The organism is Abditibacteriota bacterium (genome assembly GCA_017552965.1).
Lineage (GTDB): Bacteria > Armatimonadota > UBA5829 > UBA5829 > UBA5829 > RGIG7931.
Window position 1 is genome coordinate 115,343 of record JAFZNQ010000009.1, and the last position, 57,671, is coordinate 173,013.

The following is a 57,671-nucleotide window of genomic DNA, read 5'->3' on the forward strand; positions in this document are numbered from 1 at the left end:
GGCAAGCTGGCCTTGTTCCGTGGCAATATTACTTCTCGTGGCTTCTCCCCAGAAATACCTGTCAAAGCACTGCATGGCAATGGGAACTCTGAAGCCTTTGCGTACAGCTGGGCTGTAATACTTCTTATGAAACTGCCTGAAACCGTTGGTGAGTTCATAACGGTCAGGCGAACCGAAATACAGTAGCGAGCGGGTGCTGCGTATCTCCTCGCCGGGCAAAAGATACATATCGCAGTCCTCCTGGCCGGCTTTAAGTACCACCGATCCGGGCAGTTTTTCAACAGTCAGGTCCCACTGCCCCGTCCATCCAATAGCGCCCACAAAGCCCTTGTCCTTGCCTGTAACGTCAAAATAGGGAAAGGCCGTAACCTGGCTGGATCGGCCATTCAGAGGCGAAAATGCCAGAATAGTTCCGTCAAACAAGGTCTTATTTACCGGCAGAAAATTTTGCTCGCTGCAATGATCTCCGGTGATGGAGTTGAATTCCGCTTTGCCGGATACAGGTATCTCTGTGTCCATTCCCAGCAAAGCTGTAATGCGTCCTGTTTTCCCGGATCCGGTATTTTTGATGTATAAAGTCCAGTCCAGGCTGTTCTCCGTTTTGGACTCGACCTTCAAAGTGACAAGAAGATTGTCAAACAGAGTCTTGCTGTACTCGTTTTTGCCGGTTTTGTCCAGGATGTCGATGGAAACGGGAACATACCTGCCGTCATAGACAAAGCTGGCTAATCTTTTGTTCTTAAGCATTTTTTCTCCTTACGGACTTTCGGCCCATGTCGCAGCCTATGAGACTGCGAAGATGATAAGCGGCAGGAATATGGCCGCATATTACATGTATCGGCTCTCCGGTTTTAAATTATATCTAAAAGTATTATATCACACCGGCCATCGAAGAATCTGCAACGGGCTCACTCTGTTTGTCTTTCCCCAAGATGGCGCCGGGGTGGTGTCGCGCCTTCGGTCATGCAGATCGACACCGGACATCCGGCGTCATATCAGCGGCAAAGCTCACCGGACACAAAAAAGACTGCGCTTTCGCGCAGTCTCTGCTGTCTACAAGTATTTGAAAAGCAGGTCCGTATAGGTGGGTATAGGCCAATAATCCAGATCTATCACCGCTTCTATCTTGTCGGACTCGATACGCATCTGCAGCATCAGAGGCCTCAGCCTGCCAAACACCGCATCTGCCTTTTCCACGTTGTTTTCGATGGCCTTTATCTCCGTGATCATATCGGACAGCCTGTTCACCCGTTCCGTAAGACTGTCTATGGAGTCCAGCATCAGCTGCAGAGTGTCCTTTATGGCCTTCGAGGGCTCAAAGCCCGCCTTTTTGATGGCAGTGATATCGCTGCCCAGGCTGCCGGAGTAGCTTATCACCGAAGGTATGATATCCCTGCTGATCATCTTCTTCATGGTCGATGCTTCCAGGATCACCGCCTTGATATATCTTTCCAGCAATATATCATATCTGGCCTGCAGCTCCACCTCGGAAAGGACCCCGTGCTTCAAAAAGAGTGCCTGTACCTCCGGAGCGATAAGCTCCTTCAGAGCCGAAGGGGTGGACACCAGATTCAGAAGGCCTCTCTTTTGCGCTTCTTCCACCCATTCCCGGGAATAATTGTCGCCATTGAATATGATGCGGCCGTTTTCCTTCAATGTCAGGGCTGCCAGGTCTCTGGCGGTCTGATGGATGTCTTTGGACTTTTCCAGCTTGTCGGCAAATTCGGACAGCACTTCTGCGATCATGGTGTTCAGGGCAAAATTGGGACCCGAGGTGGATTGAGCGGAGCCCACCATGCGGAACTCGAATTTGTTGCCGGTAAAGGCCATGGGAGACGTGCGGTTGCGGTCGTTGGTGTCCAGATACAGGGTCTGGATGCTCTGACTGAGCTCCAGAGCCTTGCGCTTGGACCTCTTGCCGGTCTTGCTCTTGATAAAGTCGGATATGGCATTCATGAGCGTGTCGCCCAGAAAGATGCTGATGATGGCCGGAGGAGCCTCGTTGCCTCCCAGTCTGTGGTCGTTCCCGGCGGTGGCGACGGTGGACCGCAAAAGCCCCTGATACTTGTCCACGGCTCTTAATACGGCGCAGATAAACACCATGAACCGGTCGTTCTCACTCATAGCGGAGCCCGGCGAAAACAGATTCTCGCCCGTATTGGTGATCAGCGAGTAGTTGTTGTGCTTGCCGGAACCATTGAGCCCCTTGAAGGGCTTCTCGTGCAGGAGACACATGAAGCCGTGCCGCTCGGCCACTCTTTTCAGGGTGTCCATGATGAGCTGGTTCTGGTCGGTGGCCACGTTCACCGAGCCGAAATATGGGGCTATCTCAAACTGAGCCGGAGCCACCTCGTTGTGCTGCGCGTTGACGCATACTCCCAGCTTCCAGAGCTCGGAGGAGATCTCGTTCATAAAGGTGGCTACGCTCTCCTTGATGCTCCCGTAATAATGGTCTTCCAGGTCATCCTGGCCCTTGGCTGACAGCTCTCCGAACAGGGTCCTGCCGCAGAGCTTCAGGTCCAGCCGTTTTTCCGCCAGCTCCAGAGGCACCAGAAAATATTCCTGCTCAGCTCCCATAGCCGGGACTACCCGGGCGGTCTCTTTGTCTCCCAGAGCCCGCAGCACTCTGAGGGCCTGCTTATTGAGAGCGTCGATGCTGCGGAGAAGAGGGGTCTTCTTGTCCAGTATCTCTCCGTTCTGAGAGCAAAAGGCGCAGGGGATATACAGAGATATCATGTCGCCGTTTTCCTTGACGAACATGGGACTGGACACGTCCCACACTGTGTAGCCTCTGGCTTCAAAGGTAGCTCTCAGACCTCCCGAAGGGAAGGACGATGCGTCCGACTCGCCTTTGATGAGCTGCTTGCCGCCGAATTCCGCAATGGCTCTGCCTCCGTCATCGGGAGTAATAAAGGCATTGTGCTTTTCGGCAGTCACTTCCGTCATAGGCTGAAACCAGTGACAATAATGAGTGGCTCCCTTGCTGATGGCCCAATCCTTTATGGCGGCCGCCACTATATCGGCGGTCTCCGGATCCAGTGACTCGCCGAGGTCCATGGCTCTTTTGACAGCGGCAAATACGTCCTGCGACAGACGCTCGCGCATCACGGATTCGCTGAACACATTGGTCCCGTACATTGCAAATGGATCTGTTTTCATATTACCTCCTACGTAATTACAGACCTATACAAGGCCCATACGGGCCTACAAGACTATCTTTTTGGCATCTCCTTCCAGCGGCACCCACTCGGTCTCCACCCGGTCGTCATACACCTTGTACAGCATAAAGCCTACAGGCAGTTTGCTCTGGGCGCAGCCCACCATGCTTCTGACGCATATATGGCGGGTGCCCTTGTAGGTGATGTCTGTCTCCCAATGGAGATGGCCTGCCAGCACGTATCCCACGTGATACTTTTCCAGCAGAGCGAGATACTTTTCCCTGAGGTCAGGCCTCACCGCATTGTAGGATTCCTCCTCGTCATAGCTCTCGGATATAAAGGGGATGTGGCACAGCACGAATATATGGTCATAGCCGCAGGTCCTGGAGCCCTCCAGATTGTTTTCCAGCCAGCGGCGCTGCCGCTCTTCATATTCGCCGCTGTTGCGGTATCTCTCCGTAGCGCAGGTATCCACGCACAGAAAGAGGGAATTGTTTTTGACGAATTTATAATAATCTCTGCCATAATCCGCATAATACTTCTGCAGACCGTTGGGATTGATGATGATGTCATGATTGCCGGCAGCGCAATAGAGAGGACACTTGAGACCCTCCGTCGCTTCTCTGAACTTTCCCACGTAGCGGGCGTCGTTGGGATAAGACACCATATCTCCGGAGCAAAAGACAAAGTCGGGCTGCATCTCATTGATCTTTTTTACAGCCTGCTTCAGCACGGTGTTGTCAAGAGATTCGGGAGTCCCCACCTCCACCTGCTTGATGGCAGCCAGCCACCCCATATGGGGGTCGGAAAGCTGGATGAAGGAAAAAGGCTTTGCCATAACTGCGCATGAACATATAAAAATAAAAACAGCAGCGATAAGTTTCATGATATACTCCTCACAACATTATTTCTTGCGGATCGTCCGAAAGAGGGAGCCACTCCGTTTCCACTCTGTCGTCGTAAACCTTATACAAACGGAAACCCTTGGGTAACTTATTCCAATTCGGGTCTGATACAAAGCTCTGGACAGCGATATGACGCGTGCCGTCATAAAGAATATCCGTTTCCCAGTGCAGATGGCCTGCGAGCACAAATTCCACGTTGTATTTTTTAAAGAGAGTCAGGTATTTCTCCCTGAGATCGGGTCTTACAGAGCTGTATGACTCTCCTTCGTCAAAGCTCCTTGCTATAAAAGGAACGTGGCACAAAACAAAGATATGGTCATAGCCGCAGGTTTTGGACCCCTCAAGATTGTTTTCCAGCCAGCGCCGTTGTTTTTTCTCGTAGGCATCGCAATTACGGTATCTTTCCGTAGCGCAGGTGTCCACACACAAAAACAGTGAATTGTTGTAAACAAACTTATAATAATCCCTGCCAAAATCCTCGTAATAATGCTTAAGGCCGTTTTCGGTAATAATAATATCATGATTTCCGGCTGCGCAGTACAAAGGCATCTCCAGATCTTTTACCGCTTCCTTGAATTTGGCGACATATCCCTCGTGATTGGCAAAGGAAACCATATCCCCCGAGCAATAAACAAAATCGGGTTTCATGGCATTGATCTTCTTCACGGCTGCTTTCAGCTCTGTATTGTCAAGAGACTCGGGAGCCCCCAATTCCACTCTCTTGATAGCTGCCAGCCAACCCATATGGGGGTCGGAAAGCTGGATGAAGGAAAAAGGCTTGCACACGGCTGCCACCGAGCACAATAAAACAGCGAAAATAGCGATGAGCTTCATAGTGATGCCTCACAAATTGATATTATTTACGTCTTCACCGAGAGTGATCCACCTCTCACTGATCCTGTCCGGATACACCCGAAACAGCCTGAAGCCGGCATATTCCAATCCTTCGGAGGGCTGGCACAGAGTGGTGCTGGTCAGGTGTCTGGTACCGCGGACCGTCACGTCAAACTCCTTGTGGGTATGCCCTGCCAGCACGTATTCCACTCCGTTTTCTTCCAGCAGGTCCAGATACGGGCCTCTGAATTCGGACAAGACGCTGAGGTTGTTGTCCTCTTCATCGGGAGCATACACCAAAAACGGCACGTGACATATCACGAAAATATGGTCATAGGACCTGCTGCGGGAGGCAGATAAAACCGCCTCAAACCATTCCAGACCCCTTTTGGCAAGATCCCTGTCGATGAAATACTTTTCCATGCAGCAGGTATTCAGATTGACAAACAGACTTCCGCCGTATTCGTAGGCGTCATTTTCCATGCCAAAGCTCTGCCTGTATATACCGATCTCATCGGGAGACATGAGAATGTCGTGATTGCCGCAGGTATAATGGGCGGGGCAGCAAAGCCCCGACACGCTCTCCTTGAATCTGTCGATGAGGAGCTGCTCTCTGGCAAAGCACACCATATCGCCGCAAAACACGGCAAGATCCGGCCGGAGGGCGTTGACCTGGGACACGCACCTCAGGAGATGAGTATTGTCCATACACGCCTCCGAGCCGAATGCTGCCTGCCTTACTGCGTACAGCCAGCCTATATGAACGTCGGATATCTGAACGAATGAAAAAGACCCGGGTTTCATAAAAAAGAAAATAGAGCCATCCGAAGACAGCTCTTATTTTTAGATTATTGTGACAGCTTTTCGTATTTGGCAATACGTTTGTTGATGTCTTCCTGGCTGGCTTTGAGAAGAGCGTCTGCCTTGTCCGGATTGACCTTCTTCAGCAGCTTGTAGCGGTTCTCGCCGAGAGCGTATTCTTCGAAGGTGCACTTGATGGGCTTCTTGTTGACCTTCAGAGGATTGACGCCCTCTGCCACTGCAGGATTGTAGCTGTAGAGCAGCCAGTGTCCGCAGTCGATAGCCTTCTGCTGCTCGGCAACGCCCTTGGTGTTGTTGATGCCGTGAGCGATACAGTGAGCGTAGGCTATGATGATGGAAGGACCGTCGTAGGCTTCGGCCTCGATCATGGTCTTGACCAGATGTGCGGGATCTGCCAGAGATACGGCTGCCACGTAGGCGGTACCATAGCTCATGCATATCATACCCAGATCCTTCTTGCCTGTCTTTTTGCCGGCGAAGGCAAACTTGGCGGTGGAGCCTCTGGGAGTGGATTTGGACATCTGTCCGCCCGTATTGGAATAGACCTCGGTGTCAAGGACCAGGATGTTGACGTTCTTGTCCGAAGCCACCACGTGATCCAGGCCGCCGTAGCCTATGTCGTAGGCCCAGCCGTCGCCGCCCAGGATCCATACGGACTTCTTGACCAGATAGTCGGCCAGGGATTCCAGCTGCTTGCAATCGGGGCAGGTGCCGGGAAGAGCAGCCTTCAGCTTGGCCACGCGCTCGCGCTGAGCGTCGATACCGGCCTTGTCGGACTGATCGGCGTTCTTGATCTCTTCGGCCAGCTTGGCGTCCACGACACCGGCTTCCACGGCCTTATCCAGATATTCAAGAGCCATCTCGTTGAATTTGTCGATGGTCAATCTGTAGCCCATACCGAACTCGGCGTTGTCCTCAAACAGGGAGTTGCACCATGCGGGACCTCTGCCTTCAGCGTTGGTGGTGTAGGGAGTGGTGGGCAGGTTGCCGCCGTAAATGGACGAACAGCCTGTAGCGTTGGCTATGACAGCCCTGTCACCGAAGAGCTGAGTGATGAGCTTCACGTAAGGAGTCTCGCCGCAGCCTGCGCAGGCGCCGGAGAACTCAAACAAGGGCTTCAGGAACTGAGAGCCGTTGACCGAGGAGCGATCGAAATACTTTTCGTCGGTCTCGGGGATGGACAGGAAGAAGTCGAAGTTGTCTCTCTCGGGCATTCTGAGAGGCTCCTGCTTCTGCATGGAGATGGCCTTTTCCTTGGCGGGACAGGCTTCCACGCAGGCGCCGCAGCCGGTACAATCCTCGGGAGCCACCTGTACGGTAAAGAACATGCCGGCATCCTTGAGAGCCTTGGGCATCTTGCAGGCGGCAGACTTGAAGGTGGCGGGAGCCTTTTCCAGCAGAGCGGGATCATAGGCCTTCTGCCTGATGGCAGCATGAGAGCACACCAGAGAACAGCGACCGCACTGGATACACTTCGCAGGATCCCAGACGGGGATGTTGACGGCGATATTTCTCTTTTCGTACTGAGTGGTCCCTACGGGGAAGGTACCGTCGGCGGGCATCTTGGACACGGGCAGGGTGTCGCCTTCGTTGGCCATGATGACAGCGGTAAAGTCCTTCACGAACTCGGGAGCGTCATCGGACACGGCAGCAGGCTTGTGCACCTTAGAGGTGACGGATGCGGGATAGTCCACCTTGTAGATGTTGGTGAGGGCTTCGTCCACTGCGGCGGTGTTCATATCCACCACGTTCTGTCCCTTCTTGCCGTAGGACTTGACTATAGCCTTCTTGATGGCTTCCACAGCCTTGTCTATCTCGATAATGCCGCTGATCTTGAAGAAGGCGGTCTGCATGATCACGTTGATGCGGGCGCCCAGACCCAGCTTTTCGGCAATGCTGATGGCGTCGATCACGTAGAAGTTGACCTTCTTGTCGATGATCTGCTGCTGGACTTCTATGGGAAGAGTGTCCCAGACCTCGTCGGCAGAATGGCTGGTGGTCAGCAGGAAGGTGCCGCCAACAGCTATATTCTTCAGCATATCGTACTTTTCGATAAAGGAAGGATTGTGGCAGGCCACGAAGTCGGCGGTAGTGATGAGATACTGGCTGCGGATCAGATCCTTGCCGAATCTCAGGTGGCTGGTGGTGATGGAGCCGGCCTTCTTCGAGTCATACACAAAGTAGCCCTGAGTATAGTTGTCGGTCAGGTCGCCTATGATCTTGATGGAGTTCTTGTTGGCGCCCACGGTACCGTCGGAGCCCAGACCGAAGAACATGGCCTGATACACCTTGTCGGAAGCGGTGTCAAAGGAAGGATCGTAGCTGATGGACTTGCCGGTGACGTCGTCATCGATACCCACGGCAAAGTTGTTCATGGGCTTGTCCTTCTTGAGCTCGTCATATACGCCCTTGATCATGGCGGGAGTGAACTCCTTGCTGCCCAGACCGTAGCGGCCGCCCACTATGACGGGCATCTCGGAGAATTTGTCACACTTGTCGCAGGCCACGGCATCCTTGAAGGCCGCCACAACGTCCAGATAGAGAGGCTCGCCGTAGGAGCCGGGCTCCTTGGTCCTGTCCAGAACAGCGATCTTCTTCACTGTCTTGGGGAGAGCCTTGATCATGTCGCAGGCGTAGAAGGGTCTGTAAAGATGGACCTTGAGCATGCCCACCTTCTCGCTCTTCATGTGCTCGATGGTCTCCTGGCAGGTCTCTGCGCCGGAGCCCATGATGATGATGACTCTGTCGGCGTCCTCGGCGCCCACGTATTCAAACAGATGATACTGTCTGCCCACTATCTTGGCAAACTTGTCCATCTCTTCCTGCACGATGGCAGGCACTGCCTGATAATACTTGTTGACGGTCTCGCGGCCCTGGAAATACACGTCGGGGTTCTGAGCGGTACCCTTGATGGTGGGATGATCGGGAGACAGGGCTCTCTTTCTGTGAGCGAGCACCAGATCGTCATCGATCATGGCTCTCATATCGTCGTATTCCAGCACTTCCACCTTCTGGACCTCATGACTGGTCCGGAAGCCGTCAAAGAAATGCAGGAAGGGTATCCTCGCTCTCAGAGTAGCGGCCTGAGCTATCAGAGCAAAGTCCATGGCTTCCTGTACGGAATTGGAGCAAAACATGGCAAAGCCAGTCTGACGGCAGGCCATCACGTCGGAGTGGTCGCCGAAGATCGAAAGACCCTGAGCTGCCAGAGCTCTTGCAGACACGTGAAAGACCGTGCTGGTAAGCTCGCCGGCGATCTTGTACATATTGGGTATCATCAGAAGAAGACCCTGGCTCGCGGTGAAGGTAGTGGTCAAAGCGCCGGTAGCAAGCGCGCCGTGAACAGCTCCGGAAGCGCCGCCTTCGCTCTGCATCTCGGTCACCGAAGGGATAGTCCCCCAGATATTTTTTTCTCCCTTGGCAGACTTTTCATCCGAATGCTCACCCATAGGAGAAGATGGAGTGATCGGGTAAATGGCGATCACTTCGTTTGTAGCATGCGCGACATGTGCAACGGCTTGGTTTCCGTCCATGCCAACCATCTTTCTTGCCATAAATTTAGACTCCTTGTAAGAAATAGCTTTGCAGCGTATATATCAAACAGCGTCTGCTGCTATCTGAATACCATATTATATTATAACACAACAGACAGGCAAAAAACCATACGGAGCCCCTTTAGGGCTCCATCTTTTGCATATATTATTTATCTGTGTCTTAATCTACGTTTATTTCTCTGCGCCACTCGATGGCCTTTATCATAGTGGCCTGATCGGCATAATCTATCTCGCCCCCCACGGGCATCCCGCTGCCGATGCGGGTCACCTTTACTCCCAGACCTTTCAGCTGACGGGCCAGATAAAGACTGGTGACGTCTCCCTCGGTGTTGGAGTTGAGAGCCATGATGACCTCCCTGAAGGTCCCCTCCTCCACTCTCTTGACCAGAGGCTTGATGTTGAGATCGTCGGGCAGCACGTTCTGACTGGGATTGATAAGGCCGCCCAGCACGTGATAAAGACCGTGATACTCGTGAGTGCGCTCCATGGTAATGATGTCCCTCGGATCTGACACCACGCACAAATAGTCAGTGTTCCGTTTGTGATCAGCGCACACGGAACAGATGTCCTCCTGGGAATAGTTGAAGCATATCCGGCATTTCCTGATCTCTTTTTTTGCGGATATGATGGCCGCAGCCAGCTCCTCGGCTTCCTCTTCGGGCATATTGAGGATAAAAAAGGCTATCCTCTCAGCCGACTTGGCGCCTACTCCGGGGAAGGCCTCCAGCCTGGATATCAGCCTGGCCAGGGGATTGGCATAATCCGAAAACATGCTACTTTTCCTCCGAATACATGCCCAGCTTTCTGAAGCGGGCAAGACGGTCAGAGATCAGCTCTTCTTCACTCATGGCAGACAGCCTGTCCATATGCCTGACGAGGCTCTCTCTGATATTTGCAGCAGCCTGCTCGGTATCTCTGTGGGCTCCGCCCAGAGGCTCAGGGATGATCTCTTCGATGATACCCAGCGAAAGAGCGCTGTCGGCGGTGATCTTCAGAGACTCGGCGGCTTCAGCAGCCTTGGCCTTGTCTCTCCACAGAATGGAAGCGCAGCCCTCGGGAGGGATCACGGAATAGATGGAGTTCTCCTGCATGAGCACCGTGTTGGCCACGGCGATGCCTATGGCGCCTCCGCTGCCTCCTTCTCCTATGACCACAGCGATGACGGGACAGGCAAGGACGCTCATATCCATCATGTTCCGGGCGATGGCTTCGCTGATGCCCCTGGCCTCGGAGCCCACGGTACAGTCGGCCGCGGGAGTGTCCACAAAGCAGATCACAGGTCTTTTGAATCTTTCGGCCAGACGCATCACCCGCATGGCCTTTCTGTAGCCCTCGGGCTTGGAGGAACCGAAGTTCCTGAACTGTCTGTCCTTCAGGTTGCGGCCCTTCTGATGGCCCACAAAAGCCGCCTGCCGGCCTCCGATGGAGCCGATGCCGCACACCATGGAGTTGTCGTCCTGATACAGACGGTCTCCGTGGAGCTCTGTGTATTCGTCAAATATGCTGCGAACATAATCCAGAGTATAGGGTCTTTTGGGATGTCTTGCAAGGAGCACTCTGTCCCAGGTGGACAGATGACTGAACACCTTCTTCAGAAGCTCGTCTCTCTGGGTCTGCAGAGTCCTGACGTCCTCGGAGTAATCGGCTCCCTGCTCTATGGAGAGCCTTTTGATCTCGTCTATCTGCCTGTCCAGCTCGCTGATAGGCTTTTCCAGCTCCAGAATATTCCACTGAGGCATCAGCGCACCTCCCCAAGGGCAAACATAAACACTCTTTCCAGTACCCCTTTCAGCTCTTTTCTCTGTATGATACCGTCTATCATGCCGTTCCTCAATTGGAACTCGGGAGTCTGAAAATCCTCCGGCTTGTCGTGCATGACCTGAGTATTCTCCGACACTCTGGCTCCGGCAAAACCTATGAGGGCTCCGGGCTCGGCAAAGATAAAGTCGCCCAGGGAAGCGTAGGAAGCGTGGACTCCGGCAGTGGTGGGGTCGGTCATGACCACCACGTAGGGCAGTCCGGCCCTGTGTATCTCGGCCACCGCTGCGGAGGTCTTGGCCATCTGCATCAGGCTCAGTATGCCCTCCTGCATCCTGGCGCCGCCGGAAGCCGTAAAGACCAGAGCCGGGATCCGCTTGTCAATGGCAGTCTCCAGACAACGGACTATCTTTTCGCCGGCCACGGACCCCATGGAGCCGCCCATAAAGGCAAAGTCGGATATGGCGCAGGACACCGCAAAGCCGTTTATCCTGCCGGTCCCGGTGGTGACCGAATCCCGCAGACCGGATTTCATGGCGCCCTTTTTCAGCTTGGACTCATATTCCGGAAAGTCCAGAGGATTGCCGGAAGAGAGCTCGGTGTTGGTCTCCTGCCAGGTGCCTTCGTCAAAGGTGGCCTGTATCCTTTCGGTGGCAGACAGCCTGAAATGATAGCTGCACTTCGGACACACCTTTTGATTTTTAAGGAGCTCCTTGGTAAAGAGTATCTCGTTGCAGGAGGGGCACTTGATCCATATGCCGTCGGGCAGCGAATCTATCTGCTTGCTTTTGTCGGGCCTGAGTCCGGATTTCAGGCTGCCGAACCAGTTCGCCATGCTATTCTCCCTCCTTGGCTTCCTTTTTGTCGAAGGCCTTGCCCAGCATTTCCACCAGAGAGGCCACGTCCTCCCAATCCTTGTGGTCCTCATACACGGAAAGCAGGACCCCGTAGGCCTGAGGATAAGCTTCCTGCAGGAAGAAATACTTGCCCAGGACCACCACGGCGTTGTCGTTGTTTTCTATGTCCACCAGATGAATGGTGGCCTTGCCCTCATCCATGGTGTTGGCGGTAATGGCTATGCACACGTCGGCGGCTGTCAGATCGCCCAGCTCTCTGTAAGCTGTAGCCTGATTCAGTCTGGCGTTGTAATCGCCGGGGTCAAACAGAAGGCAGACAGCATAAGAGTCCACTGCCTTTTGCCACTCATGGGCTATGATGGCATCTTCACCCTGCTTTTTTTCGTCGGACACGGAGCCCTTTGACACCACGTCCTTCACGTTCTGAGGGCTGTATTCCAGCAGACGGGCTTTGAGATCCATATCAAAAAGGGTCTTCGCGGTGGCGCAGATCTTTTCGTTGGTGATGCGGGTGTCGTATTTCAGCTCGGCATTCAGTGAGCCAAAGCCTTTCTTGCCCACCTTCTCATACAGGGCGTCGGTCAGCTCGCAGGCATACTGTATGTTGGCAGCGTCCAGCTTGCCGTTGTAGCTCTTGTCGGCCAGCATGACGCTGATGTCGGCAAAGTCCCACAGATTCACCTTGTCCCTGAGCTCCCGGGACTCGTCTTTCAGAGAGAATATCTGGTCGAAGAGCTTTTTCTGGGCAGGGGAATATTGGGAGAGCAGCTCGCTGGTCACCTTGTAAGCCATGCCTTCGGTATACCAGCGGCAGAACCAGGGAGAGGTCTTGGTGACGTTTTTCATGATGTCCGACACCATAGCCCTGACAGTGAGAGCAGGCGCTGCCTCCCCTACTCCGCAGGCTCCCGCCAGAGCGGAGACCAGCTGCTCCTTCTGAAACACGGTGCCGTCGCTTTTGATGATCACGGGCAAGCAGACGTTTTTCAGCAGCTCTTCCTGATAGTAGGGCTGGGCCGACATGATGATCTCGGCGCGCTCTGTCTTGTCTGAAAACATGTAGTTCACGTAGCCCTTCTGGAGGTTCTTTTCCTTGCGGGCGTCCGCCTCGGATATGAGCACTACTTTTGAAAGGGTCTTGGCGATGACCACGGAGTCGTTGTAATAGGTGTTCACCCAATGCCTTATCTCTGCGTCCTTTTCGGGACACCCCAGAAAGTCGCATATATCCTTCGACACCCTGGCGTAGGGCTTCAGTATGTTCATGGCCTGCTTTTCGTTGGCCAGGATCTCATTTAAGGCGTCTCCCAGGGCTTTTTCCACCTCTGGAACGTATTTCTTCAGATCATCCGGAGCTTCTATCTTGTAATCGGCCGACATGGCCGCCGTACACAGCATAAGGACTGTCACAACAGACAGGATATATTTCAGCATCACAGTCTCCTGATTTACACTTATTCATTAGTATCATACCACATTTCGGGAATATTATCAATGACCGAGGCCCCGGGGCCCCTCCCGCAGCTCACCGGCAAGCCGTAGTCTGCCTGACGCAAAAAAGCCCCGGGCCCATACGGGGCGCCGGGGCTGAAGATGCGACTGTCAGAATATAGCCACTTTGGTGTCGGCGTCAAAGGCGTGAGCCTTTTCCATGTCAAAGATGATCTTCATCACGGAGCCGTCCTTGGCCTGAGTCTCGGAGTCGATGGTGGCGGTGATATCGATGTTGCCTGCGTTCAGGTACATGACCACTATGTTGCCCATAGGCTCGGACACGTCCACCTTGACGGTGGCTGTATTGGTGTCTGTGGGCTTCACCAGTCCGTCCAGAGCGGCATCATATATATGCTCGGGGCGGATGCCGAATATGACTTTCTTGCCTGCGTAGCTCTCTACTGCGGCAGCCTTGTCGGCGGGCACCAGCAGCTTGAACTCATTGTTGATGTTGAAGAACACCTCGTCGCCGGTCTTCTCCACCTGAGCGTCGATGAAGTTCATGGCGGGAGTGCCTATAAAGCCGGCCACGAACACGTTGGCGGGGTTGTTGTAGATGTTGAGAGGCGTATCCAGCTGCTGCAGGATACCGTCATTCATAACGGCGATCCTGTCGCCCATGGTCATAGCCTCGGTCTGGTCGTGGGTAACGTAGATGGTGGTGATGCCCAGCTTTCTGTGGAGCTTGATGAGCTCGCTTCTCATGGAAACTCTCATCTTGGCGTCCAGGTTGGACAGGGGCTCGTCCATCAGGAATACCTTGGGCTCCCGGACGATGGCTCTGCCCAGAGCGACTCTCTGTCTCTGTCCGCCGGAGAGCTGCTTGGGCTTTCTCTGCAGATATTCGGACAGACCCAGGAACTCGGCAGTCTCTTCTACCTTGGCCTTGATCTTGGGCTTGGGCATTTTTCTCAGCTTCAGAGCGAAGGCCATGTTGTCAAACACGGACATATGGGGATACAGAGCATAGTTCTGGAACACCATGGCTATATCTCTGTCCTTGGGAGACACGTCGTTGACGATGCGGTCGCCGATGAGTATCTCGCCCTTGGTGATCTCTTCGAGACCGGCCAGCATCCTCAGACAGGTAGTCTTGCCGCAGCCGGAGGGGCCGACCAGCACCAAAAACTCCTTGTCGTTCACCTTGAGGTTAAAATCCTTGACGACCTTGACCTCTTTGTAATCCTTGAATACGTTCCTGAAGGTTACTTCAGCCATTTGAAACTCCTTGTCTTAAGCGCGTTTTCAATCCCGTTAAGACGCTACATATATATTTTTTAGTCAGGCTCAAAACGAAAGCCTCAAGTATATTATATCACATCCGGGGAGGCGGAAGAGCATTTTTTCAAATATTTTTCCGCAAAGAGCAGCCAGGCAGCCAGAATGACGAGAGAAAGAGCGGCCCACAGAGGCTGCACGATTCTGGGAGAATAACGCCACACCTCCTCGCCGGGCTTCGCTTCCGGGCTTTGGATCTTCACCCATCTGCCGCAGAGCCAGGCTCTCTCCCGGTCCCCGGATTTGATGGCCACTGTATAATTGTTCAGATATCTCATCTTCGGCGCCCGGGAGTTGGTTATGCGGTACACCCGGCAGCCGTCCACGATCTCAAGCAGGTCCAGCTCCTCCGACTCCAGTGGCGCCGCCGAAACGACTATGTCGCAGAGGTCCCCCAGGCCGGGAGCATATTTTTTGACGAACATAATATTGCCGTTTTCCGGCGGAGACGGATCCTCTTCCAGTATAGCGGTGAGCTTTTGTCTGTATGCATCAGAATACAGCGAATCATAGCCGCCGGCTTCCCTGATGCCGTAGAGCATGCACATATCCGGAGGCATCAGAGCGTCGGGGATCACCGTCAGGCTCCACCGGCTGTTGATAAAGGCGCATCTGGTATAGTCCAGGCTCCTGATATATGTGGCGAGCCTGGGTTCTTTTTGCAGGAAGGCCGTGTCCGTATAAGCAGGCTGAGGCATACCGAAGGAGAGCAGGTCCGCCGCTGCAAGAACAACAGCCGCTGCGGGAACTACGCGCTTGCTGCTGATATCCTTAAACAAAAGACATGCGAAGACAACGAGGGAGAGCAGAAATACGGCGGGCTTGCCCGCGGAGTCCCAAATGACCACGCTCGCCATGCTTTGGTCTATGAATTCTCCTGTCTTGCCCAGCCAGGCCGCCACAGAAAGCGCAAACAGCGCGGCCATAACTCCCAGAGAGCACAAAACCACAGCCTTCCTGCCCTCTTTCAGGCGCAGCAGGTCGTCCAGGCCGAAAGCGGCAAAAAGGCTCAGGAAAAAGATCACCGCAAACAGCAGCCGATTGGGTCCGCCCATGGAATTGAAGCCCGGGATCAGATAATACAATGGGTAATTGAGAGGGCTGCCGCAGGCCACCAGCAATACCAGAGCCAGAAGCGTCAGAAAAACGTACCTTTCGCTTTTTCTTGCCCGCAGGGTGCCTGCGATACCGCAGAAAGCCAGGAACAAGGGCAAGATGCCCAGATAAGCGCAGTATTCTATGTTGTCGGCTTCGGTAATAAAGTTGATCCTCAAGTCCGGCATAAACAGGGTCACGAGCCTTTCTCCATGCAGGCTGTTTGACACGTAACGGGCGTAGCCTTCGGCGCTCCTTTGGACGTTGCGGGTGCTTTCTCCGTACAGCTCCGATGAAGGCAGCAGCTGAAAAGCGGAGACAAACGCAAAACACAGGATGAAGGAAACCGTTACGAGAAGGCCTGAGAGCTCCCTTTTCCGGACGCCGGCGAGCAGATGCCACAGGACAAAAAACAGGGAGCAGCCGCATACGAACATGGCTATCTGCAGGTGCCCAGCCAGCACCGACAGACCCAGACAGGCCCCGCCCGCTGCGGCGTAATAAGCGCTGCGGCGGTCAAAGGCCAGGGCGGCAAAATAGAACACGGCGGGGAGCCAGTCAGCCGAATATACCAGCGTGGGCAGCTCCATCCAGGAGACCATGAAGCCCGAGAGTGAATAAGCCAGAGCCCCCAGAGCCGCAGCCATCCTGCCCGACCCGTATTTTATCAGCAGGAGCAGAGTAAAGACCTGCGCCGCATACAGATGCAGCAGCAGCAATATACCCAGTCCTCTGTCCGGCCCGAGTGGGACCAGCAGCAGATGCAGAGGATAATACACGGCGGACTGTCCGGTGCCGACAAAAGGAGTCCCCGACAATTCGTAGGGATTGTAGAGGGGCATCTCCCCCTTTTTGACGCAGTCGGCATAAAAATGCCTCCAGTTGTAGAACTGCAGCACTCCGTCTGCCATCAGCACGTTCCACTGCAGCCTTTCTCCGTTGTCGGACCAGGGACGCATTTGCCTCAGATAATCCCCGGGGACGGGAGTCTTGCCGCAAAACAGCGGCCGGTACAGGAAAGCGCAGTCTATGACTGCAAACAGGATAAGTATCAGGACGAGCTTGTCTTTACGCATTTAGACACCAAAAAAACGGGCCCTTGCGGACCCGACCGTTATATCTTGAAAAGTGAATCTGCCAGCTTTTGATTGACCTTGATGTTGGAATAGGTGGTAGTGCCCAGATACTTTTTCTTGCCGTTGTAGCCCATGTATTTGGTAGCCATAAAGTATCCCGGGGTCAGCTCGCGGTATTCTTTGTATTCAAACAGGTTCCTCAGCTCGCCGGCGCCGTTGTAGCGCTCTCTCTTCACCAGCTTGAGAGTGTCGGCGTCCACCCAGATGTTGTCATGTCTCTTGTCGTTGCCTCCGTAGATGGGATCCACCTTCAGCTTCACCACTCCTCCGGATTCGCTGACCACCGTGACCTTGTTGTCGGCCCATATGGACGAAGAGAGTATGCCCAGATCCAGACTGTTCTGTCTCTGGCCCGGATCGTTTTTCTTGTCACCCTTGACGTTGTATATACCGCCGGACATCTTGCGCATATAGCCGTTCTGGATCACCATCACGTTTATGCCCTGGAGCTTGCCCTGCACTCTGATCTTGTTGTGCTTCTTGTATTTGATGGTGCTGTTCTTCATGTTCAGCACTTCTTCGTATCTGTCGCCCAGGTCGTCGATGACGGTCTTGTCGCCTGTGACCTTGACACTGAGGGACACGTCCACAAAGGGAGTCTCCAGCTTTTTGACCTTTGCCAGCAGAGCATCCGAAGTCACTCCGTAACAGGAGCACACCGAAAACAGAAACACGCATATAAGCAGTATGGTTTTTTTCATGATTTGCCTCACTTGTCACCGTCGTCCGATCTCTCTTGGATCTCGAGAGTCATGATCTGACCCTCCCTGACCTCCAGCACCTTGATGATATAGCCTTCCACGCTGACGGACTCGCCGCCCTCGGGGATGTCCCCGTATTGCTCCAGCACCAGACCTGCCACGGAATTGTATTCGTCCGAAAGAGGCAGCGAGAGAGAGTACCTGTCGTTGGTCTCGTCTATGGAATCCGAAGCATCCACCACGATGGGGCCGCCGTCGGGAAACACCGGCTCCTCCCCTGTGTCGTCATTGTCCTTGTCGTATTCGTCGCCTATGTCGCCCACGATCTCTTCCAGCAGGTCTTCGACGGTGATGAGACCGCTGGTGCCGCCGTATTCATCGGTGACTATAGCCATGGGCTTGCTCTGCCTGCGAAACTCATCCAGGAGCTCGTGAGCTTCCTTTGTCTCCGGCACGAACAGCACCGGCTGCATGCATTTGTATATATCAAAAGGAGCATCCGTATCGATCACGAAGTCCAGCATGGACTTCGCGTGCACTATGCCCACTATATGATCTATATCCTCTTTGTAAATGGGGATGCGGGAATGGCCGGTCTCTCTGATGACCGTGATCAGCTCTTCGAGAGTGGTCTGGTCGGACACGCAATTCATTTCGTTGCGGGGGACCATGACTCTCCTGACCACGTTCTTGTTGAAATCTATGACAGAAGTCAGCATTTCCTTTTCGTCGGACTCGATATCCCTGATATCGTCGTCTGTGGTCTCCAGTATGATCTCCGTGCTGGTGTTCACCTTGTGCCTGATGGAATGCTTCCTGTCAAAACCCATAACTTCTGACAATCTGCCCGTAATAAATGTTCCCAGAGCCAGAGCGGGGCGGGAGAGGAACACTGTTACTGCCATAAGGGGAGACAGCCGTTTCAGGGCGGCCTCCGTCTTGTCGCCCATGGCGGCTTCGGGGACAAGGATGCCGAAGATAAACACGGCCAGCACAGCCGCGCCAATGAGGAGAACAGCGGCCGCAACCAGGCCCGGGACGGAAAAAGAATTACCGGTAAAAGAGAATACTATGCCGCCCAGCAGCGCAAACACCACCGCATCGCAGACACAACAGGCAAGCCTGCAGGACAGTATCTGCCTGCTGTCGGGCTCGTCGCTGTTCGGGAGCAGAGCCATAGCCGAAAATATGATCCTCGCCCAGCCGAACAGCAGGATCAAAAGCAGCATATACGCCAACTCATTGATAGACATAACAGACCTCAGAAGATGGGGGCTATGACCGTAAAGATCAAAAATGCGACCACAGTAGCGATGATGGCGCCCCAAATCACCTCGCTGACGGAATGGATGCCGCCTTCCACCCTTGACTGGGCCACCAGGCCCGCAAGGATAAGGGCTATCACGGTAACGGCGATCCTCTTTTCGATAAAGAACACGGTCCAGGCCAGAAAAAAGCCTATGGACGAATGAACGCTGATGACGCCTCCCCGCCAGATCTTGCCCTTGTTGCCGGCTACCTTGTACATGACTATCAGACTCATGAGGATAAAGAAGGCGAAGATGATCATGATGGTCAGCGAATGACTGTCATAATCAATGAGCTTTTCCAGCCTGCGGATCTTGCTGTGATTGAAGAGTATGATGGCGCCCAGAAGCACCGCGTTGATGCTGGCCACCAGCACGGCTCCCGCCGCTATATCCTTGGCAAATTTTGCCAGAGGGTGGTATTTCTGAGAGACCATATCCACCACGGCTTCCATGGCCGTATTGATCATCTCGGCAAAAATCACAAAGGCCACCGACAGTATGGCAAAACACACCTCTATATAGTTCAGCTTCAGCAGTATGCAGAGTATCCCCACTATGATGATGCACAGGAAGTGAAAACGCATGTGCTGCTGGGTCCGGAAGGCATGCTCGATGCCCTCCATCGCAAACTTGAAGCCTCTCGGCGAATTGTCTTTGTCTTCCATGTTATTTGTCCATATACCAATCGTCACAGGCTGCAGAGTCGCATCCCTCATCGGAGAGAAATTCCGCAAGGATCTGCTTGTGCAGCGCAAACATCCGCCGCCTGTCCTTTGGCTTCATATGATCGTAGCCCAGGAGATGGAGCGTCCCGTGACACAGGAGATGCAGCAGTTCCATATTGACGGAGTGCCCCAGCTCGGCAGCCTGACGGCGAGCCGTGTCCAGAGATATGACTATATCACCCAGGAGAGACCTGTCGGGGTCAAAATCAAAGGAGTCGTCCCCGGGGTCGTTGAGGGCAAAGGACAGCACGTCGGTGGCGCTGTCGACACCCCTGTAATCCCGGTTCAGATCCCGGATATAGCTATCGTCCTCCACCAGCACGTTGACCTCGGCCGTATCCGGCTGGTCATGCATTCTGAGTATTTTCTCCGTCAGCCGCTTCATCTGCCTTTTGTTCGTCAGCCTTCCGGAGCTCTCTATTCTGATTCTCAATTTCTGCCTCTTTTTTCTGCTCTTCCGGATAGCTGACCCGGGAATGGAGCATGTGGGTAAGAGTCCTGATTATGCTCAGCTTTACTATACCGATCTCATTCAGGGACAGGGGGCATTCGCTCAGCTGTCCGTCGGCCAGCTTGGAGGAAAACACCTGATTCACCAGAGCCTCCACTCTGGATATATTTGCCTCCTTCAGGCTGCGGGAAGCAGCCTCGCAGGAGTCGGCCAGCATCAGGATGGCTGCCTCTCTCGTCTGAGGCTTGGGTCCGGGATATCTGAACTGCCCCTCATATACCTCCAGATCTCCGTCATAACCGGCGGAGAACCGGTTGTAGAAAAAGCTGACTATGGTAGTGCCGTGATGCTGACGGATCAGATCCCTGACCACCTGAGGTATCTTGTATTTGGACGCTATGTCGATGCCGTTTTTCACGTGGGCCTGAATGACCATGGAGGACAGAGAAGGATTGAGATCGTTGTGGACGTTGTGACCGAACTGGTTCTCCGAATAATAGTCCGGCTGGACCAGCTTGCCTATATCGTGATAATAGGCCCCCACTCTCACCATCAGCGCGTCGGCTCCTATCTCGTTGGAAGCCAGCTCGCCTATATAAGCCACGGACACCGAATGGGCGTAGGTCCCCGGCGCCTCCAGGGAAAGCTGTCTCATGATGGGCAGATTGGTGTCCGCCAGCTCCACCAGTCTCATGGGGGTGGTGATGTCAAACAGCCGCTCCAGAACAGTGGAGATGAGCATAAACACGAAGGTGGACATGGGGATGATGAACACGGACCACATGACGTCCCTGGCTATCTGGCTCATGGGCTGCTCCACCAGCAGGTCGTATATGGTGATCTGCAGAAGGGTAGCAGCGGCAGCCACAAAGTATATGTTGATGATGTCGCTTCTGGTCCTGATACGTCTCAGGGAATAAATGGCGCAGATGCCGGTGACCAGAGTCACGGTGGTCACTCTGATATTGTCGCCCACCACAAAGCCCAGCAGCACGGACACCACCACCAGTATGATGGCGGCGCATTTGTGGTCCGACAGTACGAAGATGAGCATCACTGCGGCTATGAACCACATAGCCCCCAGAAAGCCCAGATACATCTGCGAAAAATAGTTCTCGAACATCTTGCCCGAGGCGTAAAATAAGAGGCAGCAGATGGTGAGCACTATGTTGATCAGCAGCACCTTTTTACGGTCGGTGGTGTGCTCCAGTCTGCTCATAACAAAGCTCACGGCGCCGAAGCAGATGCACATGAGGCAGAAGATATAGGCGAACTTTTTGAGCCTTCCCGTACCGGAATAGAGCCCCAGAGCCTTCAGGGATTCTATGGTGCCTTCGGTGACCCTCTGCTCACCGTCGATGACCTTGTCCCCCACTCTTATGGTCTTGTATATGGGCTTCACGCTGTTTTTGCGGTCGTTGGCCAGCTCCAGAGTCTTTTCTTCATTGTATATCCTGTTGGGCTTGACTACGCTCACCAGTATCTCATAGCATACGTCTGCCAGCTCGGGCTGCTTCGGGAACCTGTCGTTTACCAGCTTGCGGATCTCCTTGTAGGTCTCCTTCAGAAAATACAGGTTTTCCCGCACCTCGCCGGACATGACCAGAGTCCCTGTGACGAGCACGGCCTCCTTCACCTGATGAAAGGTGGAGTCCGGGACCGTCAGGAGAGTATATACGGTCTTGTCCGACAGCTGGCCGCCGGAGTATTTGAGTATATTCAGTCTGAGCCTGTCTATGACCTCGGTGGTGGGAGACACGTCATCGGTCCTCTCCGAGGCAATGGCAGTGAAGATCAGATTGATATTGGACACGGTGTCGGACTGGGCGTCCGGGACCGTGTCGTAGACTATCTCGTTGGCGCTGATCTGATTTTTGAGAAGGCTTTCGGAATAATGATCGCGGAAGGTGACGTTGGACTTGGCTATGATCTGCCTGTCCGACAGGTCACCGGCTTTCCAACTGATGGCCTCCGGCATGTAAAAATAATACATGACCAGCAGAGACACGCAAAAGGTCACCAGAGTGCTGATCACCTTTACCGAATCAATACTGCTTACCAGCCCCCTCAGGCGGCCGGATCCTTTTTTTCTGCGCTGCCGCAGCTTGAAAAAACCTGATTGTCCTATTTTCATAGCGCATCAAAAATAAATGACAGCAGAATAACTGCTGCCATATATGTCTTAATTGCTCCGCCTGTTCTTTCTCTTGCGGGCGGCTTCAGCCTTGCGACGCTTGTCGGACGGCTTTTCGTAGCGCTCGTGTTCCTTGGCTTCCTTTAAAATACCGGCCTGCTGAAGCACCTTCTTGAATCTCTTCAAGGCGTTGTCCAGGCTTTCGTTAGGTTTTACAGTTATTTGAGCCATGTTTCTTCCCCTCCCCCACAGACCGATTTTTCAAGGTCTTAAAAATAAAACCGGGTCAAAGGTCTGTAACAATGACCATTTCAATTATAATACATTCGGCAAGGCTTGTCAAGAGTCTCAGGGACAGCCCCGCGCTTCTAAGACTTTATCACCTTCCAGTACTGAAAATCAAAGGCGTCCACCTTTTCGAAAAGAGGGTCCTTGCCGTCGCACCTTTCCACGCAGGCCTCTCCGTCTCTGATGCCTATGAATATGTATTCCACTCCCCGGGGGCTCCTGACCCGGTCAAACCTTTTGAAGCCCATGCCCTCGGGGCCGGTGGAAGCCATGAGCTCCCTGCGCTCCGCCGCCGTATTTCTCCTCATGTCATTTCTCCTTTTCGATCTCGCAGATCACTTCGGCTTCTGCGCCGTTGACCGGGGTGATGCCCGAAGGCATCCTGCAGGTGACTGTTGACCTGACTGTGCGGGAGGCGCCGCCTATATCCACGGTGCCTGTCCTGATGACCTTCACGTCATTTATGAGCAGCAAAGGCCCTTCTGCCAGGAGTCTTTCGGGTCTGACCGTGACGCTCTTCAGGCGATAACCCCTGGCGGGAACGCCCGTGAGATCTGCCTCCAGAGCTATGTATTTGCGGGATATCTCTTCATCCAGCATAACGGTGACAGTCACTGCAGAGGGTGATATGACGATGTTTTTGAGCCTTTCGCCGTTTTTCGAGTAGGCCTTCAGGGCCACCCTTCCGGAAAACCCCTTGTCCCCCACTGCGGGGACCTCACCCTTTATCTCCGATACCAGCGCCATTTCCTTTTCGGAGCCGCTGACGGACACGGTGTTGTCCGAGACCATTTTGTCCCTGTAGATGTAGCCCACGGGCGGAGCCGAGGAAAAGAGGATGTTCACAGGCATATATACGCTGTTCATCCTGTTGATGCTGACCTCTACCCAGGAAGGATTGACCGAGACCTTCACCTTTTTCAGATTGACGTTGTCGATGGAGTATTTGACCTGCAGCCTTTTGCCCCGTACGAGAGAGTCCACGGACTCGCCGCTCAGGTCCACCCACAGCTTGATGGCGTCGGGCCTGATCCCGGATATGGTGCTCCGGGGGGCCTTCACGGTCACGGATATCTGGCTCACCGGCATATTGAGGTTGTAGCCGGACGGTATATTGACGGCCTCCACGGAGCCCGTATATATGATCTCTTCTTTGGGATTGTTGTTGGAGCTGACGTATGCCCAGAGAGCCAGGGCGATAACCAGAGCCAGCAGCTTGTAAAAAGGATCGTCTGTCACGAATTTCAGGAGCTTATTCATTGCGGTCCGACCTCCTGTTCATAAAGCTGATGAGGGGTCCCGCTTTGCCCGCATTGTCCTCTCTCAGGAGCTCCTTCAGCATGATGTCAGTCAGAGTGCGCTCGTTCAGATGTCTGGTCATGGAGCCGTTCTGGACCACGGATATGATGCCCGTCTCCTCGCTGACCACCACCACAAAAGCGTCCGTGATGTCTGTGATGCCCAGAGCAGCCTTGTGTCTGGTGTGTATCTGCGAAGAATAATTCTCGTTCCGGGTGAGAGGCAGGGTGCAGGAGGCCGCTACTATGCGCCCCTTTCTGATGATCAAAGCTCCGTCATGGAGAGGAGTGCCGAACCAGAAGATGGTCCTGATGAGCTCGTCGGTCACGGAAGCGTCCATCTTCAGGCCGTTTTCGATATAGCTGTCCAGAGAGTCGTTTCTCTCAAATACTATGAGGCAGCCCGTATTGGACTGGGACATGGTGCAGGCGGCGCGGACTATGTGCTGTATCACTTCTCTGGGGGCGCTGCTCACGGACCTGTGACCCCTGAAGCCCCTGCCCATGTTTTCCAGTATCAGGCGCATCTCCGGATAAAACAGCATGACGAGAGCCACCGGGGCCAATGGCATGAAGGAACGGACCAGAAAATTGACGGTGTTCAGCTTCAAGAGTTCCGTCAGATAGCTGACCGCTATGAATATGCCAATGCCCCACAGCACCTGCCACGCTCTGGACCTTTTGGATATGCATATGATCCAGTACACGGCGGCAAAGCATACGAAGACGTCAACGATGTTGAGGATAATGTTTGTTATCATAAATGTCTCCCGGGCGCCCCGGTCACTTTTTCTTTTCGGACACCTTGTTGTCGGTGACGATGATGACTATGTCGTCCTTGTCGTAAAAGCCGTGTTTTTTCGCTATGTATCTGAGACCCTTTTTGGACGAATAAAAGAGTATCTCGTTCTGGAGCTCCTTCTCCTTGTCCTCCATCTGAGAGAGTGTCTTTTTGGCCTCGGCATAGAGCCTCTTCTGCTCATTCATCTCCAGAACGGGTCTCCGGAGCACCAGGACAGCGGCCGCAATGACGACCAATACTATAAGGAACGTCACCAGACCGTTTTTGTTCTTTGCCTGATCCATCACAAGTCACCTCTCTTTGACAATTGATGCACATACACCGACAGCAGACCCGCGTCGGCGGGAGTAATGCCGGGCACTCTCAGGGCCTGCCCTATGGTGTCCGGACGTATCTTCATCAGTTTTTCCCTGCACTCCCGGGACAGGGAGACCAGCTGCTCATAATCGATGTCCGGGGGGATGCGGGTCCTTTCCAGATGAACGGACCTCTCGACCTGATCCATCTGGCGGCGGATATAGCCCTCGTATTTTATCATGAGCTCTATTTCCATAGCGGTACCGGGCTTGCAGCGCAGCTCTTCCCCCCGGGCGGCTATAATGTCGGCGTAAGTGATGTCCGGATGCTTCAGCAGCTCCGCCAGAGTGACGGCGCGGTCCTTCAGGGTCACCGAAAGAGACCTGAGGGCCTCATCTCCCGGCTTCAGGGACGTGGACTCCAGACGCCCGATCTCACTGTCGATGAACCGCTTTTTCTCGCAGAAGACGCACCATCTGTCGTCGGACACCAGACCCGCTTCCCGGCCCTTTGCCGTGAGCCTGAGGTCGGCGTTGTCCTGCCTCAGCAGGAGCCTGTATTCCGAACGGCTGGTGAGCAGCCTGTAGGGGTCATTGACCCCCTTGGTCACCAGGTCGTCTATCATGACGCCTATATAGCCCTCGTCCCGCCCCACGGTAAAGGGCTCTCTGCCCTCGGAACGCATGGCGCTGTTGATGCCCGCCACCAGACCCTGTCCAGCAGCCTCCTCGTATCCGGAGGTGCCGTTGATCTGACCGGCGAGAAAGAGCCCCTTTATCTTCTTGGTCTCCAAAGAGCGACAGAGCTCCGTGGGCTGTATAAAGTCATATTCGATGGCGTAGCCGGGCCTCAGTATCTCAGCATGCTCAAGTCCGGGGATGGTGTGGATGAATGCTTCCTGGACTTCCTCCGGCATGGAGCTGCTCATCCCCTGAAGATATATCTCGTCGCTGTCCGCCCCCTCCTGCTCCAGAAACACCTGATGATCGGTCCTCTGAGAGAACTTGACGTATTTGTCCTCTATGCTGGGACAGTATCTGGGGCCTACTCCGTCGATCATGCCCCCGTACATGGCAGAGCGGGAAAGATTGGCCATGATGATATCCCTTGTGGCGCTGTTGGTATAGGTGAGATAACAGTCAGCCAGATCCTCCTTGACCAGACCTTCGTTCATATAGGAAAAGGCTCCCGCGTCGGGCTCCGATGGCTGGACCTGGCATCTGGAATAATCTATGCTTCTCCTGTGCACTCTTGCCGGCGTCCCGGTCTTGAGCCTGCCCAGCCGGAAGCCCTGCTCCGTAAGGCTCTCGGACAGTCGGTCCGCAGCCATCTCGCCGGCGCGGCCCGAAGAAAAGCGGGTGCTGCCTATATGGATGAGACCCCTGAGAAAGGTGCCGGTGGTAAGTATCACGTTGTCGGCATAAAAGGCCACTCCGGTAGAGATGCGGACGCCCCGGGCATACCCGTCCTCTGTGAGCAGCTCTTCCACCAGGCCCTGACGCACCTGAAGATGGGGGGTGTTGAGCACCAGACGGGACATATAGGCTTCGTAGGCCCGCTTGTCTGCCTGGACCCGGAGCGCCCTGACTGCCGGTCCCTTGCCTGTGTTCAGCATACGGATATGGGTATAACAGGCGTCGGCGGCCAGAGCCATCTGCCCGCCGAGAGCATCTATCTCCCTGACCAGATGGCTTTTGGCAGGCCCCCCTATGCTGCAATTGCAGGGCATGTGTCCTATGTGCCACAGATTGATAGTCAGGAGCAGCGTCTCATGACCCAGTCGCGCCGAGGCGCAGGCCGCTTCTATGCCGGCATGCCCCGCTCCGACTACTATGGTATCATACTTCATTGACAGCCCCTGGAAAATAATATTATCACTATAAATTATACCAAAAATACGGCAGCCCTTTCAACATTCCCGGCGCCCTTATACAAACTAAAGAGTCCCGCTCTCCGGCGAAAAAATCCTTGTTGCAATATCACTCCGAATAAAGTATAATAAAGAAGGTATTTTTATTTTTCTAAGTCAAATGTCCCGAAGGTTTTTTTTAATGAACAAGATCATCAGCTCGGCCGACGAGAAGCTCACCTACATTTTTGATCTTGACGGAGTGGTTTACAGAGGCGTCACGCCTCAGCCTCACGCCCCGGAAAGCATCAACGAGCTGGGCAGGCTGGGACACTCGGTCTGGTATTTCACCAACAACGCGGCCCAGACAAGAACCTCCTATGTGGAAAAGCTGGCAGGCATGGGCATCACCGCCTCGGAAGACCGGGTCATGACCAGCGCCTACGCCACCGGTCTGTATATGTCCGACAACTATTCTCTGGAGGGCAAATCGGTGCTCTGCGTGGGTCACGAAGGCATCATAGACGAGATGCGCAGGCTGGGGCTTACATGCGGCACAGGCTCTGAGCTGAAAAAATACGATTTCGTGGTAGCCGGTATCAAAAGAGACATCACCTACAATGAGATATGGGCCGCCATGTATGCCATCAGGAACGGAGCGGTGTTTATCGCCACCAACACTGACAAGACCTTCCCCCTGGAAAAAGGCATGCTGGCTCCCGGCGGCGGCGTCATAGTCAACGCCATATCCACCGCCACCGACGTGGTGCCCTACGTATGCGGCAAGCCCAACACCTTTGCCATAGACAGGATCATGGCCATATCGGGCTCGGACAGAGAGCACACGGTCATGGTGGGCGACCGTCTGGACACCGACATAGCGGTAGCCAACAACGCCCGTATCACCTCGGCTCTGGTCATGGGAGGCGTCACCTCCAAAGAGGCTGCGCTGGCCGCCGAAGGCGTGGAAAAGCCGGATCACATCATAGAAGACCTGCGGGGGCTGCTGCCGTCATGACACCGGTCGCTCTGACTATCGCTTCCGTGGACAGCTCCTCCGGAGCCGGCGTCACCAGAGACCTCTCCGTATTCGGAGATCTGGGCGTTTACGGCATGAGCTGCACCTGCAACGTCACCAGCCAGAATTCCTGCGGAGTACACAGGATCTTTCGGGTGGCTCCGGCGATCATAGCCGATCAGATAGACTGCGCCCTGAAGGATGTGACTCCCGGGGCTGTGAAGATAGGCATGTTTTACTCCCTCAGAGCGGGAGCGATCATCGAGCAGAGGATCAAAAAATACGGTCTCCGCAACATAGTCCTGGACACTCCCAGGATCAGCAAGAATACTACGCCCATCATCACGGAGAGAGCTTTCAAATTTCTCAGGGCGCGCCTGCTGCCTCTGGCCGACGTGATCACCCCCAACGCGGAGGAGACGGAGGCCCTGACCGGCATGCATATCACCGACCTGTCGGGGAGCCGGGAGGCCTGCAGGGTCCTTTGTGACATGGGAGCAAAGAACGTCATCGTCAAGGGCGGACATCTGGACACGCCCACTGACATCCTCTACGACGGCAGGGACTATTATGAAGTCCCGGGAGAGCCCTGCGGCAGACGGGTCCACGGCACAGGCTGCACCTTTTCCGCCGCTCTGTGTGCCGGACTGGCCCTGGGCAAAAGCATGCCCGACGCCTTTGCCGACGCCAAAAGCTACGTCAACGAGCAGATAATCAGGTCCAAACGGTTTGGCAAAACCGATATATATTATTTCGTACAGGGAGAATAGTATGAACACAAAATACATTTTTGTTACCGGCGGCGTCGTTTCGTCAGTAGGTAAAGGTATTTGCACAGCGACCATGGGACGGCTGTTCAAAAGCCGCGGTCTGAAGGTATCGGTTCAGAAATTTGATCCGTATATCAACATAGACGCCGGCATGCTGACTCCCATACAACACGGCGAGATATTCATCACCGAGGACGGCGCCCAGGGCGATCTGGACCTGGGGCACTACGAAAGATTCGTGGACATCAACACCACCCTCCTTTCGGACATCACCACCGGCATCATATATGACAACGTGATCAAAAAAGAGAGACAGGGCGCCTACAAGGGCGGCACCGTGCAGGTCATCCCCCACATCACCAACGAGATCATAGAGACCCTGGTCAAGAACTCCGAGGAACAGGCGGCCGATATATCCATAGTGGAAATAGGCGGCACCGTAGGCGACATGGAAGGCCTGCCCTACCTGGAGGCCATCCGCCAGTTCAAAAAGAGGATCGGCTTTGACAACGTCATCAACGTGCACCTGACCCTCATTCCTTCCGTAGGCACCTGGAACGAGCTCAAGACCAAGCCCACTCAGCACTCCGTGATCAAGCTCAGAGAGCTGGGCATACAGCCCGACATTCTGGTATGCCGCACCAAATCCCCCATATCCTCCGACATGAAGGACAAGATATCCCTGTTCTGCGACGTGCCCAAGGAAGCCGTCATAGAATCCTGCGACGTTGACACCATCTACGAGATCCCTCTCATCTATGAAAAGGCAGGCGTGGCCGACTACATTTGTAAGAGATTCGGCATAGAAAAGAGACCTGCGGATCTCAAAAAATGGACCACCATGATCGACGCCATCAAGCATCCCAAAGAAAAATGCAACATAGCCATAGTAGGCAAATACGTGGAGAACGGCGACGCCTATCTGTCACTGGCCGAAGCCTGCAAGCACGGCGCAGTGGAATTGGGCAACGGCGTCAATATCCTGTGGGTGGACACGGCAGACTTTGCTTCCCATACCCCCGCAGAGCTCCTGAAGGATGCGGACGCCATCATAGTAGCCCCGGGCTTCGGAGAAAGAGGAGCCGAGGCCAAGATACAGGCGGTCCGTTACGCCAGGGAAAACAACATACCCTTCCTGGGCATAGCCTACGGCATGCAGCTTGCCGCGGTGGAGACAGCCCGGAACCTGTGCGGGCTGGACAAGGCCAACTCCATCGAGGTGGACAGCAAGACTCCTCATCCCATCGTGTGCGCCAGACCCTCTGTGTCCAAGTATGACAACTATGGCCCCTGCATGAGGCTGGGCTCCTTCCCCTGCAGACTGGAGGAGGGCTCTGTCATCAAGTCCATATACGGCAGCGAACTCATATATGAAAGACACAGGCACAGATACGATCTCAACAACAAATACAAGGCCGCTCTGGCCGAAGCAGGCATGCTGTGCACCGGCTTTTCGCCCGACAACACCATTGTCGAGGTCATCGAGCGCAGGGATCACCCCTTCTTTGTGGGCGTCAGCTACAATCCCGAATACAAGAGCAGACCCGACGTGCCCCATCCCCTGTTTTTGGCATTCATCAAAAAGGCCTTTGAATACAAGCACGGCAAACAATAAGACTCGCGCGATATCGAGCCCATAAGACGCATAATATGAAAATCAAGCTATTCCTTCTTTTATTGACAGCGGCTCTCCTCCTGGGGGGCTGCCGCAAGGACGCGGATCCCGTGTCCGACCTGTCGGTAGTGTGCTCCACCACGTCTCTGACCAGAGTGGCAAAGGCCCTGTCCGAAAACACTGCCATCAGTATCCATCAGGTAGTGCCGGACAACGTCAACATCCACACCTTCACTCTGTCCCAAAAGGACATGAAGAGCCTTCACGACGCCGATCTGGTGGTGATCTATTCCCCCGAGCTGGAATTCTGGGCATCCAAAGTCCCCTCGGGCAAGCTGCTGGTCATCAACAAGGACCTGCCGAACTTCGAGCCTATCTATATCGGCAAGGACACCGTGAACCCTCACACCTGGCTGGACCCCGTGTATGAAAGCGAGATCATCGATCTGATGGTCAGCAGGTTCTCCGTCATCAACCCCTCTGCCAAGGAAAGCTTCAGGGGCAAGGCAAAGAGACTGCAGGAAAACATACGCAAGCTGGACAAAAACATCCAGGCAGACGCATCGGCGGGCATGCTGAAGGACGTGTACGTGATATGCTCCCACCCGTCTCTGGCCTATTTCTTCAGACGCTACGGCATAGACAACGTGGACTATATCCAGACGGGAGAAGGCGAAGAGCCCTCCGTCAAGCATCTGAACCAGCTCATCACCAAGGCCAAAAACGCCAAGCGCTGCGTGGTCATATGCGAAGAGCAGTTCGACGACAAGGCCGCCGACACCATCATCAGAGAATCCCGGGCGCGCAAGGTGGAATTCAACCCTCAGACGCCCAACTATGACGACGATATGTGGCGTATGTTCATGAACCTGACAGACTGATGACACCTGCCCTTGAGATCCGCCGCGTTTCTTTCAGGAGAAACGGAGCCTACGTGCTGAAGGATATAGACTTTACCCTGGAAAAAGGAGCCTACGCCACCATCATCGGTCCCAACGGCGGCGGCAAGACCACCTTTATCAAGCTGATATGCGGTCTGCTGAAGCCCTGCGAAGGCTCCATAAAGGTGTTCGGCACAGAACCCGCCAGACAAAAGGTCTGCTACGTCCCCCAGACAAAGGATATAGACAGGACCATGCCCTTCAAGGTGAAGGACGTGATCCTTATGGGCCGCAAGCTGGGTCTCTTTGCAAGGACGGACTCCTCGGACGAAGACGCAGCCGTCAGGGCTGCCCGGGACGCGGGAGTAGAAGCCTTTCTCGACAGGCAGATGAAGGAGCTGTCGGGGGGCGAGCAGCAGAGAGTGCTTATAGCCCGGGCTCTGGCAACCGGCGGCGAGCTGCTGCTTCTGGACGAGCCCATCACCGGCATCGACCCCGGCGGCACGGCAGCTATACACAGGATACTGGAGGAGCTGAAATACAAGGGCAAGACCATAGTGTACGTGAGTCACGACCTGGGGCTCATCTCCGAGGTCACGGACACAGTGGCCTGTATCAACGTCCGGCTGTTTGCCCACGGCTCTCCCTCTGAGGTCATCACAGGTGAAAATCTGAAGGAGCTCTTTGGCACAGGGATGGCCTATCTGTATCACAGACTTGGCTACACTCTCGTGGGCGAGCACACCCACTCCGCAGGAGGTCCCGACTGATGGCGGAAGGCTTGTTTCAATACGAATACATGCGCTATGCCTTTGCCTGCGGAGCCATCATAGGCGTGCTGTGCGCCATCATAGGCGTCTACGTCATCCTCAGAGGCATGAGCTTTCTCGGGGTAGGCATCAGCCATTCCGCCATAGGAGGCACCGCCATAGGCGTAGCGGCAGGCATCCCCACGGAGCTGTCGGCCTTTGTCTATTGCATGCTGACCGTATGGATCATAGGGCTGCTGTCCTCCGAAAACCGCATGAAGCTGGATGCTGCCATCGGTGTGCTGTTTGCCTTTTCCCAGGCTCTGGGCATTTTTATCTTTTCCCTGACGCCCACCCTGCGCTCGGACCTGAACAGCTATCTCTTCGGCAGCATCGTGTCCGTGGACCTGCAGCAGCTGGTGCTGTCCGCCTGCGCTCTGTTGCTCATAGGAGCCGTGCTGATATGCGTGTACAGACCTCTCAATTCCATGATCTTTGACGCGGAGTTTGCCCAGGTATGCGGAGTCAGGGTCACCCTGCTCCACTACCTCCTGCTGCTCCTCACTGCCGTCTGCGTGGTGTGTTCCATGCAGATAGTGGGAGTCTTGCTGGTCTCCGCTCTCATAGTCATTCCCGCCTCGGCGGCCCGTCTGTTGTTCCGCACCATGAAGTCCCTGCTCTTCTCAAGCGCTCTGTTCGGCGCTCTTTCCTGCATACTTGGGCTGGTGATCAGCTATTACACTGACACGGCGCCGGGCCCGGTGATAGTGCTCTTTTCGGGCTTTATCTTTCTCGCCTGCTGGATGCTGAACCGCGCCCGACAAAAATAAACGGGGCTCCCGAAGGAGCCCCTCTTTTTTTGTCTGCTAACCCAGCTCTCTGCCCAAAGCAAAAGCCTTCAGGTTGATCTCCACGAACTTCGGCTTGACCAGAGCCTTGATGGCCTCCAGCCAGATCTCCTCCGGGATGTCGGTGTTCACCGACAAGGCTCCCAGCATTATCAGGTTCGCCACCTTGACGTTGCCCAGCTCCCCGGCCAGCTTCAGAGCGGGGATGATCTTGACGCGGCCAAAGGCGCTGTTGATCTTTTCGTCTATGGCCTCGGGCCATTCCTGCTGACCTGTGGACACGGTGATGGGTCTTATTTCCTGATCGTTCACGTAGCAAATGCCGTCCTCGCTCACCAGATGAGCGTATCTGAGGGCCTCCACCTTTTCAAAGGATATCAGCACGTCCGTGCCGCCGGTGGGCACCAGCGGAGAATACACCTTGTCGGCAATACGCACCTGGCTCATGACGGAGCCGCCGCGCTGGGCCATGCCGTGGACCTCGTTTTTCTTGACGTCCATTCCCGCCAGAAGGGCGGTCCTGCACAGTATTTCACTGGCCAGCAGCGTTCCCTGGCCGCCGACTCCCACGAGAGATATATTTACGGATTTCATTTGCTTTTCTCCTGTATAGCGCCGAATTTGCACAGCTGGCTGCACATGCCGCAGCCCGCGCACAATACGGGATCGATCTTTGCCTGATACCTGTTGCCGGTCTTTTCGCCTCTCAGGATAGCCTGACAGCCCAGCCCGATGCACATTCCGCAGGCCTTGCACTTGTCGGGATCCACAAAGTAGGTCTTGTTGTGCTTCACTCCCGTGAGCATGCAGGGATATTTGCTGATGATGACCGACAGTTCCGGCGCCTCGATCTCTTCTTTGATGGCGTCGATGGTCTCTTTGATATTGTAGGGATTGATGGTCCTTACCCGCTTTACTCCGATACCCTTGCACAGAGCCTCCAGGTCCACGGCGGAGGTAGGCTCGCCTCTCAGAGTGCTGCCGGTGCCCGGATTGTCCTGATGGCCGGTCATAGCGGTGATCCTGTTGTCGGAGATGATGATGGTCCCGTGGGACTTGTTGTACACCATATTCACCAGTCCGGTGATGCCGCTGTGGAAAAAGGTGCTGTCGCCTACGATACCCACCACGGGTCTGGTCTCGCCGCCCTTTTCAAAGCCGTGAGCGTTGGTGATGCCGCCGCCCATGCATATGATGGTGTCCAGAGCGTCAAGAGGCTTCATGAGCCCCAGAGAATAACAGCCTATATCACCGGTGACTATGCAGCCCAGCTTGTTCAGAGCATAAAACACGGGTCTGTGGCTGCAGCCGGGACACAGCACGGGAGGCCGTGCCGGCAGGTCCTGAGCCGGAGCCTTTCTCACAGGCGCGGCTGAGCCGGTGATCTCGGCATAGAAATCCGCCACGCGGTCGGGGTTCAATTCGCCTATCTTGAGCATATCGGAATGAGGAGCCAGACTGATGCCCATGGACAATATCTGCTCTTCCAGATACTTGTCCCCTTCCTCGATCACGTACAGCCTGTCCACCTTGCCGGCAAAAGCGGCGATCTTTTCCCGGGGGATAGGATTGGTAAAGCCCAGCTTCAGCACGCTGACCTGAGGCATGGCCTCCCTGACGTACTGATAGCTGACTCCGCTGGTGACGACGCCTATCCGGGTATCCCTGATCTCTTCGAAGTTGAAGGGGCTCTCCTCGGATATGGCCGCCAGCTTCTTCATTTTTTCCTCGAGCCTTACTCTCATCTGTCTGGCAAAGGCAGGTATGGGGCAGGTGCGGGTCACGTTTTTCTCATATCTGAGGCCGGAGGGCTCTGCTCTCCTGAAATCGCCCAGGTCCACCACGCCGGAGGAATGGCAGACGCGGGTGGTCATACGAAACAGCACCGGCTGCTTGACCTCTTCGCTGAGGGATACGGCAGCCCTGAACATATCGTAGGCCTCCTGGCTGTCCGAAGGCTCGAACATGGGTATCCTGGCAAAGCGGGCCACGTTGCGATTGTCCTGCTCGTTCTGCGAAGAATGCATCCCGGGGTCGTCTGCGCTGACCACCACCATGCCTCCGTTGCCGTCCACGTACGAAAAGGTCATCAGAGGATCCATAGCCACGTTGAGGCCCACGTGCTTCATGGTAGTCATGGAGCGGGCTCCGGCAAAGGATGCGCCGATGGCTACCTCACAGCCCACCTTCTCGTTGACAGACCATTCGGCGTAGATCTCGGGAAACTGCTTGAGATTCTCCATGATCTCCGTAGAAGGAGTACCGGGATAAGAGCTGGCCACGTTGATACCCGCGGCATACGCCGCGTGAGCCACTGCCTCATTGGCAGATAAGACTTTTTTTATTCCCATTGAACAATATCCTTATAATACAAATATGCTAATAATACGCTTAAATATTATACCATACAAGGAGCCGAAAATCAAACGATGCCGCAGACCCGGGGGGACGCGGCATCGCAATAGAGGGTCTTAAGAACCGAAGGCCTCGTCAAAGACTCTGTCGCTCTTGGGGAAGTCCAGGTTGCGCACGAAGCTGCAGGACTCGGTGGCTCCGTAGGCTCTGTCCATCATGGCGTCTTCCCACTCCACGGCCAGAGGTCCCTGGTAGTCAATGTGGTTCAGAGCCCGGATGATGGCCTCAAAATCCACGTCGCCGTGGCCCAGGCTCCTGAAGTCCCAGCCTCTGCCGTTTTCGCCGAAGTTGAGATAGGAGGACAGTATGCCGGACCTGCCGTCCAGCGTCACGGCGCAGTCCTTCATATGGACGTTGTATATCCTGTCTGAGAATTCCATCAGGAAACGGACCGGATCCACTCCCTGCCACTGCAGATGGCTGGGGTCAAAGTTGAAGCCGAAGGACTTTCTGAAGCCTATGGCCTCCAGGGCTCTCTTGGTGGTCACTATGTCAAAGGCTATCTCGGTGGGATGGACCTCCAGGGCAAACTTGATGCCGTTTGCGTCATAGACGTCCAGTATGTCGTTGAATTTGTCGGCAAAATCCTTGTAGCCGGCCTCGATCTGAGCAGGGCTCACGGGAGGGAAAGAATACAGGAGGTGCCATATGGAAGAGCCCGTAAAGCCGTTGACCACCTTCAGACCCAGGGTCCTGGCGCACACAGCCGAATCCTTCAGCTGCTGTATGCCCCAGGCTCTTTTGGCTTCCGGGTCTCCAGCCAGCTCGGCCGGCGCAAAGGAGTCGGAGCGCTCGTCGTCATTGGGGTCGCACACCAGCTGACCGGGGAGATGGCAGCTGAGAGCGGAGATGACCAGACCCGCATCCTCCACTATCTTCTTTTGCTCTGCCAGATATCCGGGATCCTTCGCTCCTCTCGCCACGTCCATATGATCGCCCCAGCAGCACAGCTCCACGCCGTCATAGCCGTAGGACTTGATCATACGCACCAGTTCCTTCAGAGGGATATCCGCAAATTGTCCTGTAAAAATAGATACCAATCTTGACATTTCTACTCTCCTTTTTCGTCAAAGATATTCTTGCATATATTGAAAAAATTGTAGCCGTCCACCACCTCTATATCCAGATCTGGCCTCAGCTCCCGGGTCCTCTCCAGTATTTTTATCACCTCCGAGGGGGAGGTCCAGACTATCCTGAAGATCAAATGTCCGGGCTTGCCGTCCCGGGGTCCCCGAAGGAGCCCGGCCAACACTCCGGCATTTTTCTCCGTGGACGCAAAGTTGCACAGGTCGTTTTCCAGTGTGGTGACGGGCATCTGCTTCCAGTTGTGGTCAGCGGGAGCGGCTCCGCCTTCCATGTGCATATCCATGACTATGGTGGCAAAGCCGTCGGGCGAAAAGGTCCTGAAGGCGTCCTTCACAGGGCCGGTGGGCTGATCCCAGTCCAGCACCATGGGCGACAGGCTCATATCGTACCGGTCATAATACTTCTTGTTGTGGGCTGCAAAGGCCGGGAGCCTCTCCGCGGGTATCCTGTTGGGATTGAAGTAGCCGGCGCAGCTGGCGTCGGCGGCTATGACGTCGGCATCCGTTCTCGTCTCGTAGATATAGTCCATGATATCGGGATAGGTGTCGGCGAGAGATGGGTTGATGCCCCAGGTAAAGGGCGCGGAGCCTCTTTCCGGGTCGGACCAGTATTCCGGAAGAAAATCATAGAGAGGCGTGGCGCTGTCATAATCCGCCATGAATACGGACACGTAGGTCTTGGTGGGATCGGGCTCGATGAGCTTCGGTCTCCCCTGCCTCACCTTCCGGGGAACAAAGTGGGAGTGTACCGACTGATTGTAGCAGTCGCTGGCCACAGTGTTCTGATAGCAATTATAGGGGCTTATGACGTAGACCGTCTCCCATTCGGTAGGCACGGGCTCGTGACTGGACCGGTGGCCTCCGTGCCGGGAATACTTGTTGAAGCAGAAAAAGCCGCAGACCTCGGTGAACTCTCCGGGACCCCGGCGCTCATCCAGAGCCTGAAGCATCATCCGATAGGTCTCCAGATCGGTCCCGAGCCTCTGCCCCTCGTCATCCGCCGGCGGCTCATCGCCCCAGGGGGACAGATCGTACACAAAGCCTCTGTTCATGACGGACCAGTCTCTGGTGATAGTATAGCGCACAGAGCCCGCGCTCCTGGATTGCCAGGCGTCTTCATACAGATACAGATATTTCACCGAACAACGGGGAAGGTATTCCCCGATGGCGTATCTGTATGCGTCGTTCTTGGCGGAGCCGGTGACGGAGCCGTCAAACCTGCCCCTGAAGTCTTCCTTTATGGGCAGCTGCCACTTGTCCGAATACACCTGAGCCTGCTCAGGACTCATGACCAAAGAGTCCTCCAGACCCGCAAAGGTGGTGGCCAGATTCACTGTGGCGGGCACCATGGGGTCCCAGACCACGATCCCTTTCACCAGCTGCCGGGCCAGATGAAAGACCTCATCCAGCGAATCCAGGGTGACTCTTTCGTATTCGGACAGCCATCTGCCTCCGGACTGCATCACGTCCAGCCAAAACCGGGCTGAAGGCACCCTGATGCGGCTGTGCCGAGCGCAGGGATCCTCCCGGGGGATCACGTAGAGACAGGGCTCCTGTCTGTTGACCAGACCCTGCAGGCAGGCCAGTATGAGAGAGCGGTCGTAGGCTTCTTCGGGAGAAGCGGAGGGCTCGGGGGTATAAATATACAGCGTTTTCACAGCACACATCCTTTGACCAGCAGCAGATTGCCGTAGATACGCTCCTCGCCGGTCTGTATCACGGCATAGGCCTTCTCCGCACGCCTGTAAAACTCCTGCCTCTCCACCAGTCCCAGCCCGGCGTCTGGCCTGAGGCCTTTAAGGGTGGCGGTGAACTCCGCCCATATTTCCGGGTCCGCCATGCCCTTCTCCCTGTCGGAAGGGGTCAGGTCCATGACGCAGGCCGGATAAGCGGTATAGTCAAAGTCCAGAGGCAGCAGGCCGGATATGGCCTCAAAGAGGTCCGACGCTCCGCAGCCCTGGGAGCGGATCAGCACGCCCGTTGCGGTGGAGCGGGCTATACGCTCGCCCGGAAAATTGGCGTCGGCTATGATAAGGGTATCGCCATGACCCATGTCCGACAGGCATTTGAGCATGTCGCCGGTAAGTATCTTGGGTATATTATTCAGCACTTTTCGTCTCCTGATACTGCTGCGCCGGGGAGCCCGCCATCAGAGGCGCGGGGCCCGGGACGCCGCTTGTCGTATATATTTTACAGAATAATACGCGCCGTGTCAACAACAGACAGGGACAAATTCCCCATCCGGGCAGTATCTCCGAAAATATGCTATAATATTTTTGATAACGACATCAAGGCGGACCCGATGCTTTCATCATTTATCAGTATCATCATTTGTCTTACCATAGTGCTTGCCGGCTTTGGCGCCGGGCTCCTCGTCGAGCGTTTCACATCCGGCGGCGACAAAAGCGCCGGCGAAAGGTTTGTCACAGACACGTCTCTGGGTCTGGGCTTCGTATCCCTCGTCTGTTTTGCTTTTGGAGCCCTTCACCTCTACTCCTCTCCCGGCATATACGCCCTGCTGGCCCTCCTGCTCATCGGCGCAGTCCGGGGCGGCGTCACAGCCTGCCGGATGCTGCTCTCCGCATATCAAAGGGCCATGGCCAGACACGCTGCCGGGGCCGCCGGCAAAAAGAAGGCTGCGCAGGCCCCACGGGCCAACCGGCTCCATATGCTCATATACGCCATAGTGAGCCTGATACTGCTTCTCTGTCTCATCAACGCTCTCGCTCCCTCCGTCAGCGACGACTGGGATTCTCTGGCTTATCATCTGTCCGTGCCCAAGATGTTTCTCCAGCACGGCGGCTTTTTCAGGATAGACGGCATCTCCCACTCCAATTTCCCCATGTTTCAGGAGCTGCTGTATATCCCGGCCATATTTCTGGGTCATCCTGTGGGCGGCAAGCTCATGAGCTGGGTGTTCTGCATATTCACCATTTGCGCGGCGGGATATACTGTCTCCCGGCATTTCGGCAAGCAGAGCGTCCCCGTCACGGTCCTTGCCATTGCCTCTATGCCCATATATCTCTGGCTGGCTTCCACTGCCTATATAGACGTAGCGACAGGCCTGTATTCGGTGCTGGCTCTGTCATTCATGCTCAGCTATCTGGACCACCGACGCCCCGGTGATCTTCTGGGCCTGGGACTGGCTCTGGGGATAGAGGCCTCGGTAAAATTCACCGGCCTGCAGTTCATGCTTATTTTTGCTCTGTGGCTGGCAGGCGACAGCCTGATCCGGGAAAAGCGCTTCCCTCTGAAGGCTCTCCTTTGGATGCTGGCGCCGGCTGTCCTCGTGTGTCTCCCCTGGTATCTGAAGACCTTCATATACACCGGCAATCCCGTATATCCCTTCTTTTACGGTCTTTTCGGCGGCAGAGGCTGGGACCGGGCGCTGGCCGACGTCTACGCCTTCAAGCAAAGTCTCTTCGGAGCAGGCCACAGCATCAGAGGCTTCGTGCTGACTCCCATCAAAATGACCACCAATCCAGAGCTCTTTTATGATCAGCCGGGGCTTTACGTGGGCCCTGTGATACTGATGATATTCCCCTGTCTGTGCCTGCTGGTGCAGACCCGGGGCCGCAAGCTGACGGGGCTGGGAGCCATGATACTGCTCCAATACGTCATCTGGTTCGCCCTTACCCATCAGAGCAGATACCTCCTGCCCATGTTCATCTACTCGGCCATATTCATCGCCGCCGTCATACACAGCATCAGAGGCATCAGAGCCGTAAGAGGCGTCCTGACGGCCATCTTTCTCTTGTCGGCAGGCATCACACTTCTGCAGATGAACACCACTGCCTTCAGGATGGAGCGGTTTGCCGTAGTCACCGGCAGTATCACCCAAAAGGAATACGTCACCAAATATTTCAGTCCCTACAGAGCCGATATGTTCGTCAACAGCCTGAAGGAAAAGGATATGAAGGTGGCTCTTCTGGGAGATACCCGGGGCTTTTATCTGGACAAGCCCTACGTATGGGCCGATTCTTCCCACAACCTGCCCTTCAACAAAGAATACGAGACGCCGGAAGAGCTGGCCGAGAATCTGCTCGATAACGGCTGTACTCACGCCATGGTGTCCTTCGGCTATCCCGGCATAGGCCGGCGTGAATCTGCGGCAGGCAACAATCTCCGCATATTTGAAGCCATAGACGCAGGCTATCTCGCTCAGGTATTTCCGGAAGAGCGCTATGACCCGTCACAGGTCTTCCTCTTCCGGGTCATCCGGCCGAAAAAATGAAGAAAAAGCTGCTTGTCGCCTGCATCATCCTTGTCCTTCTCGGCGCGGGAGCCGGCGGGTATATATACTATCAACGACTCTCCGGACACAAAAAGGCCGCCCGGGGAGCGGGAGCCCTGCTCACCCTCCTTGCTGCGGAGGAGTCATCCTCCTCCCGGGACAGCGCAGATATACCTCTGGGGACCCCTGCGGAGGGCACTCCCGTGGACAAGGACGACGCTCCCGAATACGCCCGGGAATATATGGTCGACACGGACCGGGTGGTATATAACATCCACGAAGCCCCGGACCTCATCATCATAGATTCCCGGCCCAAAAGCCGGGGACGCACCTCTCTCTTCTTCAGGGAAAACCACATGCCCGGAGCTCTGGTCACCGACAAACAGCAGATAGGCAGCTTCGTGCTGGAAAAGGGCCACGATCTGCTGTGGCTCAGAGACAAAAAAGGCGCTCTCCTGTGGGCAGCAGACCTCACTGACCCGCTGCACAGCAAGCCCAAGAGAGACACAGTGTATGATGCCGAGGACGGCCCGAAGCAGTGCCTGCTGACTCTGGTGACCACCGGCGTCACCGTATTGCATGCCAACGAAAAGCTGACTCTCGACACCCGCGTCAGGACCATTGAGGACGGCAGAGCCGTCATAGTCCGCAGGACCCTGCGGGAATACCTGCGTTCCTTCAACATAGGCTCCGAAGACCCTGTTCCCGTATCCGGCAGGCTCACCCCTTCAAAGGCGGAGGTCACCTACGGCGACGGGACCCGGGAGACCTTCGACAGATAAAAAAACGGCGCGCGAATATCGCGCGCCGGTCCTTGCCCGGTCTAATAAGGCTTGTTCTTCAGGAGATCCGCAAACAGATCCGCAGAAAAGTCTGCCCGCTTGTCCTCCGACATGGGGATATAGTCGTATATCTTCATGCTCTTTTCCCAATACCTCTGTCTCACAGACTGCCTGTCCGGGTCGTCTCCTGCCAGCTCCAGGAATATCCGGGCAAACCACAGCAGGTCATTCCTGTATTCCTCCGGATCCGGAAAGAGAGGCAGACTGCAGCGGGACACGTCGGCTGCCTCCAGATGCTCGATCATCTCTCCGTAGGTCTCTCTCAGAGCCTGCCGGGACCACTGATGCCTGGGGAAGTGGCCCCAGCCCGTGTCCACTATCTCAAAGGCTTCAAAGAGCTCGCCCAGAGCCCTGTGCTCTTCGCCGAATACCTGAGCGCAAAAATCACCGGATATCATATCCGGGTCCGCATCGGGATCGGTCATGAGCCTGGCCGCCGCGTATTGGGACATCAGATTCAGCTTGGGAGTCATGGTGTAGCTCATGCCGCCTGAATAAGGCGCCGACGAGCGCCATTCCCTGATCTTCTGGGACATTCTGGGCAGGCGCCAGTGGGGATAAGTGATGAGCTCTCCTTCCGACAGGGAATAATCCCAGGTGATGATCTCTCTCTTTTTGGCTATCTCCCTGGCCCACTTCTTGGCGGGACCGCCCTGCTCGTAGGTGGCGTTGGAACTGAAGCCCAGATTGATCTCCACGAAGGTATCCTCCGGGAACCGGTCCAGCCGGGCCAGAAGATACTCCATGGCAGCCTTTGCTCTGTCCATCCTGCCGTTCCAGATGGGTATTTCCCAGCCGGACGCTTTGAACTCCTGCTCCATCTTTGCCCAGGTGTCCGAGTCGTCGGACATGGGGAAGGAATCGGTCCCCCATCCGGAGAAGGGCGCTCCCCAGGTGCTGAGGCTCACTCTGGTCTCCGGGCGGTTGGCCTTGATGATGCCCGCGATCTCCAGAGAAGTGTCGATATACTCCTCGTGAGTGCAGCCGTGTCTGGCGCAGCCCCCGGGATCTCCGGGGAATATGCAGATGATATCCGGCTCCGAGAGGGCCTTTGACCAGTGATCCCACAGGCTGAGAATGAGCTGCTTTTCTTCGGGCACGTTGGGGCAGGCAAAGAACCATTTCTGGCCTATGGTGTTGATGATCATCAGCACCTTGACCCTGAGACCGGTTTCGTGAGCGGCCGCGATGGCCCTGTTGATCTCCCGGGTAAAATCTGCCTGCACCTTTTCTCCGGCGAGTGCCTCCCGGGAAAACATGGTGGGCGGCAGCCAGAACTCCAGCACGTTGAAGCCAAAGCTCTTCAGCATGACGCAATACCGTCGCCAATCCTCCGAGGACCAGCGATTGGGAGCGTCGGGAAATATGACGTTGGCATTCCAGTGGTTCTGGAGATGCTCCGCCAGGTTCACGTAACAGGAACGGTGAGAAAAATAAGGTGTCATATCGCTGCGAGGCGCCGGAAGCCTCTATTCATCCAGCCGGTCTCTCAGATAACCCTTGACCTTGTCCAGGGATACCTTGGTCTGCTCCATGGTGTCTCTGTCCCGGACCGTGACGCAGCCGTCTCCCTCGATGGTGTCAAAGTCCACGGTGACGCACCAGAGGGTACCCACTTCGTCCTGCCGTCTGTAGAGCTTGCCGATGGAGCCCGTGTCGTCATACTGCACGGCCATGGTCTTCTGCAGGTCGCCGACCAGCTTTTTGGCAGTGGACACTATCCGGGGCTCGTTGCGCTTCAGAGGCAGCACTGCCGCTTTGATGGGAGCCAGCTCCTTGGCAAACTTCAGCACGGTGCGTTTTTCGGTCTTGTCTCCCTTGGGCACCTCTTCCTCGGTGTAGGCTTCGCACAAAAAGGCCAGGATGGACCTGTCGCAGCCGGCGGAGGGCTCTATGACGTAGGGTATGACGTGCTCCTTCTTGTCTTCGTCGAAGAAGGTCAGCTTTTTCCCGGAGCCCTCGGAATGTCTGCCCAGATCATAATCGGTCCTGTTGGCAATGCCTTCCAGCTCGCCCCAGCCGAAGGGGAACAGATATTCTATATCAGTGGTGCCCTTGGAATAAAAGGCCAGCTCTGCGGGATCGTGAGGCCGCAGCTGCAGGTGCTCCCGGGAAATGCCGTATTTCTGATACCAGGCGTATCTCTCGCCTACCCAATACTCAAACCATTCGTCATCGGTCCCGGGCATGCAGAAAAACTCCATCTCCATCTGCTCGAACTCTCTGGTCCTGAAGGTAAAGTTGCCGGGGGTGATCTCGTTTCTGAAAGACTTGCCTATCTGTCCTATGCCGAAGGGCAGCTTTTTGCGGGTGGCGTTCTGCACGTTCTGAAAATTGACAAAAATACCCTGAGCAGTCTCGGGTCTCATGTATATGGTGGTACCGGATTCCTCCACGGGCCCCATATTGGTCCTGAACATACAGTTGAACTGTCTGGCCTCTGTGAGCTCGCCGCCGCATTCGGGGCACACCTTCACGTTGTCCAGATGGTCTGCCCTGAAGCGCTGCTTGCACTGCTTGCAGTCCACCAGAGGGTCGTTGAAGTTGGTCACGTGGCCGGACACCTCCCAGACTCTGGGATGCATGAGTATGGCGGCGTCTATACCCACCGTGTCTTCACGGTTGGAGATCATATCCCGCCACCAGGCTTCCTTTACGTTTCTTTTCAGCTCTATGCCCAGAGGACCGTAGTCCCAGGTGCTGGCGAGACCTCCGTAGATCTCCGAAGACTGAAAAATGAGGCCCCGGTTCTTGCACAGGGACACTATCTGCTCCATATCTGTCATTATAGGCAACTCCTGTCTTTTATGCGTTATCCCGCAGAATGATCGTAAACAATTAAATTATATTATAAAAAGGCTTTTCTTGTCAAACGAAGGAGACGGTCACTCTATGACGGTCTGCCTGCCGTCCAGAAATACGGGCTGGGTCAGCAGCGCGTTGCCGCCGGTATCATAAGCCTTGATCCTGACGTACATCTCGTCCCCTTTTATCTCGTATTCCGCTTCGGGGCCCGTCGACGCTTTGAGGAGCGCGCCATGACGCCCTATGAACTCGATGCGATAGCTCCTGTCGGCATCCTTCAGTCTGACAGAGGCCCGATCCCGGGAGAGGAGGCAGGACTCCAATTCCGGCCCGGTGGTGGAGTAAAAGGCGCCCCTTCTCAGAGAGGAGAGTACGTTTTCCTCGGTCAGGGACTCCGCCTCCAGCATTATCCAGGCCATTCCCGGCGAATTGCGTCTGTGGCGCAGCGAAGAGTCATAGACGTGAGCGTCATCCGTGCCGGTGCCGTACACAGTGCGTCCCGCGGTGAGCAGCGTGTCCCAGATCCTTTCGTGAGAGGGAAAAGCGGGCGAGCCCTCGTTGGGCACGCCTGAATGCATGTTGATGACCTCCATGAGATAGGGCTCAGTGATATGCAGTATCTCGTCGAAGGAATAGGCGTAGCGGAAATTGGGGTGGTTCAGCATGGGGATACCGCCCGCTGCCAGAGTGTCGGTCACACAGGCCCCTGCCTGCCGGGCAAGCGAATCGCGTATCTCTTCCGTCCGGATCCCGGCGTGGATGCCTATGGCGTTGGCGTGAAACGGGACCAGAGTCCCCATCCTGTTCCTGCACATAAAGGACAGCTCCTGAGCGCCCAGAAGCAGCAGCCCCTCGGGCTTGCGCTTCACGGACAGGGCGGGATCGTAATACACGGAGTGATCGCTGAAGGCCGCAAAGTCAAAGCCCAGCTCCCCGTAAGTCCGGGCAGCCAGATCCGGGTCGCCGTCGCCGTCGGACAGATTGGTGTGCAGATGCAGCTGGCCTTTGAATACACGGGCATAGGCCCTGCCGGACAGTATGACCGCAAGGGATATAAGCAGAATGAAGAACATGTAGCCTCCTGTGTAATGACGATTGGATCGCAGGACCCCACGGTTTTCATTCGCAGGCCCTCATATATTATAGCACATCAGGCCGTTTTGTTTGTAAAACAGGCGTGAAATCTGATATAATAATATTATAGCAGGCCGGGCAATCGCACTATACGTGAGGAAAGTCCGGGCTTCAGAGGGCAGGATGACTGCTAACAGCAGCCGGCAGCGATGCCAGGGAAAGTGCCACAGAAAAGAAAACTCCGGTCTTCCGGAAAAGCTGAAACGGCGGTGTAAGAGACCACCGGTCCCGCCGAGAGGCGGGAGCCTGGTAAACCCCATCCGAAGCAAGGTCAAATAGGAAAGCTGCATCCGGCGGCCCGCCGGAGCTTTCGGGTAGTACCGCTGGAGGCCGGCAGCAATGCCGGTCCGAGACAGATGATTGCCTATTACAGAACCCGGCTTACAGGCCTGCTATCTCTTGTTTTTGGGACGGCGCTTATTTTGACAGACGAGGAAAAGCTTACCAGACAGATAGAGGAGATAGCCGAATACATCCACAAAAAGAAGCTGGAGGTCCCGGCCATCCTGTTTTTGGAGACCAACAAGCCTCTGGCGCTCTTCAACGGAGCGGCTGTCACCGCCTCCATACCCTTTCTCGGCGCGGTGTTTTCCGCCGACAAGCTGAAGGTATTGTCGGAGGTGCTGTCCGACAGACGCAACGTCGAGCTTTTGATCAGGGCCTTGGAAGAAAAGGCCGGGAGTGACTAATTATGGCATCACACGCTACGCTTTCCGTGTACGTATTGGAAACGCTGCTCATATTTTTCATACTGCTGAGGATATTTCAGGCCAGAGGCGGCAGGGAGCTCTTTATCAGGCGCATCTCCGGCCTCAACGCCATTGACGAGGCCATCGGCAGGAGCACCGAGATGGGCAAGCCCCTGCTCTACTGCTTCGGCATGTCCGGCTTCGGCATCGTGGGGCTTCAGAGCCTTGCCATCATGAGCCATATTGCACGGCGCTCCGCCGTGTTCGGCTCCAGGCTGGTATCAGCCTATTCCGATTCGCTGCTTCTCGCTGCGGGCAATGAGGTCACCAAGGAAGCCTATGAGGAAATGGGCGTGCCCGACCTCTATGACCCCGAAAACAGCAAATATCTGTCGGACAACCAGTTCGCATACACCTCTGCGGTAGTGGGACTTACCCACAGGGAAAAGCCCGCCTCTGTGGTGTATATGGGCTATTTTGCCGGAGAGGCCCTGATCCTCACGGAAAACGGGCAGCAGCAGGGAGCCATCCAGATAGCCGGCACGCCCGAGACCATACAGGTGCCGTTTTTCCTGGCCTCCTGCGACTACACCATCATCGGCGACGAATATTTTGCAGCCGCCGCCTATCTCTCCCGGGAGCCCACTATGCTGGGCAGCCTTTCGGGGCAGGATCTGGGCAAGGCGACTCTGGCCCTGTTTATCATCGTGGGCGCACTTCTGTCCACCCTGTCGGCCCTGGGCATAGACAACAGTATCATCAACATGCTGCTTGGCAGCTTATTTGCATATAACGGAGTATGACATGGCAAACAAACGCAAAGACTCTTCCATCAATGTCCCGCTGGTGGTGATCCTTCTCATCATCGTATGCGGCATTGCCTTTGTGATCTCATACAGCAACAGAGAGGGCAAGAGAGACACAGGCTCCCTGCCTCCTCCCAACATAAAGCCGGATATCACCCCGGACAGTGACGCCGGATCCGATGAGCCGCAGACCGTTTCGGAGCCGCGGCCGGCCCCCGGGCCAGAAAGACCGGCGCCGAAAGAAGAAGCCAAGGCAGCAAAAGACACAAAAGAGAGAGAAAAACCGGCAGAGGTCAAGTCCTCTCCGTCCAAAAACAAAGAGACCGCCTCGCCCAAAAAGTCCGGCAGTTCCCCGGCTCCCAAAAAGATGTCAAAGGAAGATATGTTGGAGCAGCTCAATCGGTTTGACCGGAAGCACAACGAAAACGCGGCCGCCTCGCAGGCCGCCGCAGAGCCTGCCGCTCCCGCTGCCGAGCCTGTTGCTCCCGCAGCCGAGCCTCAGGAGGCACCTGAGCCTGCAGCAGAGCAATAAAGGCAGGACAAGAGACCATCCATGAAGACGTATCACATCACACTGCTCGCGGCGATCAGCTTCGCCCTCTGCCTTATCTCAGGTGTTTCTCTTGCGGGAGAAGTCCTGCCTCTTTCTCTGGAGGAGGCTATTCTACGGTGCGAGACAGCCAACCCCGGCATACAGGCCAAAAGAGAAGCTCTTGAAGCCGCAAGTCACAAGGTAGATCAGGTCAGGGGGATATCCTCCGGGACTCTGGCTCTGGCCGGCAACTACACCCTGCTGGACAAAAAGCTGACTACTCCCACCAGGCTGGATACCGACAACCCGGCCCTCGCCGACCTTCTGGCTCCCGTAGTCGCGGTATTGGGAGGCATTCCCGACGTTTATCTGGGTCCCAGAAATCAGGTGCATCTCGTGGCCGCGTACACCCTGCCCCTTTATACCGGCGGCAAGCTGCCTCTCAGCATCAAAGCCGCAGAAGAAGAGCTCGGCGCCGGTGAGATGAAGCTGGAGTCGGACATTGACGACCAGGCCTTCAGCGCCGCCGACTACTATCTGCTCACTCTGCTGACGGACGCCCTGGTGGACGTGAACCGCGAAGCCCTTGACACAGTCCGCCTCCACGCTCAGCAGGCCCGGGCGGCTTATGAGGTGGGCACTGTGGCCAAATACGACGTGATCAGAGCGGACACTGCCGTCAAGGACAGAGAGAGGCTCCTTTCCGAAGCCGAGACAGACCACCGGGCTGCGGAGCTGGCCCTGAAGACCATTCTGGCCCTGGACGAGGACACGGAGCTGCAGCTCACGGACAGCCTCTCCTTTGACGCCGGGGAACAGGACCCCGACGCCCTGCTTGCTCTGGCGAGAGACCACAATCCCGGCCTCAAAGCCCTTCAGGGCAAGGTGACCGCCGCCGGCTTCAAGACCAAGGCGGAAAAGGGTGGCGCCCGGCCTCAGATATCTGCCATGGCCGCAGGCCAGCTCCTCACGGGCAACATCAACGGCGCCGAGCCCAAATGGCTGGTGGGCCTCAACGTGACCATGAACATTTTTGACGGCGGCATCACCGGGTCCCGGATCAAGGAATCCGCAGCGCAGGAAAGCGTTGCCAGGCTGGAGCTGGAGAACACCGACAGCCTTCTGGAGCTGGGTATACGCACCGCCTGCCTCAAGCTGCAGACCGCTGTGAAATCCCTGGAGGCAGCCAGAGAATCCATAGTCCTTTCGAAGGAGGCTCTGCGTCTGGCCGAAAAGCGTTTTGAGACAGGCAACGGCACAGGCATAGAGGTCATAGACGCCCAGACCGCCCTTTCCGCAGCTGAAGCGGCGGAAAAGGCCGCCATGTATCAGGGCAGAAAATGTCTGCTGACCATAGACAAATACTGCGGCACCATAAGGAAATAACGAAATGAAAGCATTGATCGGAATAATATTGGTATTGTTGATATCGGCTGTGGCATGGGCCGGTACCGGGAGGTCTGACATGATCATCATAGCTCACAGAGGCAATTCCTCCGCCTTTCCCGAGAACACTCTCGAGGCCTACAAAAGCGCCATCGAGATGGGGGCGGACTATATCGAAACGGACATCTGGCTGTCCAAAGACGGCGTGCCCGTCATGCTTCACGACGGCAATCTCAACAGGACCGGCGGCGTGGACAAAAACGTGGCCGACATGACCTTTGACGAGATACGCCGGGTGGAGGTCAATTACCCGGGCAAATTCGGCGACAAATACAGCGGCATACTGGTTCCCTCCGTGGAAGAGGTGCTTACCCTCTGCAGGGACACCGGCGCCAGAGTGTGTCTGGAGATGAAGACCATCGCCGCCTGCGGCCCGGTGAAAAAGCTCATGGAAAAGACCGGCTTCAGGGAGGAAATGGCCATCATACTGGTCTGGACCAACGACAACGTCAAAGAAGCCTACAAATACTTCAAAAAGGCCCCCATCTACCACCTGGCTCCTCTGGGCGGCTACAAAAACGCCGAGGACAAGGACGCCTATTTCAAAGAAATGAGACAGGCAGGCCTGAGAGGTCTGGACGTGAACGCCGGGGAGCTCTTCGGTATGCCCGAGGAGGAGATGAACAGATACGTGTTCCTGGCCAAAAAATACGGCATGCCCATAGTGCTGTGGACCGTGGACGACGAGGCCACCATGCACAGGATCTTTGACGTGGAAGTCAAGGGCAAGGCCACTACTGCCCGCCTGAGCGGCATCACCACCAACGTGCCCGCCATGGGCATGGAGGTCAGAAAGCAGCGGACCGGAGAATAATATGCTGATATTTGCCCACAGAGGAGACTCCGGCAACTTTCCGGAAAACACACTGCCTTCCTACAGATCCGCTTCGGAGATGGCTCCCGACTACGTGGAAGCTGACGTCAGACTGTCCGCCGACGGCCAGGTGGTCATCAGCCACGACAACAATCTGAAAAGGACCGGCCGGACAGACCGCTCCATATCGGACATGACTCTGGAGGAGATCAGGGATATAGACGTCTCCTTCAGAGACAAATTCGGAGACAAATATTCCCCCTGCAGGGTCCCTACAGCCCGGGAAGCCCTGTCTCTCTTTGCCGAATACGGCCAAAAGTCCATTCTGGAGCTCAAGGACCCCGAAGCGGCTCCTCAGCTGAAGCGCATCATGGACGAGGTCGGCTACGCCGAGAAAGGCAACATCATAGAGGTCTGGAGCCTCAAGGATGCGGAGTATGCCCAAAAGTATTTTACCCGGGCCTTCTTCTACTTCGTCAGCACCAACTTTGACGAATACTCCGCATGCCCGGACAAAGCGGAATATTTTGCCGCTCTGCGCAGAGCCGGCATTTCGGGCTGGGCCTTCAAATACGCAAAGCTGAGCGATATAGACCGGGATGAATTCATCTATCTGGCCAGGATATACCGCATCACCCTTCTCGCATGGAATCTGGACGACGAGAACACCGTCAGAGAGGCTCTGTCTCTCTCTGTACGAAGAAACGGCATCACCGCCCGAATAGGAGCCATTTCTTCCAACTTTCCCGCTATGCTCCTCAGGGTCAGAGCGGAAATGCCCCTCTCGTAAAGAATAGCCTGTTGTTACGGAGCCACATATGAAAAAGCTGTTGCCTATAGCCATTGTGCTTTTGTTTATAGTATGCCTTTCCACCATCACCGTGCTCATATCACGGCGCAGCGCAACGGAAAACACCGAGGCCTATGACGGGACCGTGGAGTGCGACGAGACCGACGTAGCCAGCAAGATACCCGGCCGCCTCGCTTCAGTTCTCGTAAAGGAAGGAGAATATGTCAAAAAGGGTCAGCTCCTGGCCGTAGTGGAGACCAAAGAGATAGACCAAAAGCTCATCCAGGCCCGCAGCGCCCAGAGCGCCATAGGAGCCCAGGAAGAAAAGGCCCTTTTGGGAGCGGATATAGAAAGGCAGCTCCTCGCAGACGACCTGCAGGCCAAGGAGCTGAAGCTCAAGGCCGCCCGCGAGGACTACAAAATGGCCATTTCCGCCACCCGTCCCGAGCAGATCAAAATGGCAGAGGCAGACCTGAAGGCCAAAGAAGCCGCTCTGCGCATGGCCCAGGAGGGTCCCAGAGCAGAGACCAAGCGCAAGGCCCGCATAGCCTATGACGTCAGCGCCAAGGCCGCAGAGACTGCCAAGGCTGCCTACGACAGAGTCGCCACCCTCTATGAGGAAGGCGTGGTCCCCAAGCAAAAGGAAGAAGAAGTCCGTCTGCAGTGGGAAAAGGCTCAGGCTCAGCTGGACGCCGCCCGGGAGGACCTGGACATGGCGGAGCGGGGAGCCCGTCCCGAGGAGCTGGAGCAGCTCACCGAGGCTGTCAACGCCGCCAGGGCCCAGCTGGAGCTGGCCAAAAAAGGCGCCCGTGACGAGCAGAAGCAGCAGGCCAGGCTGGCTCTTGAAGGGGCCGAGGTGGCCGTCAGAGCTGCCCGGGAGGCTCTCAAAAAGGCCGACCTCACTCTGAAGGACGCCAGCGCTGCCGCCTGGCAAAAGGAAGCAGCCAAGGCAGGAGCAAATCTGGCAGGCATAGCCAAGGAAGACTCCCGGATCACCGCGCCCGCAGACGGCTATATTTCCACGGTGATACCCAAGGAGGGCGAGCTCATCAGCGCCGGCTATCCTCTCTTCACCATAGTCTCCGACAGCAATTACAGGGTCAAGGTGTATATCCCCGAGACCATGTCCCAAAGATTCGGCATAGGCAAGCAGGTCAGAGTGCTGATCCCTGCCGTGGGCGACGACCCGGTAAAGGGTACGGTCACCGGAGTATCTGCCGCCGCAGATTTTGCCACCAGAGTGGCCACCAATCAGCAGGGCTCCTTTGACGTGAGATATATAGAGCTGACCATCAGCCTGCCCGACTCACAGCCGCAGCTCAAAAACGGCATCACCGCCAGACTGCTCCCCTGACAGGCCATGTTTCGCATCCTGAAGAGAGAGCTGGGGTATATAGCCAACAACAGGATCCTGGCAGCCATCACCATACTCATGCCCCTTGTGTGGGCGCTGATACTGGCAGGCGTGTTTTCCGAGAAGACCGTCACCGGGCAGCCCTCTGCCATCATGGATCTGGACGGCAGTCCCCTCTCTGCGCAACTGGTGGAAAAGAGCCTGCAGGCTTCCCCATGGTTCGACGTAAAATACTACCCGCGGAGCATGACCGAGGCCAAAAGGCTCTTTGACGCTAACCGCATACAGGCTCTCTTTATCATTCCCGAGGGCTTTGAACGGGACGTAAAAAGCAAAAAAAGAGTGGTGGTGGAGGTAGAGCTGGGCAAGCAAAATCTGGCCTCCGGCAGCGTCCTTTCCGTAAAGGCGGGAGAGCTCTTTTCCACCCTGTCGGGTCAGATAGAATTCAGGGCAAAGGAAAGAGATATGCCTCCCTCCGCCGCCATGGCCTCCGTGCTGCCCGTAAGAGAAAGCTTTCACTTTCTCAACAACCCGGCCTTTGTCAACAATTACGCCGCTTTTCTGGCGCTGGGCATGTTTCTCAACTGTGTGATGGTGGCGGCCATGTTTTATCCCACCAGGTGCCTGCTGAGAGAGATCAAGGATCTGACCGAGACCGAATATCATTCCTGCCCCAGTCCCTTCAGGCTGCTGCTGGGGAAGACCATAGCCTATCTGCTGGTGGTGTTTCCGGGCTGCATCCTGGGTCTGCACGCCTGCATCCTGTTTTGCCATGTCCCCCTCAGCGCTCCTCTGTGGCAGCTGTGGGCCCTCACCCTGTGGTTTTGCGCCATCTGCGCCTGGATCGGCATGTCCATACCCGTGCTCTTCAACAATCAGGAGTTCGGCTTCAGCGCCGCCGCCATCCTGTTTATGCCCAGCTTTCTGGTCAGCGGCTACACCTGGCCCGACTACATGATGCCCGGATTGCTGCAGATATATTCCGACGCCATGCCCCTCAAGTATTATCTGTTCGCCATGAGGGAGCTCACCTACGGCAAATATCTCAATTATGATCTCACGCCCTACATCAACGGCCTCATGCTCTGGACCTGCGCCGCCTTTGCTCTGGCCTTTGCCATGACTCTTATCCTCATCTACAGGACGGGAAAAGCCTATGATGAATGAGTATTACAGAGTCCTGGGGCTCATCTTTTCCAAGCCGGGCATACTGGTGATATTTGTGCTGGGGCCCATAATCTACCCTCTGATCATGGGCAGCGTATATCTGGCCGGACGCACTCAGAACGTGCCCGCCTGCGTGGTGGACATGGATTCGTCTGCTCTGAGCCGCAGGTATATCGATATGCTGGATCAGAGTCAGGACCTGCATATAGTAAAAAAGGTCACTTCGATGCCCGACATACAAAGGGCCTTTGAAAAGCACGAGGTGTATTTTGGCATCGTAGTGCCCCGGGGCTTCGAAAGGTCTGTCAAGAAGGGCAAGCCCACCACCATAGCAGTCTATGGAGACGGCATCAATCTGATACCCGCTATCATAGGATACAAGGGCATCCGCACCGTGACGGCCACCTTCAACGCGGGTGTGAAGATCGGTGTCATGACCAAAAAGGGCGTTCCCGCCGAGGCGGCCTACGCCGCGGCGCTGCCCCTCTCGTCGGACGTCAACGGACTCTACAATCCGTCCAACAATTACAACAGCTTCATACTGCCGGCGCTGCTGTGCATCATATTCATGCAGATCACCTTTATAGGCATCAGCGCCGTCACATATGAAAAGCGCTCCCACAGCCTGGACAAGGTGGCAGGCAGCTATGAGGGCTCCTATTGGCTCTACGGCTCTTTTTTGGCGTATCTCACTCTCATGATACCCATGACAGTGATGAGCGCCCTCTTTTCCTACGCCCTGTTTGACTTCACGGTAAACGGCAGCCTTTTGCCCGTGTTCTGCGTGACGGTGCTCTTTGAGGCGGTGATAGTGCTGCTGGGCATCTTTCTCACCAACACCTTCGAAGACACCATGGGCATCATGATCTGCCTTATGTACGTCTCGGTGCCCATTTTTCTGGTATCCGGCGGCAGCTGGCCCCTGGAAGCCATGACTCCCTTCGTGCGGGGTCTGTGTCTGGCCTCTCCTCTGACCCTCTACGTCAATATCACCAGAAGGCTGGTCACGGTGGGCGCAGACCCATGGTATGTCAGGGAATACGTGTTCGGCCTGATGCTGTGGCTGTTGGGAGCTCTGGGGCTGGCGAGATACTCGGTGCACAATTTCCAGAAACACCTGCCCGCCTACAAAGCCCGCAAGGCCCGCATGAAATCCGGGTCCTGACGGTCTGTATCGTTAATAAACATATTCATTATAATCGGAGGCTATTTTGAAACTCGGAACCAAATGTATCCAGACGGGCTGGCAGCCCAAAAACAGCGACCCCAGGGTCCTGCCCATTTATCAAAGCACCACCTTCAAGTTTGACACGGTGGAATACGTGGGTGAGCTGTTTGATCTGAAGCACTCGGATCACTTCTATACCAGGCTGTCCAACCCCACTCTCGAGTGCGTGGAAAACAAGATCAGCGCCCTTGAAGGAGGCGTGGGAGCCCTGCTGACCTCCTCCGGAATGTCGGCTTCGTACATAGCAGTCATGAACATTCTGCAGGCCGGAGACCACATGATCTCCACCTCCTGCATCTACGGCGGCACCTACAATCTCTTTTCCGTCACTCTGCCCAAGATGGGCGTCGAGGTCACCTTTATAGACCAGGATGCATCGGATGAGGAGATATCGGCAGCCTTCAGGCCCAACACCAAGCTGGTCTTTGGCGAGACCATAGCCAACCCGGCTCTGGCAGTGCTGGATATCGAAAGACTGGCCGGGATAGCCCACGCCCACAATTGCCCTCTCATCGTGGACAACACCTTCCCCACCCCTATCCTGTGCCGCCCCTTCGAATGGGGAGCCGATATAGTGGTCCACGCCACCACCAAATACATGGACGGCCACGCAGTGGCTATAGGAGGCGTGGTAGTGGACAGCGGCAACTTTGACTGGGGCTGCGACAAAAAGTTTGCCAATATCACAGACAAGGACCCCTCCTATCACGGTCTCAGCTACACGGAAGCCTTTGGCAAGGCTGCTTACATAGTCAAATCCCGCGCCCAGCTCATGAGAGACCTGGGTATGCAGGCTGCGCCCATGAACGCCTTCCTGCTGAATCTGGGTCTGGAGACCCTGCACCTGCGCATGAGGCAGCACTCTGCCAACGCTCTGGCCGCAGCGGAATTCTTTGCCTCTCATCCCGGCGTGGAATGGGTCAATTATCCCGGCCTCACCACCGACAAATACTACCCGCTGGCCCAAAAATATCTGCCCGACGGGCAGGCCGGCGTCATCTCCATAGGCATCAAGGGCGGCAGAGAGGGAGCTGTCAGGTTTATGGAAAAGGTCAAGATGGCCGCTCTGGTGGTCCACGTTGCCGACGCCAGGACCAGTGTCCTGCATCCCGCCAGCGAGACCCACAGGCAGCTGACGGACCAACAGCTGATAGACTGCGGCATTTCCCCGGAAATGGTCAGAGTCAGCGTGGGAATAGAAGACATCGAAGATATCATAGCCGATTTCAGTCAGGCTCTCGAATAACACGCAGGACCGGAGGCTCCGCCTCCGGTCTTCATGCAATAACAGAGGAACCATCATGATCGAAAGACCCATATTCCATTTTACCCCCCAAAAGAACTGGATGAACGACCCCAACGGCCTCGTGTATGACCGGGGCGTATGGCACATGTTCTTTCAGTACGACCCCATCAGCAAATCCTCCGGCCGACGGGCCTGGGGACACGCGGTGAGCAGGGATCTGGTCCGCTGGCAGGAGCTGGACGTGGCTCTCATGCCGGACAAATACGAGATGTATTCCGGCAGCGGCGCCATGGACATCCCCAATACTCTCGGACTGAACACTCCCGGCCGGACCACCATGCTGCTGGCAGTATCCGAATTCTACAACGGGATGTGCATCTATTATTCCGTGGACGGCGGCAACACCTTTGCCAAGCTGGGCGACAGGACCCTCATACCCAGCCCGGACGGTCCCGACAGAGACCCCAAGCTGTTCTACTATGACGAAGGCAAATACTGGGTGACGATGTTTTACGGCGAGCAGCACGCCCGCAGCGGCGTCCCCGGCTACGTGTTTTTCAGGTCCCGGGACCTGCTGGACTGGGAGTATATGTCCGAGGTGCCCTCCAATTACGAATGTCCCGACATGCGTCTTCTGCCCGTAGAGGGCTCCGACGAAAAGAAATGGACCATACTGGCAGGCAACACCGACACTCTGGTGGGAGACTTTGACGGCAGGAGCTTTGCTCCCTGCCAGCCCAAGGACAAGTCCCTCAGGGTATATATGAATTACGCGCCCCAGACCTGGAGCGACGCCCCCGGAGGCAGGGTGATACAGCAAAACTGGCTCACGGGCCCCGTCGACCCAGACACCCCCTGGACTCAGCAGATGGCCTTTCCCACAGACCTGTCCCTGCGGAAGACCCCGGAGGGCTACAAGCTGCTGCACAGCCCCGTACCGGAGATAAAGTCTCTCTGGCAAAAGACCTTCGATTTCGGTCCCGGCGAGCTGAAGTCCGGCCGGACGGGCCTCTTTGACAACATAGAAGGCAAGGCCCTTGATATCGAGTACGAATACGTCCACGCTCCCTTTTCCTGTATAGTTCTGCAGACCCCCAACGGCTCCATGGAGCATCTGGGCTTTGAGCCCTGCGTCCGCCTCAACAACCGCTGGGAGACCTGCCGTCTGACCAAGGACGGGACCATGAAGGTCCGGGTCCTCATCGACACTGATTCCATAGAGGTGTTTGCCGGCGAAGGAGAGGTGTATATGTGCTTTACCGCGGCAAGAGGCTCCGCTCCCCTTGCCCTGTTCAATCATGGCAAACCGGCGCAGCTGGTAAGAGCCAGAGTCAGCCTGATAGGCTAAGGAGGACCATATGATATACGACGTGATCATCATAGGCGGAGGCCCCGCAGGTCTCACCGCCGCCATCTATACGGCCAGAGCCAGACGCTCCACCCTCATGATCTGCCAGGGCTTTCCCGGCGGACAGATCATGCAGGCCGACGTCATAGAAAACTATCCCGGCTTTCCCGAGGGCATTTCCGGTATGGAGCTGGGCTCCGCCTTTTACGCTCAGGCAGAAAGATTTGGTCTGGAGACAGTATATTCCACTGTCACAGGGATCACAGTGAGCGGCCGCATAAGGACAGTGACCACCGACTCGGGAGAAGAGTATCACTCCAGAACAGTTATCCTTGCCACCGGTGCCTCTCCCCGCAGGCTGATGGTCCCGGGCGAAACGGAGCTGGGAGGCAAGGGCGTCTCCTACTGCGCCACCTGCGACGGCGCTCTCTACAAGGGCAAAAAGGTGGCTGTCATAGGCGGCGGCGATACGGCTGCCGGAGAAAGCGTGTTCCTCACCCGTTTTGCCTCCGAAGTGCATCTCTTTCACAGGCGGGACAAGCTGAGAGCGGCCGGCATACTGCAGGAAAGGCTCTTTGCCTCCTCCGTCACGGTCCACTGGAACCAAAAGCCCCTGGAGATACTGGGAGACGAACAGGTCACAGGAGTCAGATTCAGAGATACCGTGACCGGTGAGGACAGCATCTTTGAGTGCGACGGCGTGTTCGTTCTGGCAGGCACCGCGCCCAACTCGGACGCCTTCAGGGCCACAGTCGCCTGCGACGAAGCGGGATACGTCATAGCCGGCCCGTCCTGCGAGACCTCTGTCCCCGGCATCTTTTCCGCAGGAGACGTGAATCACGACGCCTTCAGACAGGTGGCCACCGCAGTCGGCGACGGAGCCAGAGCCGCCCATGAGGCGGATATGTATCTGGAAAATATCGAATAGACCGAAGGTTTTGACTTCTCCGCCGAGTCTTATATAGTGTATGGAAAGCAAAACAGACTTGGAGCTGCTCGGATCTTTCGCCGCCGGCGACGATGCAGCCTTTGAAGAGCTGTTCAGACGTTACAGGCAAAAAGCCTTCAACGTGGCTTACCGCGCGCTGGGCTCCCGGGAAGCAGCCGAA

52 protein-coding genes and 1 other RNA gene (2 of these 53 running past the window's edge) are annotated in these 57,671 nt (G+C 55.6%); 22 read left to right on the forward strand and 31 right to left on the reverse strand.

Annotated features, from left to right (window positions below):
* The 23 genes from IK083_01485 to mnmG form a co-directional block, all read right to left on the reverse strand.
* Window positions 1-747: the beginning of an alpha-galactosidase gene (locus IK083_01485; protein MBR4748231.1), read on the reverse strand. 1,113 nt of this gene lie to the left of the window's left edge; only the first 747 of its 1,860 coding nucleotides appear in the window; it begins with the start codon at window positions 745-747; its stop codon lies off the left edge, out of view.
* 306 nt (window positions 748-1,053) lie between these two features.
* The gene (locus tag IK083_01490) at window positions 1,054-3,159 is read right to left on the reverse strand and encodes a glutamine synthetase III (GenBank protein MBR4748232.1); all 2,106 of its coding nucleotides are present in this window, start codon (window positions 3,157-3,159) and stop codon (window positions 1,054-1,056) included.
* Between the two features lie 45 nt (window positions 3,160-3,204).
* Entirely contained in the window at window positions 3,205-3,996 is a 792-nt protein-coding gene (locus tag IK083_01495; GenBank protein MBR4748233.1) for a metallophosphoesterase, read from the reverse strand.
* A gap of 58 nt (window positions 3,997-4,054) precedes the next feature.
* Window positions 4,055-4,897 (reverse strand): metallophosphoesterase, encoded by an 843-nt coding sequence (locus IK083_01500; GenBank protein ID MBR4748234.1) that lies wholly within the window; start codon window positions 4,895-4,897, stop codon window positions 4,055-4,057.
* 9 nt (window positions 4,898-4,906) lie between these two features.
* On the reverse strand, window positions 4,907-5,701 hold the full coding sequence (locus IK083_01505; GenBank protein MBR4748235.1) for a metallophosphoesterase: 795 nt from the start codon (window positions 5,699-5,701) through the stop codon (window positions 4,907-4,909).
* A gap of 44 nt (window positions 5,702-5,745) precedes the next feature.
* Window positions 5,746-9,273, reverse strand: a complete 3,528-nt coding sequence (nifJ, locus tag IK083_01510) for a pyruvate:ferredoxin (flavodoxin) oxidoreductase (protein ID MBR4748236.1) — start codon at window positions 9,271-9,273, stop codon at window positions 5,746-5,748.
* 160 nt (window positions 9,274-9,433) lie between these two features.
* Complete coding sequence (gene recR / locus IK083_01515) at window positions 9,434-10,045, reverse strand: recombination protein RecR (protein ID MBR4748237.1); 612 nt, start codon at window positions 10,043-10,045, stop codon at window positions 9,434-9,436.
* A gap of 1 nt (window position 10,046) precedes the next feature.
* A complete protein-coding gene (locus IK083_01520) occupies window positions 10,047-11,012 on the reverse strand; it encodes an acetyl-CoA carboxylase carboxyltransferase subunit alpha (protein ID MBR4748238.1) in 966 nt (321 codons plus the stop codon).
* Window positions 11,012-11,866, reverse strand: a complete 855-nt coding sequence (locus IK083_01525) for an acetyl-CoA carboxylase carboxyltransferase subunit beta (protein ID MBR4748239.1) — start codon at window positions 11,864-11,866, stop codon at window positions 11,012-11,014. Before IK083_01525 ends, IK083_01520 begins: the two co-directional genes overlap by 1 nt.
* A 1-nt stretch (window position 11,867) precedes the next feature.
* Window positions 11,868-13,322 carry a hypothetical protein gene (locus IK083_01530; protein MBR4748240.1) on the reverse strand — a complete coding sequence of 485 codons (1,455 nt, stop codon included), beginning with the start codon at window positions 13,320-13,322 and terminating at the stop codon, window positions 11,868-11,870.
* Between the two features lie 168 nt (window positions 13,323-13,490).
* A complete protein-coding gene (ugpC, locus tag IK083_01535) occupies window positions 13,491-14,600 on the reverse strand; it encodes a sn-glycerol-3-phosphate ABC transporter ATP-binding protein UgpC (GenBank protein ID MBR4748241.1) in 1,110 nt (369 codons plus the stop codon).
* Between the two features lie 92 nt (window positions 14,601-14,692).
* A complete protein-coding gene (locus tag IK083_01540; GenBank protein MBR4748242.1) occupies window positions 14,693-16,831 on the reverse strand; it encodes a hypothetical protein in 2,139 nt (712 codons plus the stop codon).
* A 38-nt stretch (window positions 16,832-16,869) separates the two neighbouring features.
* Window positions 16,870-17,592 carry an outer membrane lipoprotein-sorting protein gene (locus IK083_01545; GenBank protein ID MBR4748243.1) on the reverse strand — a complete coding sequence of 241 codons (723 nt, stop codon included), beginning with the start codon at window positions 17,590-17,592 and terminating at the stop codon, window positions 16,870-16,872.
* Window positions 17,593-17,600: 8 nt separating this feature from the next.
* A complete protein-coding gene (locus IK083_01550) occupies window positions 17,601-18,821 on the reverse strand; it encodes an HlyC/CorC family transporter (protein ID MBR4748244.1) in 1,221 nt (406 codons plus the stop codon).
* 32 nt (window positions 18,822-18,853) lie between these two features.
* Entirely contained in the window at window positions 18,854-19,567 is a 714-nt protein-coding gene (locus IK083_01555) for a diacylglycerol kinase (GenBank protein MBR4748245.1), read from the reverse strand.
* A 1-nt stretch (window position 19,568) separates the two neighbouring features.
* Window positions 19,569-20,012: an rRNA maturation RNase YbeY gene (gene ybeY, locus IK083_01560; protein ID MBR4748246.1), complete on the reverse strand. Its 444-nt coding sequence runs from the start codon at window positions 20,010-20,012 to the stop codon at window positions 19,569-19,571.
* Complete coding sequence (locus tag IK083_01565; GenBank protein ID MBR4748247.1) at window positions 19,975-22,212, reverse strand: HDIG domain-containing protein; 2,238 nt, start codon at window positions 22,210-22,212, stop codon at window positions 19,975-19,977. Before IK083_01565 ends, ybeY begins: the two co-directional genes overlap by 38 nt.
* A gap of 48 nt (window positions 22,213-22,260) precedes the next feature.
* Complete coding sequence (gene rpsU / locus IK083_01570; protein ID MBR4748248.1) at window positions 22,261-22,443, reverse strand: 30S ribosomal protein S21; 183 nt, start codon at window positions 22,441-22,443, stop codon at window positions 22,261-22,263.
* Between the two features lie 137 nt (window positions 22,444-22,580).
* Window positions 22,581-22,808 carry a hypothetical protein gene (locus tag IK083_01575; GenBank protein MBR4748249.1) on the reverse strand — a complete coding sequence of 76 codons (228 nt, stop codon included), beginning with the start codon at window positions 22,806-22,808 and terminating at the stop codon, window positions 22,581-22,583.
* A gap of 1 nt (window position 22,809) precedes the next feature.
* Window positions 22,810-23,760 carry a hypothetical protein gene (locus IK083_01580; protein ID MBR4748250.1) on the reverse strand — a complete coding sequence of 317 codons (951 nt, stop codon included), beginning with the start codon at window positions 23,758-23,760 and terminating at the stop codon, window positions 22,810-22,812.
* Window positions 23,753-24,559, reverse strand: coding sequence for a diadenylate cyclase CdaA (gene cdaA, locus IK083_01585; protein MBR4748251.1), 807 nt, complete (start codon window positions 24,557-24,559; stop codon window positions 23,753-23,755). The genes IK083_01580 and cdaA overlap by 8 nt, the downstream gene beginning before the upstream one ends.
* Before the next feature lie 22 nt (window positions 24,560-24,581).
* On the reverse strand, window positions 24,582-24,884 hold the full coding sequence (locus IK083_01590; GenBank protein ID MBR4748252.1) for a hypothetical protein: 303 nt from the start codon (window positions 24,882-24,884) through the stop codon (window positions 24,582-24,584).
* Complete coding sequence (mnmG, locus tag IK083_01595) at window positions 24,884-26,746, reverse strand: tRNA uridine-5-carboxymethylaminomethyl(34) synthesis enzyme MnmG (protein ID MBR4748253.1); 1,863 nt, start codon at window positions 26,744-26,746, stop codon at window positions 24,884-24,886. The genes IK083_01590 and mnmG overlap by 1 nt, the downstream gene beginning before the upstream one ends.
* A 202-nt stretch (window positions 26,747-26,948) precedes the next feature.
* Here mnmG and IK083_01600 point away from each other — a divergent pair, with 202 nt between their 5' ends.
* From IK083_01600 to IK083_01625, 6 genes are read left to right on the forward strand one after another with little or no spacing between them, the layout of a single operon-like run.
* A complete protein-coding gene (locus tag IK083_01600; protein ID MBR4748254.1) occupies window positions 26,949-27,764 on the forward strand; it encodes an HAD-IIA family hydrolase in 816 nt (271 codons plus the stop codon).
* A complete protein-coding gene (gene thiD, locus IK083_01605) occupies window positions 27,761-28,534 on the forward strand; it encodes a bifunctional hydroxymethylpyrimidine kinase/phosphomethylpyrimidine kinase (protein ID MBR4748255.1) in 774 nt (257 codons plus the stop codon). The genes IK083_01600 and thiD overlap by 4 nt, the downstream gene beginning before the upstream one ends.
* A gap of 1 nt (window position 28,535) precedes the next feature.
* Window positions 28,536-30,149: a CTP synthase gene (locus IK083_01610; protein MBR4748256.1), complete on the forward strand. Its 1,614-nt coding sequence runs from the start codon at window positions 28,536-28,538 to the stop codon at window positions 30,147-30,149.
* Between the two features lie 35 nt (window positions 30,150-30,184).
* A complete protein-coding gene (locus IK083_01615) occupies window positions 30,185-31,030 on the forward strand; it encodes a zinc ABC transporter substrate-binding protein (GenBank protein ID MBR4748257.1) in 846 nt (281 codons plus the stop codon).
* Window positions 31,030-31,800, forward strand: coding sequence for a metal ABC transporter ATP-binding protein (locus IK083_01620; GenBank protein MBR4748258.1), 771 nt, complete (start codon window positions 31,030-31,032; stop codon window positions 31,798-31,800). The genes IK083_01615 and IK083_01620 overlap by 1 nt, the downstream gene beginning before the upstream one ends.
* The gene (locus IK083_01625) at window positions 31,800-32,609 is read left to right on the forward strand and encodes a metal ABC transporter permease (GenBank protein MBR4748259.1); all 810 of its coding nucleotides are present in this window, start codon (window positions 31,800-31,802) and stop codon (window positions 32,607-32,609) included. Before IK083_01620 ends, IK083_01625 begins: the two co-directional genes overlap by 1 nt.
* 36 nt (window positions 32,610-32,645) lie before the next feature.
* Here IK083_01625 and IK083_01630 read toward each other — a convergent pair whose 3' ends face one another.
* From IK083_01630 to IK083_01650, 5 genes are all read right to left on the reverse strand, one after another.
* A complete protein-coding gene (locus IK083_01630) occupies window positions 32,646-33,221 on the reverse strand; it encodes an indolepyruvate oxidoreductase subunit beta (protein ID MBR4748260.1) in 576 nt (191 codons plus the stop codon).
* Window positions 33,218-34,972 carry an indolepyruvate ferredoxin oxidoreductase subunit alpha gene (gene iorA / locus IK083_01635; GenBank protein MBR4748261.1) on the reverse strand — a complete coding sequence of 585 codons (1,755 nt, stop codon included), beginning with the start codon at window positions 34,970-34,972 and terminating at the stop codon, window positions 33,218-33,220. The genes IK083_01630 and iorA overlap by 4 nt, the downstream gene beginning before the upstream one ends.
* Before the next feature lie 126 nt (window positions 34,973-35,098).
* Window positions 35,099-36,091, reverse strand: a complete 993-nt coding sequence (locus IK083_01640; protein MBR4748262.1) for a sugar phosphate isomerase/epimerase — start codon at window positions 36,089-36,091, stop codon at window positions 35,099-35,101.
* A 2-nt stretch (window positions 36,092-36,093) separates the two neighbouring features.
* The gene (locus tag IK083_01645; protein MBR4748263.1) at window positions 36,094-37,785 is read right to left on the reverse strand and encodes a hypothetical protein; all 1,692 of its coding nucleotides are present in this window, start codon (window positions 37,783-37,785) and stop codon (window positions 36,094-36,096) included.
* The gene (locus IK083_01650) at window positions 37,782-38,237 is read right to left on the reverse strand and encodes an RbsD/FucU family protein (GenBank protein MBR4748264.1); all 456 of its coding nucleotides are present in this window, start codon (window positions 38,235-38,237) and stop codon (window positions 37,782-37,784) included. Before IK083_01650 ends, IK083_01645 begins: the two co-directional genes overlap by 4 nt.
* Window positions 38,238-38,429: 192 nt before the next feature.
* On the opposite strand from IK083_01650, the gene IK083_01655 reads away from it, so the two are divergent.
* Window positions 38,430-40,361: a glycosyltransferase family 39 protein gene (locus IK083_01655; GenBank protein MBR4748265.1), complete on the forward strand. Its 1,932-nt coding sequence runs from the start codon at window positions 38,430-38,432 to the stop codon at window positions 40,359-40,361.
* Window positions 40,358-41,143, forward strand: coding sequence for a hypothetical protein (locus tag IK083_01660; GenBank protein ID MBR4748266.1), 786 nt, complete (start codon window positions 40,358-40,360; stop codon window positions 41,141-41,143). The genes IK083_01655 and IK083_01660 overlap by 4 nt, the downstream gene beginning before the upstream one ends.
* Before the next feature lie 41 nt (window positions 41,144-41,184).
* Here IK083_01660 and IK083_01665 read toward each other — a convergent pair whose 3' ends face one another.
* The 3 genes from IK083_01665 to IK083_01675 form a co-directional block, all read right to left on the reverse strand.
* Window positions 41,185-42,648 carry a hypothetical protein gene (locus tag IK083_01665; GenBank protein ID MBR4748267.1) on the reverse strand — a complete coding sequence of 488 codons (1,464 nt, stop codon included), beginning with the start codon at window positions 42,646-42,648 and terminating at the stop codon, window positions 41,185-41,187.
* Window positions 42,649-42,672: 24 nt separating this feature from the next.
* On the reverse strand, window positions 42,673-43,989 hold the full coding sequence (locus tag IK083_01670) for a glycine--tRNA ligase (protein ID MBR4748268.1): 1,317 nt from the start codon (window positions 43,987-43,989) through the stop codon (window positions 42,673-42,675).
* Between the two features lie 99 nt (window positions 43,990-44,088).
* Window positions 44,089-45,081 carry a hypothetical protein gene (locus IK083_01675; protein MBR4748269.1) on the reverse strand — a complete coding sequence of 331 codons (993 nt, stop codon included), beginning with the start codon at window positions 45,079-45,081 and terminating at the stop codon, window positions 44,089-44,091.
* A 127-nt stretch (window positions 45,082-45,208) separates the two neighbouring features.
* Between IK083_01675 and rnpB the strand changes: the two genes are divergently transcribed.
* From rnpB to IK083_01745, 14 genes are all read left to right on the forward strand, one after another.
* An RNA gene (gene rnpB / locus IK083_01680) (RNase P RNA component class A) lies at window positions 45,209-45,542 on the forward strand.
* Between the two features lie 22 nt (window positions 45,543-45,564).
* Window positions 45,565-45,831, forward strand: a complete 267-nt coding sequence (locus IK083_01685) for a hypothetical protein (GenBank protein MBR4748270.1) — start codon at window positions 45,565-45,567, stop codon at window positions 45,829-45,831.
* Between the two features lie 2 nt (window positions 45,832-45,833).
* Window positions 45,834-46,634, forward strand: coding sequence for a hypothetical protein (locus tag IK083_01690; GenBank protein MBR4748271.1), 801 nt, complete (start codon window positions 45,834-45,836; stop codon window positions 46,632-46,634).
* 1 nt (window position 46,635) lies between these two features.
* Entirely contained in the window at window positions 46,636-47,169 is a 534-nt protein-coding gene (locus IK083_01695; protein MBR4748272.1) for a hypothetical protein, read from the forward strand.
* Window positions 47,170-47,190: 21 nt separating this feature from the next.
* On the forward strand, window positions 47,191-48,555 hold the full coding sequence (locus IK083_01700) for a TolC family protein (GenBank protein MBR4748273.1): 1,365 nt from the start codon (window positions 47,191-47,193) through the stop codon (window positions 48,553-48,555).
* Window positions 48,556-48,634: 79 nt separating this feature from the next.
* Window positions 48,635-49,429: a hypothetical protein gene (locus tag IK083_01705; GenBank protein MBR4748274.1), complete on the forward strand. Its 795-nt coding sequence runs from the start codon at window positions 48,635-48,637 to the stop codon at window positions 49,427-49,429.
* A gap of 1 nt (window position 49,430) precedes the next feature.
* Window positions 49,431-50,219: a hypothetical protein gene (locus tag IK083_01710; GenBank protein MBR4748275.1), complete on the forward strand. Its 789-nt coding sequence runs from the start codon at window positions 49,431-49,433 to the stop codon at window positions 50,217-50,219.
* A 28-nt stretch (window positions 50,220-50,247) separates the two neighbouring features.
* Window positions 50,248-51,573 (forward strand): HlyD family efflux transporter periplasmic adaptor subunit, encoded by a 1,326-nt coding sequence (locus tag IK083_01715; protein ID MBR4748276.1) that lies wholly within the window; start codon window positions 50,248-50,250, stop codon window positions 51,571-51,573.
* 6 nt (window positions 51,574-51,579) lie between these two features.
* Entirely contained in the window at window positions 51,580-52,740 is a 1,161-nt protein-coding gene (locus IK083_01720) for an ABC transporter permease (protein MBR4748277.1), read from the forward strand.
* Complete coding sequence (locus IK083_01725) at window positions 52,730-53,905, forward strand: ABC transporter permease (GenBank protein ID MBR4748278.1); 1,176 nt, start codon at window positions 52,730-52,732, stop codon at window positions 53,903-53,905. The genes IK083_01720 and IK083_01725 overlap by 11 nt, the downstream gene beginning before the upstream one ends.
* Window positions 53,906-53,948: 43 nt before the next feature.
* Window positions 53,949-55,214 carry an O-acetylhomoserine aminocarboxypropyltransferase/cysteine synthase gene (locus IK083_01730; GenBank protein ID MBR4748279.1) on the forward strand — a complete coding sequence of 422 codons (1,266 nt, stop codon included), beginning with the start codon at window positions 53,949-53,951 and terminating at the stop codon, window positions 55,212-55,214.
* Between the two features lie 55 nt (window positions 55,215-55,269).
* Entirely contained in the window at window positions 55,270-56,562 is a 1,293-nt protein-coding gene (locus tag IK083_01735; protein MBR4748280.1) for a glycoside hydrolase family 32 protein, read from the forward strand.
* A gap of 10 nt (window positions 56,563-56,572) precedes the next feature.
* On the forward strand, window positions 56,573-57,490 hold the full coding sequence (gene trxB, locus IK083_01740; protein ID MBR4748281.1) for a thioredoxin-disulfide reductase: 918 nt from the start codon (window positions 56,573-56,575) through the stop codon (window positions 57,488-57,490).
* A 40-nt stretch (window positions 57,491-57,530) separates the two neighbouring features.
* On the forward strand, window positions 57,531-57,671 hold the 5' portion of the coding sequence (locus tag IK083_01745; GenBank protein MBR4748282.1) for an RNA polymerase sigma factor. The gene runs 405 nt beyond the window's last position; only the first 141 of its 546 coding nucleotides appear in the window; it begins with the start codon at window positions 57,531-57,533; its stop codon lies beyond the right edge, outside the window.

What these genes read in the sequence shown, in the direction of transcription:
- IK083_01660 (MBR4748266.1), top strand. Translation starts at nt 40,358, where the DNA reads ATGAAGAAAAAGCTGCTTGTCGCCTGCATCATCCTTGTCCTTCTCGGC.
- IK083_01610 (MBR4748256.1), top strand. Translation starts at nt 28,536, where the DNA reads ATGAACACAAAATACATTTTTGTTACCGGCGGCGTCGTTTCGTCAGTA.
- nifJ (MBR4748236.1), bottom strand. Translation starts at nt 9,273, where the DNA reads ATGGCAAGAAAGATGGTTGGCATGGACGGAAACCAAGCCGTTGCACAT.
- IK083_01725 (MBR4748278.1), top strand. Translation starts at nt 52,730, where the DNA reads ATGATGAATGAGTATTACAGAGTCCTGGGGCTCATCTTTTCCAAGCCG.
- IK083_01555 (MBR4748245.1), bottom strand. Translation starts at nt 19,567, where the DNA reads ATGGAAGACAAAGACAATTCGCCGAGAGGCTTCAAGTTTGCGATGGAG.
- IK083_01550 (MBR4748244.1), bottom strand. Translation starts at nt 18,821, where the DNA reads ATGCTGCTTTTGATCCTGCTGTTCGGCTGGGCGAGGATCATATTTTCG.
- IK083_01520 (MBR4748238.1), bottom strand. Translation starts at nt 11,012, where the DNA reads ATGCCTCAGTGGAATATTCTGGAGCTGGAAAAGCCTATCAGCGAGCTG.
- IK083_01495 (MBR4748233.1), bottom strand. Translation starts at nt 3,996, where the DNA reads ATGGCAAAGCCTTTTTCCTTCATCCAGCTTTCCGACCCCCATATGGGG.
- IK083_01700 (MBR4748273.1), top strand. Translation starts at nt 47,191, where the DNA reads ATGAAGACGTATCACATCACACTGCTCGCGGCGATCAGCTTCGCCCTC.
- cdaA (MBR4748251.1), bottom strand. Translation starts at nt 24,559, where the DNA reads ATGATAACAAACATTATCCTCAACATCGTTGACGTCTTCGTATGCTTT.
- IK083_01580 (MBR4748250.1), bottom strand. Translation starts at nt 23,760, where the DNA reads ATGAATAAGCTCCTGAAATTCGTGACAGACGATCCTTTTTACAAGCTG.
- rpsU (MBR4748248.1), bottom strand. Translation starts at nt 22,443, where the DNA reads ATGGCTCAAATAACTGTAAAACCTAACGAAAGCCTGGACAACGCCTTG.
- IK083_01525 (MBR4748239.1), bottom strand. Translation starts at nt 11,866, where the DNA reads ATGGCGAACTGGTTCGGCAGCCTGAAATCCGGACTCAGGCCCGACAAA.
- thiD (MBR4748255.1), top strand. Translation starts at nt 27,761, where the DNA reads ATGACACCGGTCGCTCTGACTATCGCTTCCGTGGACAGCTCCTCCGGA.
- IK083_01565 (MBR4748247.1), bottom strand. Translation starts at nt 22,212, where the DNA reads ATGAAAATAGGACAATCAGGTTTTTTCAAGCTGCGGCAGCGCAGAAAA.
- IK083_01575 (MBR4748249.1), bottom strand. Translation starts at nt 22,808, where the DNA reads ATGAGGAGAAATACGGCGGCGGAGCGCAGGGAGCTCATGGCTTCCACC.
- IK083_01545 (MBR4748243.1), bottom strand. Translation starts at nt 17,592, where the DNA reads ATGAAAAAAACCATACTGCTTATATGCGTGTTTCTGTTTTCGGTGTGC.
- IK083_01640 (MBR4748262.1), bottom strand. Translation starts at nt 36,091, where the DNA reads ATGTCAAGATTGGTATCTATTTTTACAGGACAATTTGCGGATATCCCT.
- IK083_01675 (MBR4748269.1), bottom strand. Translation starts at nt 45,081, where the DNA reads ATGTTCTTCATTCTGCTTATATCCCTTGCGGTCATACTGTCCGGCAGG.
- IK083_01530 (MBR4748240.1), bottom strand. Translation starts at nt 13,322, where the DNA reads ATGCTGAAATATATCCTGTCTGTTGTGACAGTCCTTATGCTGTGTACG.
- IK083_01600 (MBR4748254.1), top strand. Translation starts at nt 26,949, where the DNA reads ATGAACAAGATCATCAGCTCGGCCGACGAGAAGCTCACCTACATTTTT.
- IK083_01490 (MBR4748232.1), bottom strand. Translation starts at nt 3,159, where the DNA reads ATGAAAACAGATCCATTTGCAATGTACGGGACCAATGTGTTCAGCGAA.
- IK083_01715 (MBR4748276.1), top strand. Translation starts at nt 50,248, where the DNA reads ATGAAAAAGCTGTTGCCTATAGCCATTGTGCTTTTGTTTATAGTATGC.
- IK083_01625 (MBR4748259.1), top strand. Translation starts at nt 31,800, where the DNA reads ATGGCGGAAGGCTTGTTTCAATACGAATACATGCGCTATGCCTTTGCC.
- IK083_01630 (MBR4748260.1), bottom strand. Translation starts at nt 33,221, where the DNA reads ATGAAATCCGTAAATATATCTCTCGTGGGAGTCGGCGGCCAGGGAACG.
- IK083_01735 (MBR4748280.1), top strand. Translation starts at nt 55,270, where the DNA reads ATGATCGAAAGACCCATATTCCATTTTACCCCCCAAAAGAACTGGATG.
- ybeY (MBR4748246.1), bottom strand. Translation starts at nt 20,012, where the DNA reads ATGAAGCGGCTGACGGAGAAAATACTCAGAATGCATGACCAGCCGGAT.
- IK083_01670 (MBR4748268.1), bottom strand. Translation starts at nt 43,989, where the DNA reads ATGACAGATATGGAGCAGATAGTGTCCCTGTGCAAGAACCGGGGCCTC.
- trxB (MBR4748281.1), top strand. Translation starts at nt 56,573, where the DNA reads ATGATATACGACGTGATCATCATAGGCGGAGGCCCCGCAGGTCTCACC.
- IK083_01620 (MBR4748258.1), top strand. Translation starts at nt 31,030, where the DNA reads ATGACACCTGCCCTTGAGATCCGCCGCGTTTCTTTCAGGAGAAACGGA.
- recR (MBR4748237.1), bottom strand. Translation starts at nt 10,045, where the DNA reads ATGTTTTCGGATTATGCCAATCCCCTGGCCAGGCTGATATCCAGGCTG.
- IK083_01500 (MBR4748234.1), bottom strand. Translation starts at nt 4,897, where the DNA reads ATGAAGCTCATCGCTATTTTCGCTGTTTTATTGTGCTCGGTGGCAGCC.
- IK083_01655 (MBR4748265.1), top strand. Translation starts at nt 38,430, where the DNA reads ATGCTTTCATCATTTATCAGTATCATCATTTGTCTTACCATAGTGCTT.
- IK083_01590 (MBR4748252.1), bottom strand. Translation starts at nt 24,884, where the DNA reads ATGGATCAGGCAAAGAACAAAAACGGTCTGGTGACGTTCCTTATAGTA.
- IK083_01665 (MBR4748267.1), bottom strand. Translation starts at nt 42,648, where the DNA reads ATGACACCTTATTTTTCTCACCGTTCCTGTTACGTGAACCTGGCGGAG.
- IK083_01695 (MBR4748272.1), top strand. Translation starts at nt 46,636, where the DNA reads ATGGCAAACAAACGCAAAGACTCTTCCATCAATGTCCCGCTGGTGGTG.
- IK083_01505 (MBR4748235.1), bottom strand. Translation starts at nt 5,701, where the DNA reads ATGAAACCCGGGTCTTTTTCATTCGTTCAGATATCCGACGTTCATATA.
- IK083_01720 (MBR4748277.1), top strand. Translation starts at nt 51,580, where the DNA reads ATGTTTCGCATCCTGAAGAGAGAGCTGGGGTATATAGCCAACAACAGG.
- IK083_01615 (MBR4748257.1), top strand. Translation starts at nt 30,185, where the DNA reads ATGAAAATCAAGCTATTCCTTCTTTTATTGACAGCGGCTCTCCTCCTG.
- IK083_01705 (MBR4748274.1), top strand. Translation starts at nt 48,635, where the DNA reads ATGATCATCATAGCTCACAGAGGCAATTCCTCCGCCTTTCCCGAGAAC.
- IK083_01540 (MBR4748242.1), bottom strand. Translation starts at nt 16,831, where the DNA reads ATGCGTAAAGACAAGCTCGTCCTGATACTTATCCTGTTTGCAGTCATA.
- IK083_01690 (MBR4748271.1), top strand. Translation starts at nt 45,834, where the DNA reads ATGGCATCACACGCTACGCTTTCCGTGTACGTATTGGAAACGCTGCTC.
- IK083_01710 (MBR4748275.1), top strand. Translation starts at nt 49,431, where the DNA reads ATGCTGATATTTGCCCACAGAGGAGACTCCGGCAACTTTCCGGAAAAC.
- ugpC (MBR4748241.1), bottom strand. Translation starts at nt 14,600, where the DNA reads ATGGCTGAAGTAACCTTCAGGAACGTATTCAAGGATTACAAAGAGGTC.
- mnmG (MBR4748253.1), bottom strand. Translation starts at nt 26,746, where the DNA reads ATGAAGTATGATACCATAGTAGTCGGAGCGGGGCATGCCGGCATAGAA.